The organism is Arthrobacter sp. C152, assembly GCF_054890965.1.
Genome location: NZ_JBTZSU010000033.1, coordinates 1 through 48,885, shown reverse-complemented (window position 1 = coordinate 48,885; position 48,885 = coordinate 1). Strand labels below are relative to the sequence as shown.

Genomic DNA, 48,885 nt, shown 5'->3' with positions numbered 1-48,885 from the left:
CGCCTTCGACGACGAAGCGGAAGGCGTTCTGGGAGTGCCGGTGCTCCGGGGCGGTCTCGCGGCCGCCCAGGTACTGGATCGCCGCCCACAGCGTGGGGGTGGCGTACGGGGTGCCGGCCAGGCCCGGGTTCGCCAAAGCGATGGCGCGGCGTTCCCCGCCGCGGCCCACAGGAACCAGGTCCCCGGCGCGGGCGGCCAGCGGGTACAGGTCCTCCCACCGCCACACATGCGGGACCGCCTTCGGGGAGGGGACCGTGGGCATCAGGTCCGCGATCTCCGTCCACAGCGGAATCAGGTTCTCTTTATCGAAATCCCGGTACAGCTGCTCCAGTTGGGCAGCCTCCTCCGGCGTGGGCTCGGGAACGTGGTGTTCCTGCGCCACGGATTCGTGCGTTTGGTTTTCAGCGCTGATCGACACTGGCCTTCTCCTTGCGTGCGGACTGACTGCGACGTGCTTTCGACACTAAGGAGTTTGGGGTGTGATCCCGAGCATATTCTGTAGAGCAGAAAAGCGGAGTTTATTCGGGGATGGGTGGTGCCTCGCGGTCCACCGGATTGGCGGCGATGTCCAGCTCGAGCTGCCGCCGGGTTTCCATCATGACGCCCACCAGCCCGGCGTCGAACAGCTTCCGGAACCTGGCCACCGGCGTGGCCACGCTCAAGGCGCCCACCACCATGCCCTTGCCGTTGTGCAGCGCCATCCCGAAGGCGCTGATGCCCTCTTCGGTTCCTTCGAAGTTGGCGGCGAAACCATTGGCGCGCACGGACTCCAGCTCGCGCAGGAACGCCGGGTACTCGGCGTCGGGAATGTAGTCGCCGGCCAGTTCCGCGTTGGGGCTGCGGAACAGCTGCTCCAGGACGGCAGGATCCAGTTCAGCGAGGATGGCTTTGCCGCCCGAGGCCCTGTGTGCGGGCAGCAGCGTCCCCTGGCGGTCGCCCACCCGCAGGATGTTGGTGCTCTCTACGGTGTCCAGGAACCGGACCTTGGTGCCTACCCGGATCATCAGGTTGACGGTCTCGTTGGTGCGGGCGCACAGCAGTTCCATATGCGGGCGGGCGATGTCCCGCAGCTGCCGGGTCCAGCTGAAGCCGGCCGGTCCAGCACCCATCGCCGGGCCGGGGACGTACCGGCGGGTTTCGTCCTGGACGGCGAACCCGCGGTACACCAGCATCGCCAGGAGCCGGTGCGCCGTGGAGGGGGCCACGCCGAGTTCCTTCGCCGCGTCCTTGAGCCGCAGGCTGCCGACGTCCCGGAGGAGCTGGAGCAGCTGCAGGGCGTTGTCCACCGCTTCAATGGAGTAGGTGGGCTTCCGCCGGGCCGGAAGATTCTGCATGACAGAATCTTATGGGCGCAGCGCGGGGGATGCCAGCACAGTTGGTGGCATGAATCACACAACATCCGCTGCAGCGCCGCAGCGCCCGGCCGCCCCTTCGCCGGGTGCCGGCCGTTCCGGGTTTCCCCGGCGTTCCGTGCTGGCCGTCCTGGTGTGCTGGCTCCTGGTCGTGTTCGACGGCTACGACCTGATTGTCTACGGCACCGTCCAGGGCCCGCTCATCAGCGACACCGGCTGGGGCCTGACCAAGGCCACGGCGGGAACCATCGGGTCGATGGCCTTCGTCGGCATGATGATCGGCGCGGTCTTCGCCGGCCGGATGTCCGACACCTGGGGCCGCCGCCGCACCATCATCGGTTGCGCCGTTGTCTTTTCCGTTTTCACCATCCTCTGCGCTTTCGCTCCCAACGCTCCGGTCTTCGGCGTGCTGAGGCTGCTGGCCGGCGTCGGCCTGGGCGGCCTGGTGCCCTCGGCCAACGCCCTGGTGGCCGAACTGGTCCCTGACAAGTGGCGGTCCACCATCGCCACGCTCATGATGTCCGGCGTTCCCATCGGCGGTTCCATCGCCGCGCTGGTGGGCATCCCGCTGATTCCGGCGTTCGGCTGGCCGGTGATGTTCCTTGTCGCCGTGCTGGCACTGGTGGTGGTGGTCCCGCTGGGCCTGCGCTACCTGCCGGAAACGCTGCCCTCCGAGGATGCCGGGGACTCCGTGCACTCCGGCAGTGCTGCCAAGGAACCCGTGGGGTTCAGGTCACTGCTGCGTGCCCCGTTCGTCGGTGTCAGCGTCCTGTTCGCCGTCGCCACCCTGGTAACCCTCTTCGCCTGGTACGGGCTGGGAACCTGGCTGCCCAACCTCATGCAGCTGGCCGGCTACAACCTGGGTTCGGCCCTCACCTTCGCCCTGGCCCTCAACCTCGGTGCCGTGGCCGGGTCGGTGCTCACCGCCTGGGCCGGCACCAGGTTCGGTCCCATCCCCACAGCCATCGCGGCAGCGGCCGTGGCCGCCGTCGGATTGCTGGTCCTGGTGACCGGGCCGCCCGTCGCCGTCGTCTACCTCATGCTGGTGCTCGCCGGCGTGGGAACACACGGCACCCAGTGCCTGATCATTGCCGCCGTGGCCAGCCACTACCCGGCACACCTTCGCGGCACCGCCCTGGGCTGGGCGCTGGGCGTGGGCCGGATCGGGGCGGTCGCCGCCCCGCAGGCCGGCGGGCTCCTGCTCGCCGCGGGCCTGGGCGTCAATTCGAACTTCCTGGCCTTCGCCGGAGCAGCGGCCGCGGCGGCCGTCCTGATCGCCGCCGTCGGCACCAAAATCAAGAAATCACCAGCAGTAGGAGTTTCCAATGTCTAACGTCAAAGAGTCCACCGATGTCCTCGTGGTGGGTGGCGGCATGGCCGGGCTCGCCGGGGCGCTGGCCCTGCGCGAAAACGGCGCGGACGTCACGCTCGTGGAGGTTGCACCGGCCTTCGGCGAAGTGGGAGCCGGCCTGCAGATGGCACCCAACGCCTCCCGGGTCCTCAAGCGCTGGGGCCTGCTGGAGAAGGCCCTGGAAATCGGCGTCCAGCCCAAGCACCTGGTGTTCCGCGACGCGGTCACCGGGGAGGAACTGACGCGGCAGACCCTGGGCGGCGAGTTCGAGGACCGCTACGGCGCCCCCTACGTGGTGATCCACCGCAGTGACCTGCACCGGATCCTGCTGGAGGCCTGCCAGGCGGCCGGCGTCACCTTGGTCAACGACGTCCTGGTGCAGAAGGTGGAAACCGGCGGCGACCGGGCACGGGCCTACAGCGCCAAGGGCGAGGTGTTCGAAGCCGACGCCATCCTGGCCGCGGACGGCCTGAAGTCCACCCTCCGCGGCACCGTTGCCAACGACGGTCCGGTCAACTCGGCGTACGTGGCCTACCGCGGCACCGTGCCGATCACCCCGGAAACCCCGGCCGCCGACCTGGAGGACGTCATTGTCTACCTCGGCCCCAACTGCCACCTGGTGCAGTACCCCCTGCGCAAGGGCGAGCTGCTGAACACGGTGGCGGTGTTCAAGTCCGCCTCCTTCGAGCGCGGCGAGGAGCAGTACGGCGGCGTGGACGAACTCCAGGCCGCCTACGCGGACTGCGTCCCGGCGGTGCAGGAAGCCCTGAAGAACCTGGCCACCGGCATCCGCTGGCCCATGTACGACCGCAACCCGATCGAGAACTGGGTGGCCGGCCGGATGGCCCTGATCGGCGACGCCGCGCACCCGATGCTGCAGTACCTGGCCCAGGGTGCGTGCCAGGCGCTGGAGGACGCCGCCGTGCTGCAGGACGCCACGCAGGGCCTGGTCTTCACCGATGAGGGCGTCAACCCCGGGGCCTGGGAAGCCGCGTTCAGCGAGTTCAACGGCGCCCGCGCCGCCCGGACCGCCCGCGTCCAGAGGACCGCCCGCGTCTGGGGCGAGTCCTGGCACGTGGACGGCGTAGCCCGCGTGCTGCGGAACATGCTCTTCAAGAGCCGCGGCGACAACAACTTCCAGTACAACGACTGGCTGTACGGCCGCAACGAGCCCGGCGTTCCCGCCGAGGTTCCGGCCGGAGCCAAGCTCGTGGAAGCCTAAGCACCGCTATCCAAGGCGGGCGTACGACGGCGGGTGGCTCCCGCCGTCGTACGCCCGCCTTTTTTCGGGCTGGGTGGGGGACGAGCCCCCATCCATTGCTACCCACCGGCACCCTAACCTCGCAAGCCCGGCAAGGGAACCCTGCGGTGTGGGCCCACGTAACTGCCGTTTTGGCGCTTCAAAACGGCAGTTATGGAGCAATCGATGAGGACCGGAGTGCCCTGCAGGTCCTAATCAGGCCGGCGCCGGGCCCGTGGACTCCCGGATGGTCAGATGGGTGGGCATGACGGCCAGCTGCCGGCTGGCGCTTCCGGAGAGCGGGTTGAGCTGTGCCAGGAGCATGGACACGGCTACCCTGCCGGCCTGCTCAATGGGGCTGGAGATGGTGGTCAGCGGCGGATTGCAGAAGTCGGCGCCGAAGATGTCGTCCGAGCCGATGATGCTGATGTCCTCGGGAACCCGGATGCCGCGGGCCTTGAACCGCTGGAGCATCCCGATGGCCAGCAGGTCGTTGAACACGATGCACGCCGTGGCGCCGGTCCGGACGGCGGCGTCCGCCGCCGCGGCGCCCGACGTCGTCTTCGGCGTATAGGGGCCGATCCGGTGCACCTCCATGCCGCGCTTGGATGCATCCTCCTCGAAGACCTTCCAGCGCATCTGGTTGGACCACGACGTGGGTGGCCCGGCGACATAGCAGACCTTGTGGTGCCCCAGCGAGGCCAGGTGCTCCAGGGCCTGGACGATGGCGGAGGGCGTATCGATCATCACTGTGGGGGCGCTGGTGGACGCGCGGTTGAACGTCACCAGGGGCTGGGACTGCGATACCTCCGCCAGCTGCGCGTCCGTCAGTCGTGAGGCGGCCAGGATGAAGCCGTCGGCGGACTTGCGCATCTTGTGCAGCGCGTCCAGTTCCATCTCACTGGACTCCTCGGTATCGACCAGGAGCTGGGTGACGCCCGCGGCCTTGAGCTGGTGCTGGGTGCCGCGGATGATGTCGAAGTAGAACGGATTGGTGATGTCGGGCACCAGTACGGCCACGGCATTGGTTCGCCCGGAACTCAATCCGCGGGCCTGGGAGCTGGGCACGTAGTTCAGTTGGGCCGCCGCCTCCTCGATCCGTGCCCTGGTGCGCGCGTTCACCCGGTCCGGCTTCGACAGGGCGCGCGAGACCGTCGACGTCGCCACCCCGGCCAGTTCCGCCACATCCCGGATGGTCGGCTGGCGCTCCTGCTGGGCGCTGCCGCCGGCCGCGCCCCCGGCGCGGGCCTTGGTGGTTGGGTCTGCCATGGCTGCGGGCCTTTCCTCGCGTGGCCGGATAAATCCCGGATCCAGGGTGCACTGCTGCACGGTCCCGGTTCCGGTGCATCCATCTGAGCACCAATGGCAACTTTTGGCAACCGCTTGCCACATGCTTGCCACCTTCCTAGACTGGCTTTCGAGTCGCCTGCAGTGATGTCCGCCACACGATGGATGTGGCCATGTGGGTGTCCTAGAGGAGAGAAACAATGAGGTTTAAATCGACTACTGGGCTTGCGGCGATTGTCACGGCTGCAGCGCTCGCCTTGACCGGTTGCGGATCGGGCTCCGGAAACAGCGGAGGCTCTACCGGCTCGGACGGCAAAGTGGACGGCACCGGCAAGACCCTCAACGTCCTGGTCGGCGTCCTGAGCCAGTACCCGGAACAGCAGAAGCAGTGGCAGAGCGACATTGCCGCCAAGTTCAAGGCCGAAACGGGCGCCGATGTGAAGTTCGAAACCTTCGCCTCCGCCAACGATGAACTCACCCGGATCCAGACCTCCGTGGTGTCCGGCCAGGGCCCGGACATCTACGGGCTCGGCACCACGTTCACCCCCACCGCGTATGCCACCAAGGCGTTCGTCACCCTCTCGGACGACGACTGGAAGAAGGTGGGCGGCAAGGACCGGTTCAACCAGGCAGCCCTGGGCATCTCTGGACCGGACAAGGACCACCAGGCGGGCATCCCCTTCGTCAGCCGTCCCTTCGTGATGGCCTATAACAAGGACCTGCTCGCCGCCGCCGGCATCGACAAGCCCGCCACCAGCTGGGACGAACTGGCAGCCCAGGCCAAGAAGCTGACCAGCGGTGACACCTACGGCATCGCCACCGGCTACAAGGACAACTACGACCCCTGGAAGTTCATCTGGGCCATGTCCGTCCAGGCTGGCAACCCGCTGGTTGACGGCAACAAGCTGAAGATGGATGACCCCACCGTCAAGAAGGCCTACGAGACCTACTTCGGCTGGCTGACCAACGACAAAGTTGTTGACCCCGCATCTGTTGGCTGGAGCAACAGCAACGCCGTGGCCGCCTTCGCCAGCGGCAAGGCCGGTTACCTGATGATGACCACTTCCAGCTCCATCCCCACGCTGGACAAGTCGGCAGTCGCCGGCAAGTACGAATACACCCTGATGCCCACGATCGCCCCGGGCGAAACCCAGTCCAAGTCCGACACTGACGCAGCCAGCATCCTTTCCGGCGACAACCTGGTGGTGGCTGACTACTCCAAGCAGAAGGACCTCGCCTTCGCCTACATCAAGCTGATCACCTCCAAGGAAGAGCAGCTGAACTACCAGAAGACCTTCGGTGACCTGCCCGCCAACGCCGAAGCCCTTGCCAGCCTCACCGACGCCAAGCTCAAGCCGCTGGCTGATGCGGCCGCCAAGTCCAAGGCCACGCCGTTCACCGGGGCCTGGGGCGACATCCAGCTCGGACTCCTCAACGTCACCGTCCAGTCCGTTCCGGACCTGGCCGCCGGCAAGGTGGACGAATCCGCACTCGAATCAAGGATCAAGGACGCCCAGAACAAGGGCCAGGCTTCCCTGGACCGGGCCTCCAAAGGATAAGTTCTGATGTCAACCGACGCCTCACATGAAGTCCGGCCTGCGGTGGATACCGCCGCAGGCCGGGTGCCCCGGAAAACCGACGACGCCGGGCAGCAGCCCGGAAACAACGGCGGCCTCCGCCGCAAGGGCCTGAGCGAACGCAACCGCCCGCTCTGGATGCTCATCCCCGGCGGGGTCCTGATGATTATCATCATCGTGGTCCCGCTCCTGCTGGGCATCTACATGTCAGTCCTCAACCTGGACCAGTACACGCTCCGCAAATGGATCAGTGCACCACTCATCGGGGTGGAGAACTTCGTTGAAGCGGTCACCGATTCCCCGCTGCTGCACGCCGTCTGGCTGAGCGTCAGCTACTCGCTGCTGGCCATGGTGGTCACGCTGCCGCTGGGCATCGCAGCCGCGGTGGCAACGCAGAACGCGTTCAAGGGCCGGGCAGTGATCCGCTCGATCTTCCTGATCCCGTATGTCCTGCCCTCCTTCGTGGTGGCAACGGTCTGGCGGACCATGCTCCAGCCCGGCGGCATCGTCGATGAAGCCCTGGGCACGGTCGGGATCCACGTGGGGCTGTGGCTCAACGGGCCGCAGACCTTCTGGACGCTGGTCCTGGTCCAGATCTGGGCCTCCTGGCCGTTCATCTACCTGCTGGCGCTGTCCGGCCTGCAGTCCGTGGACCACGAGGTGCACGAAGCATCGGCACTCGACGGCGCACTGTGGTGGAACAAGCTCCGGTACGTGGTCTTCCCCTACCTGAAGGGTCCGCTGTCGCTCGCCTTCCTGATCGGCATGCTGCACCACATCAACAACTTCACCCTCCCGTTCGTGCTGTTCGGCGTCCCGGCCCCGGCCGACGTCGAAGTCCTGCCCATCCTGACCTACGTGACCAGCTTCCAGAGCTTCCGCTTCGGGCTGAGCGCGGCGATGGCCTTCATCTCCCTGGTGCTCATCGCCATCCCGCTGTTCGTCTACCTCCGCGCCGTGAAGCTTGACGACGCCGAAACACCAGGAGCCAAGAAATGAGCACCACCACAGCCGTCCGGCGCGGTGCGGCCACCACGGAGATTCCGCGCCCGGGCTCACACCGCCAGCACGAGGTGCTCCGGCTCCTTCCGACCCCCCTGCTGGTCTTCATCCTGGTGTTCCTGGGCGTCCTGGTCCTCACTCCCGTGCTGTACATCTTCCTGGCCTCGGTGAACTCGGACATCGGTGTGGCCAACGGCGAGTTCTGGCCGTCCTCGGTCACGTTCGAGAACTACTCGAAGATCTGGACCAGCGTGGGCCTGGCCACCGGCCTGACCAACAGCGTCCTGGTGGCCGGCGCAACAGCCGTGGTTTCCGCGGCGCTGTCCGTGTCCACCGCATTCGTCCTGGTCCGCTACAGCTTCCGGGGAAGGCTGACCATCCTGCGCGGCCTCCTGGCACTGCAGTCCGTTCCCGGAACCCTGATGGTGCTGCCGGTGTTCGTCCTGTTCTCCTCGGCCGCAACGTACCTGGGCATCCAGGTCATCGGAACCCAGTGGGGCCTGTTCGTGACCTACCTGACCTTCGCGATGCCGTTCTCCACCTGGGTGATGGTCACCTACCTGCGCGGACTTCCCAAGGAACTGGAAGAGGCGGCAAGGATCGACGGCGCATCCAACCTCGGAGTGCTCTTCCGCATCATCCTGCCGCTGAGCTGGCCCGGCATCGTTGTCTCCGGCATCTTCGCGTTCCTGCTCGGCTGGAACGACGTGCTGTTCGCCTCGGTGATGACGCGCCCCGAAAGCCAGACCGCCGCCGTCGCACTCCAAATCTTCGGTGCCTCCCAGGAAGGCGGCGCCATTCCCTACTACGGCCAGATGATGGCGGCGGCGCTGGTGTGCGCCGCGCCGGTGGTCATTCTCTACCTGATTTTCCAGCGTTACCTAGTAGGCGGGCTGACCGCCGGAGGAGTTAAATAACCATGGTTTCGACCACCCAGGTCACCTGGCAGCTGTCAGGCTTCGGCGACGAGATCGACGACGACCCCGCAGTCCAGATCGCCGTGCTGCAGGCCCTTGGCGCCAACCACATCGAAGTCCGCAGCGCGTGGGGGACCAACATCGTGGACCTCAGCGACGAACAGCTCCAGGCCCTCGCCGCCCTGCTCGCAGAGAAGGAAATGAAGGTCTCGGCCATCGCGTCGCCCATCGGAAAGGTGGACGTCAGCCTCCCGGTGGAGCATGAGGTGGAGCGCCTGCGCCGTGCGGTCAACGCCGCCAAGGTCCTGGACGCCCGGTACATCCGCATCTTCTCCTTCTACTACGGCGAATCGGTGCCGGTGGAGAGCATCCGCGATGCAGTCATCGAGCGCATGCGGGCCATGGCCGACGTTGCCGAGGAAGCCGGCGTGATCCTGCTGCACGAGAACGAAAAGGACATCTTCGGCGACACCCCGGACCGCGTCCTCGACATCATCGAGACCGTCAACTCGCCGGCCCTCAAGGTCGCCTGGGATGCCGCCAACTTCGTCCAGGTGGGAGTAAAGCCGTTCGACGAGGGCTACGCCAAGCTCCGGCCGCACCTGGAATACCTCCAGGTCAAGGACGCGCTCTTCTCCAACGGCCACGTAACCCCAGCCGGTGAAGGCGACGGGGACGTCCTCAAGACCGTGGAGGCCCTCAAAGCCGACGGCTACGAGGGATTCGCTTCCCTGGAGCCGCACCTGGCCGGCGCCCACGGCCTGGGCGGGTTCTCCGGCCCCACCGCGTTCGGCATCGCGGCACGCGCCTTCGCAAAAGTCACCGCAGAAGCAGGAGTCCAGACCGCATGAGCACCCTGAACGTCGCCATCACCGGATGCGGGACCATCGGCCGCACCCACGCCGTTGCCCTCCGTGAATTCCCCGAGGTCCGCATCGTTGCCCTCATCGACGCCATCCCGGCGGCTGCCGAGGCGCTCGCCGACTTCATCGAACAGCACGGCGGTCCACGGCCTGCGCTGTACACTACCCAGGCGGAAGCGTTCGCGGCCGAGGACATCCACCTCGTGGCCCTCGCCACCCCCAGCGGCCTCCACATCCAGCAGAGCCTGGAGGTGCTCGCGGCCGGGAAGCACGTGGTGATCGAAAAGCCCCTCGACGTGGACCTCAGCCGGGCCCAGGAAATCGAGGCCGCCGCCAAGGAGGCCGCCGGCAAGGGCATCGTCGCCTCGGTCATCAGCCAGCACCGGTTCGACCAGTCCAGCGTCGCCGTCTCGAAGGCGATCGCCGCCGGCCGCTTCGGCAAGCTGACGTCGGCCATCGCCTCCGTGGCCTGGTGGCGCAGCCAGGGGTACTACGACTCCGGCGACTGGCGCGGCACCTGGGCCATGGACGGCGGCGGCTCGCTGATGAACCAGGGCGTCCACACCGTGGACCTCCTCCTGTGGTTCATGGGCCGCCCGGTGGAGATCTTCGCGCACACCGCACGGCTCGCGCACGAACGCATCGAGGTGGAGGACACGGCGGTAGCCACCGTCACCTTCGAGAACGGCGGCCTGGCAGTCCTGCACGCCACCACCGCCGCGTACCCGGGCCTGACCGTCCGCGTCCAGCTGATGGGCTCCGAAGGTTCGGCAGTGGTGGACAACGACCGCCTGCAGTACTTCCACAGCAGCGATGCCGGCGGCGAGTCCGCGGACATGGGCCTGCAGGGCGGCGGCAACCAGGCGGACGGGGAACTGGCGAAGTACCCGGAGGAGGACTACAAGGCGGCGGATCCCACCGTCTACCCTGCCGGCCACGTCCGGCAGTACCGGGACATCCTGGCCGCCGTTGCCGGGGGAACACAGCCCGGCGTCACGGTCAGCGACGCCGTCAACGCCCTCGCCGCGGTGCGTTCCGTCTACGTCTCGGCCACCCTGGGCCAGCCCGTCCTCTTCGAGGACGTCCTCGCCGGCAAGTACAACGATCTCGAAGTCCGCACCGGCAGCACACCGGCAGAAAGCGCCTGAATCGATGAAGTTCTCAGTATTCACAGCATCAACCCCCGAATGGACCCCCGAAGAGGCAGTGCAGCAGCTCGCCGCGCAGGGCTGGGACGGCGTCGAATGGCGCATCACCGACCAGGTCGACGCGCCGCAGCCGGGCTTCTGGGCCGGCAACAAGGCCACGGTTCCGCTCACCGGCATGGAAGGGCACCTGGACCGGATCGCCGCCATTACCCGTGAAGCCGGACTGGAGTTCTCCGGGGTGGGCGGGTACGCGCGGTGCGACAACCACGCGGACGTGGACCGGATGCTTGCCGCGACCGCCAAACTTGGAGCCGGCCAGGTGCGGGTGACCACGCCTCCGCTGGGAACCGCTGCATGGGGCAACGAACCGGCCAGCGGCACGCCCTACCCGGAGCTCTTCGACGCCGCCCGCCGGGACTTCGAGTGGATCGCCGACCGGGCCGCCCACCATGGCGTGAAGGCGCTCGTGGAACTGCACCACCGCACCATCACCGCGTCGGCATCCTCCGCGCGCCGCCTCCTCGAGGGGCTGGATCCCCGGCACGTGGGAGTCATCCACGACCTCGGCAACCTGCTGATCGAAGGCCAGGAGGACTACCTTCCCGCGTTCGAACTCCTGGGCGACTACCTGGCCCACGTGCACGTCAAGAACGCGGTCTGGGTCAACAGTGGCGAATCCGACGAATCCGGCGCAGCCATCTACCGGAACGAATGGGCGCCGCTGCGCTCGGGCCAGGGAAGCGTGCTGGAGTACTTCAGGGCGCTCGCCGCGTTCGGCTACGACGGTTGGGTGACCGTGGAGGACTTCTCCACCGAGCTCCCGCTGGCGGACCGGACGGCTGACAACCTGGACTACCTCCGATCCACGGCGGCCCTGGCAGGGCTCTCCGTCCCGGCCGGGAGGCGTTGAACCATGGGACAGCCGATAGCGGACCACCCGGACCGGCTCCTTCCGGCCGATCCCGGGGTCCGCGGGATAGCCCGTTCGCTGTTTTCCCGGGTGGAGGGGCTGCCCATTATCTCTCCGCACGGGCACGTTGACGCCGCGGTCATCGAGCAGAACACTCCCTTTCCCGACCCGGCAGCACTGCTGGTCACACCCGACCATTACGTCACCCGGCTGATCCACGCGGGCGGGGTGCCCATGGACCAGCTGGGCCTGGGCAGCGAGCCCGCCGATTCACGGCAGGTGTGGCACCGTTTCTGCGAGGCGTGGCCGCACTTCGAGGGAACCGCGTCCGGGTACTGGATCCGGCAGGAGTTCGCGCACGTCTTCGGCCTTGCGGAGGAGCCGTCCGCGGACAATGCGGACCGGCTCTACGATGCGCTGCAGGCCAAACTGTCGGAGCCGGGGTTCCGGCCGCGGGAGCTGTTCAAGGAGTTCAACATCGAGGTGCTGGCCACCACCGATGACCCGCTGGACTCACTGGACAGCCATGCCGCGCTCCAGGCGGACCCGTCCTTTCCCGGCAGGGTGCTGCCCACCTTCCGGCCGGACCAGTACCTGAACATGGCACATCCGGCCTGGCAGGACAACGTGGAGCGCCTGATCGGCGCGGCCGGGGACGGCGCCTCAGGCTACGCGGGCTACATCCGTGCGCTGGAGGCGCGCCGGCGGCATTTCGTGGACCGCGGCGCGGTCTCGGCTGACCACGGCGTCTTCACCCCGGCCACGCTGAAGCTGGACGACGGCGAGGCGGAGCGGCTTTTTGAGCGTGGCAGGACGGGCCAGGCGACTGCTGCGGACCGGGACGCCTTCGAGGCGCACATGATCTACCAGATGGCCCGGATGTCGGTGGAGGACGGGTTGGTCATGACCATCCACCCGGGCTCGTTCCGCAACCACCACGCGCCCACCTTCGAGGCCTTCGGCGCAGACACCGGCCACGACATTCCGGTGGCGGTCAACTACACCGAGGCCGTCCGCCCGCTGCTGCAGGACTTCGGCACGGCCAAGGACTTCCACCTGGTCCTGTTCACCCTCGATGAGACGGTGTTCTCCCGGGAGCTGGCGCCGCTGGCCGGCTTCTACCCGTCCGTCTACCTCGGCGCCCCGTGGTGGTTCCTCGACGCACCGGACGCCATGCTGCGCTTCCGTTCGGCGGTCACGGAGACGGCAGGATTCTCCCGGTCCTCCGGCTTCATCGACGACACCCGGGCGTTCTGCTCCATCCCGGCCCGGCATGACACGTCCCGCCGGATTGAGGCTTCGTTCCTGGCGCGGCTGGTGGCGGAGCACCGGATCACGGAGGAGCGGGCGCACGAACTGATCGTGGACATCGTGGACGCGTCCCCGCGGCGAGTGTTCAAGCTGTGAATGACATCCCCGGGCTGGACCGGAAACTGAAGCCGCTGCCGAAGCCGCCGGTGCGGATCGTGCACCTTGGCCTGGGCGCGTTCCACCGCTCCCACCAGGCCTGGTACACCCAGCATGCCGGTGACGCGGCGGAGTGGGGGATCGCGGCGTTCACCGGCCGCCGCCCGGATGCCGCGGAGGCGCTGTCCGCCCAGGATTGCCTTTACACGCTGGTGGAGCGATCGGCGGACGGAGACGGCTTTGAAGTCATCGGCAGCATCGTCGAGGCGGTGGACGGCGCCGATACCGACCGGCTGTGCGGGCTGGTGGCTGCCAAGGACACCGCGATCGTTACGCTGACCATCACCGAGGCAGCCTACGGGCTGGCGGCGGATGGAACGTTCGACGCCGACGCGCCGGTTGTGGCGGATGACCTCCGTGCGCTGTCGGCAGCGGCGTCCGGGGGAGCGGGCACGCCCGCAACCCCGCTCGGCCGCCTGGTGCTGGCCCTCGCCCGGCGGCGCGACAGCGGCGCGGGACCGATCGCCGTCGTCAGCTGCGACAACCTCTCGGCCAACGGCGAGGTGGCGCGCCGCGCCGTGCTGGGCCTGGCATCCGCCTGGGGTGCGGACCTGGCGGAGTGGATCGGGGCGAACGTCAGCTTCGTCAGCACCTCGGTGGACCGGATCACGCCGCGGACCACGGACGCGGACATCGCCGAAGTCGCCGACCAATGCGGCTACCGTGACAGTTCTCCGGTGGTGGCCGAACCGTTCCGGAACTGGGTGCTCAGCGGTGGTTTCCCCGCCGGAAGGCCTCGCTGGGAAGATGCGGGCGCCGTCGTCGTGGACGATATTGAACCCTATGAGAACCGCAAGCTGTGGCTCCTGAACGGTGCCCACTCCATGCTGGCGTATGCGGGGCAGCTCCGCGGCCATGCCACGGTGGCCGACGCCCTGGCGGACCCGGCCTGCCGGAAGGCCGTGGAGGATTTCTGGGACGAGGCAGCCCGGCACCTGCCCGGTGAGGAACTGGACGTTCCGGCGTACCGGCAGGCGCTGCTTGAACGCTTCGGCAACGCCCGGATCGCCCATCGGCTGGCCCAGATCGCGGCGGATGCCACCACCAAGCTGCGGATGCGCGCGGTACCGGCATTGACCGCGGAACGGGCGGCCGGGCGCAGCGGTGCCGGCAGCGCGCTGATGATCGCCGCCTGGATCGACTATGCCGGCGCCACCGGCGACTTCCAGGACCCGCTCGCCACCTCGATCCGCGACGCGAATACGCTGGAGGGCAAGGACAGGGTGGAAGCCCTGCTCCGGCTGGTCAGCGCCGGCCTCGCCGATGACCCGGACATTGTTGCCCTGGTCCACGGGCTCCGTGGCTCGTTCGCAGCCAAAACCGCCGCCCCCGCACCTCTTTAGTCCCCGTTTTTACGTCCGGAAGGAACAGTTTCTCCCATGAAAATCATTGCCGCCGATGTGTTTGTGACCAGCCCGTCGCGGAACTTCGTCACGCTGCGGATCACCACCGAGGACGGTGTGACGGGTATCGGTGACGCCACCCTGAACGGCCGCGAGCTCGCCGTCGCCGCGTACCTGAAGGAGCACGTTGCGCAGCTGCTGATCGGCAAGGACCCGCACCGGATCGAGGACACCTGGCAGTTCCTGTACCGGTCCGCGTACTGGCGGCGTGGGCCCGTGACCATGGCGGCGATCGCCGCGGTGGACATGGCGTTGTGGGACATCAAGGGCAAGCTCGCCGGGATGCCGGTGTACCAGCTCCTCGGCGGCGCGTCACGGAACGGGCTGCGGGCGTACGGTCACGCTTCGGGCGCGGACATCCCGTCGCTGTTCGATTCGGTGCGCGAGCACCTGGAGCTCGGGTACAAGTCGATCCGGATCCAGACCGCCGTGCCCGGCATCAAGGCCGTCTACGGTGTGGCCGCGCAGGCGCAGGCGTCGGGGGAGCGGTACGACTACGAGCCCGCCGGACGCGGCGCGTTCCCGGTGGAGGAGGACTGGGACACCCGCGCGTACCTGCGGCACCTGCCCACCGTGTTCGAGGCGGTGCGGAACGAGTTCGGCCCGGAGATCCCGCTGTTGCACGATGGGCACCACCGGATGACCCCGATCCAGGCGGCGAAGCTGGGCAAGGCGCTGGAGCCGTATGACCTGTTCTGGCTGGAGGACTGCACCCCGGCCGAGAACCAGGAGGGCCTGCGCCTGGTCCGGCAGCACACCACCACGCCGCTGGCCATCGGTGAAATCTTCAACACCGTGTACGACTACCAGACCCTGATCAAGGAGCAGCTGATCGACTACGTCCGGGCCGCCTCCACCCATTTCGGTGGCATCAGCCCATTGAAGAAGGTCATGGACTTCGCCGCGCAGTACCAGATCAAGTCCGGGTTCCACGGCCCCACCGACATCTCCCCGGTCGGGTTCGCCGCGCAGCTGCACGTGGGCTTGGCGATCCACAACTACGGCATCCAGGAATACATGCAGCACTCCGACAAGACCAACGAGGTCTTCGAGCAGTCCATGACGTTCGTGGACGGCTACCTGCATCCGGGCAACAACCCGGGCCTCGGCGTCGACTTCAACGAAGAAGCTGCGGCGGCCTTCCCGTACCAGCAGGCGTACCTGCCCTACAACCGCCTGGTCGACGGTACCGTCCACGATTGGTAAGGCACGCGCAATGACCAAGCACCGCATCATCGTCATGGGGGTCTCCGGCTGCGGCAAGACCACCATCGGCGACCTCGTAGCCCGCGATCTCGGGGTCCCGTTCCTCGACGGCGACGCGCTCCACCCTGTGGAGAACGTCGCCAAAATGGCCGCCGGCACACCGCTGACGGACGAGGACCGCTGGCCCTGGCTCGCCGCCGTCGGCCGCGAACTGGCTGCCGCCGGGGACGGCGGACTGGTGCTTGCCTGCTCCGCGCTCAAGCGAAGCTACCGCGACGCCATCCGGGAGCAGGCGCCGGACACCATCTTCCTGCACCTCAACGGCAGCAAAGAGGTCCTGAAGGCACGCACCGAAGGCCGGACAGGGCACTTCATGCCGCCGGCGCTGCTGGACTCCCAGCTCGCCACGCTGGAACCGCTGCAGGAGGACGAGCGCGGGGTGGTGGTGGACATCGCCGCGCCCGTCGCCGACGTCGTGGCCGGGGCACTCAAGGGGATCGCCGCCGTCGTACATCCCGGCCCGGGCGTGTCCGTGCAAGGTGCCCGGCGCACCAGTGGGCGGCAGTTCGACGTCGACCTTGCCGCCGCTCCGTTCAACCTCGACGCCGGGGCGGTCGCCTGGGTGGAGGGCACGATTGGTGCCATGACGCTCGAGGAAAAGATCGGGCAGCTGTTCATCAACCACAACAACGACTACTCCCCGGAGTACCTCGACGGCGTGCTGGAGAACTTCCACGTGGGCGGCATGCGGTACCGTCCCGGGCCCTCGGCTGCGGTCCAGGAGCACATCCGGTATGCGCAGTCGAGGTCCCGGATTCCGCTGCTGATCGCTTCCAACCCGGAGATGGGCGGCGCCGGAAGCTGCGACGACGGCACGTTCGTGTGCACGCACCTGCAGTCGGGTTCGCACCCGGACAAGGGCATCGCGCGGCAGATGGGACGGGTGGCAGGCGTGGAGACGGCGGCGCTGGGCTGCAACTGGGCCTTTGCGCCGATCGTGGACATCCACTACAACTGGCGGAATACGGTCATTTCCACCCGGTCCTTCGGCAATACGCCGGAGGTGGTGGTGGAGCGTGCGAAGGAGTATTTCGACGGGATCAGCGAGTCTCCCACCGCCTGCGCCATCAAGCACTTCCCGGGCGACGGCGTCGACGAGCGCGACCAGCACGTGGTGACGTCCTACAACATGTTCTCCTATGACGAGTGGGACCGGACGTACGGGCACGTGTACCGGGAGATGATCGCGCACGGCGTGCAGTCCATCATGGTGGGACACATCGGTGCGCCCGAAGTATCCCGGCATTTCCGGCCGGGCATGTCCGACGCGGAGATTCTGCCGGCCACCCTGTCCCCGGAACTGCTGCAGGACCTGCTTCGCGGTGAACTCGGATTCAACGGGCTGGTGCTGACGGATGCGTCGCAGATGGTGGGCCTGACGCAGGCGTTGAAGCGCAGGGACCTGGTTCCCGCCACCATCGCGGCCGGCTGCGACATGTTCCTGTTCTTCCGCAACCCCGCCGAGGACTTTCAGTACATGCTGGACGGCTACAAGTCCGGCATCATCACCGAGCAGCGGCTCCATGACGCGCTGCGGCGGATCCTTGGGCTGAAGGCCTCGCTGGGGCTGCACCTGAAGCCCCTGGACGAACTCGTGCCGCCCGCCGGCGCGCTTGCCGTCATCGGGTCTGCGGAGCACCGCGCCGTTGCTGCTGAGATCGCGGACAAGACAGTGACGCTGGTCAAGGACACCGCCGGGAACCTGCCGATCACCCCGGAAACCCACCCGCGGGTGCGGCTGTACGGGATCTCCGGCGGTGCCGACTTCACCCGGGCCGACCCCCTGGCGTACCTGGACGTGGTGAAGGAGGAACTGGAGGCTGCCGGGTTCGAGGTGCACCTGTTCCGCACGGCGGAGCAGCGCGAGGCGGCGGGGGAGGCAGGCATGAACTTCATGAGGGTCCTGGCAGAGGAAGCCACCGGTGACTACGCGGAGAAGTACGATGCCGCATTTGTGTTTGCCAATGTCAAAGGCTTCGCGCAGGAGGCGGCCATCCGGATCAAGTGGTCCTCGCCAATGGCCGCGGAGATCCCGTGGTACGCCACCGAGGTGCCCACGGTGTTCGTGTCCCTGAACCAGCCGAACCACCTGATCGACGTGCCGATGATCAGGACAGCGGTCCACGCCCATGCCGGAACGCGGGAGGCCATCAGGGCTGCCGTGGAGAAGATCCAGGGCAAATCCGAATTCCAGGGGACGTTCAACGAGAACGTGTTCTGCGGGTCTTTCGACACGCGTCTTTAGGGGTGTTTACGGCAGGAGGCGCCACCGCAACAGCGGCGGCGCCTCCTGTGTGCTTCCGGCGTTACTAGGCGTCTTCACGCTCCGGGTTCTCCAGCCGGAAGAAGTTGGACTGGTTCCCGTCGGTCCGCTGTTCCTGATAGATGAAGTTGAGGCGGCGGTCGTCGAAGGTCTTGAACCATTCCTCCCAGCTGACTTCGCGCAGGTTGGCGTCCTTGTCGCGGAAATCGATGCGCAGGACGCCCAGATGGTCGCCGTGTTCGGTGCCGTCCACCGTGGCCGGGACGCCGCCGCGTTCTTCGGCCCACTGCCGGATCACTTCGTGGTGCGTGGTTGCCAGGCTGCGGCCTTCGCGCTCCGGTTCCTCCTCCGTGGAGGTGATTTCCTGGGAGTACTTCAACGACTTTGACGATTCATCCCCGTAGCGGACCTTGCCGCCGTCGGGGCCGGCGCCCAAGTCTTCCGGGTCCTTCGCGTCAGGGCGGGTACTTTGGTTCCGGCTGCCGTCGTGGCCCTCCTGCCGGGCCGCGGCCACCTCCTTCACCAATTCTTCCTTGCGCATGCCAGAGGCGCCGGAGATGTGCTCGTCCTGGGCTTCCTGGCGGAGCGCGTCCACTATCATTTTGCGCAGTTCGGTTTCACTGACGTCGGGGGTGTTCGGCGTCTGGTTGCCTGGCTTGTCACTCATCGCAATTCCTCCCGTTCCAGAACAGCAAATAGTAAGGTTACTTACTTTCTAGCCGGTGAGGAATGCGGCGTCAAGCACCCCCTCCGCGGCTCCTATGCGTGGGGCGCAGCAAAATTACGACGGCGGCCAGCACCCAGAATGCCGCGCCCCAGGCCAGGGGCGGGGCTAGGGTGGCAATCCCGGCTCCGTTGCCGGACCCTGCCATGAAGGAGTTGATTCACGCCCCGCCCGAGAGGGGCGCGTGCATCAGCAGCCTCCTAGTCTCAAAGTTGCACGACTCCTCGCCTGATCCTGTGCATCACAAACAACTCGGTACCGCCGGAGGGGCGGCGGCAGCTTCATCTCCGCGAATCGCTGCACGATCGGCGACGCCTCGCGGTCCAGCCTGATGATGATGGAACTGCTGGTGAGGCAACTCGATCAAGTTGCTGTTTCGCCCGTGCCTCGGGAGAAGCGGCCGAACCGGTGCAGGTACAGATACATCGCGAGGAAAGTAATGATTCCCAGCAGCGGACCAGCCCGGCTGGTGGACGGCGTGCCGCGGATGTTGTTGTTATTCATCAGCATCCTCGGTTGAAGCCGACGACGGATCCTGCAACGGCCAAGGCCGCCGAGCGGAAGATAACCACTGTCGGTAAGCTCAACCGAAGCTTCGAGAACATCTGTTGGCGTGGAAGCGGCCAAGAACTATCACTGAAGCTTGCTTCGAAGCGGGCGTCAGGCGGAAGAAGCCAGCAAACAATCATGTCGAAAGTGGGGCCGCCCGGATAGCTGTTGGCGGGCCGGGGCCTGTCCGCAGTGGGGTTCTGGCACGAGTTACGACGTTTTCTACGTGGTGGGCGCAGTCGGGTATCAGCTTCAGCAGTGACCCGTGGAGTTACGCTGGTGGATGAAGCAACAGCGGACTCTCTGCCAATGCCACGGCCGGAACCTGGGAGACGGCCTGCTGGACCCCCGGACCTTGCTGCGGCAGATGGGGGTTGCTTCGCTTAACGATGCTGCGTTACCGCTGGACCTTTCCAAGCAAAGACGAAGGCTCTGGTTCCCTTAGTTCTAAGGGATCAGAGCCTTCCTCGTCAGCGGTGACGGTGGGATTTGAACCCACGTTGGCTGTTACACCAAACAACATTTCGAGTGTTGCACCTTCGGCCGCTCGGACACGTCACCAACCTCAATAGGGTACCGGAGCAAGGCCTGCATCCCCAAAACGAGGCCAGCCCAGGCACTTTTTTCGAGGGGTTCTGCAGGGATTGCCCTTACATGCCGGCTCAGGGTGGCTGCGACCGGAGGCAAGGTCAAAATGTCGGACCCCCGTTGGATGATGTTCGTATGGGAATTAGCGGCGGTTCGGTGAGCGGTTCAGGGGCGGGGATGGAGGGTGTTCGTGCCTCTGTTGCTGCCCTTGATGCGCTGTTCCTGGAGGAGGCTGCGCTTGTTTCCGCTGATGGTTCTGCCGCTGGTGCTTCTGGTCACGGTGCTGGGGTGGATGTGTTGCAGCGGCAGTACGAGATCCGGCTGGAACGGCTGGAGCTGCGGTCCCGCCTGGAAGCCCAGCTCAAGGCCGGGCAGGCGCAGGACGCGGCCGAGTGCATCCGCATCCAGCAGGCCATGACCCCGCCGGACGCCTCTGTGCCGGAACGCACCTACACCGAAATGTCCGCGGTGGAGGAGATCGCGGGGGTCCTGACCATGACCTCCGCGGCTGCGGGGGCGTTCGTGCACCAGGCGCAGCAGGTCTGTTCGCTGCCGCCGGTCATGGACGCTTTGGCTGCCGGGGCGGTGTCGTGGCAACACGCAAAGGTCATCGTCGATGAAACCGAGGGCCTGAGCCCTGCCGGTGCTGCGTCCCTGGTGGCGCACTTCTTCGACCCCGGCGCCCCGAACCCTGCCCGCGGCGCCGCCCCCGGCGCCCTCGTCCCGTCCCGGTTCAGGGCCAAGGCCCGTACCTGGCGCGAACGCCACCACCCCGAATCCATCGAAGAACGCCACGCCAAGGGTGCTGCCGACCGGCGGATGGAATACCGGCCCGACCGGGACGGCATGGCCTGGATCTCACTCCATGTCCCTTGCGATACCGCCTCCGCGATCTGGAACCGCACCACCGCCATCGCCCGCGGCCTCCAAGGCCCCGACGAACCACGCACCATCACCCAACTCCGCCCCGACATCGCCGCCAGCCTGCTCCTCGGCGCCGGAACCACCGGCTCCGGCGATGGCAACTCCGACGGCACCGGCTCCGGGGATGGCAGTTCCCCGCAACCAGGAACCACGGCCCTCGGCCAGGTCCCCGGCCCGAGGGCTGACGTGCTGGTGATGGTTCCGGTTTTCTCCGCCCTCGGCGTCACCGACGAACCCGCGATTCTCGATGGCTACGGCCCGATCCCGGCCTCCATGGCCCGCAAACTCCTCGCCGACGGGGCCCGTTCGTTCTACCGGGTCCTCGTCGACCCGGCGGACGGGGCGCCGCTGGAGATCGGGCGGAAGAGCTACCGGCTGCCGGAGGCCATCAAACGCTGGATCAGGATGCGGGACGCCAAATGCACCTTCCCCGGCTGCAACAACCTCACCGCCGATAACGACACAGACCACCTTCAAGCCTGGCAACACGACGGCACCACCGGCGTTTCCAACCTGGGACAGCTCTGCCCCAAACATCACCGGCTCAAACACAACACCGGCTGGACACCCACCCCGGCTTCGAAGGATCAGCCACCGGGCTGGACCTCACCCACCGGCCGCCACTACCCAGCCGAACAACACGACCCCGAACCAACCCACTGGCCTTACTGGCCGATGTTCGCCGCCAGCCCGGGTGAAGATGCCAGCCCCGGGGGCGTCCCGAAGTGGGAACCGGACGACGACACACTCATCGACCCCGGCGACCTGTCGCCGGACGACCCCCTCTGGGCAGAATTCTTCACAAAGCCATTTGCGTTGTTGACGTGTTAGTTCTGCCGTGATCCGCGCAGGTCTGTCATGTCTCCACCGTGAGCAGCCCACGAAACCCGACACCCGCCGTCGGACTTTCCCGTTGCCGGGGCATCCGGCTAGATTCGTCAGCAAGATGACGAATCCACAGACTCCGATCCACGCAACCGCATACTGGACCACCGCCAAGGAGCACGGCGAGCTCCGATCCGAGGAAGTGCCCGCCCCCGGACCCGGCGAAGCCCTGGTCCGCGCCCTGTACTCCGGCATCAGCAAGGGCACCGAGATGGTGGTCCACGCCGGCTCGGTCCCGCCCCGGGTCGCAGAACAAATGCGCGCGCCGCACCAGGAAGGGCAGTTCCCCGGGCCCGTGAAGTTCGGGTACCTGTCGGTGGGTGTCGTGGAGGAAGGCCCCGACGACTGGAAGGGGCAGCGCGTCTTTTGCCTGAACCCGCACCAGGACCGCTACGTGGTTCCCGTGGACTCCCTGACCAGGATCCCCGATGACGTCCCCTCGCGCCGCGCCGTGCTGACTGGCACGGTCGAGACAGCGGTTAACGCGCTCTGGGAGGCCGGGCCGCGCCTGGGGGACCGGATCGCCGTCGTCGGTGCCGGACTGGTGGGCGGCATGGTGGCCACGCTGCTGCGCACCTTCCCGCTGGAGCGCCTCCAGCTGGTGGACCTCGACCCCGGACGCAGGCAGTTGGCGGACGCCCTGGGCGTTGACTTCGCCCTGCCGGCAGACGCCCTTTCCGACTGTGACATTGTGTTCCACTGCTCAGCGTCGCAGGAGGGCCTGGAACGCAGCCTCCAGCTCGTGGGTGACGAAGGCGACGTCATCGAGATGTCCTGGTACGCCAACCGCGAAGTCACCGTACCGCTGGGCGAGGACTTCCATGCAAGGCGCCTGTCCATCAGGGCCAGCCAGGTGGGCAAGGTGGCGCGCGCCCGCCGGCATCGCCGGACCAACGCCGACCGTCTGGAACTCGCCGTCTCGCTGCTCAAGGATCCCGTCTTCGACGTGTTCCTGACCGGTTCATCGGCGTTCCAGGACCTGCCGGACGTGGTGCAAAACCTTGCCCACGGCACGCTGGAAGCCCTGTGCCACGTCATCGACTACTCCGCAGCCAGCGACCCAAGCAGCCCCACCGGCAACGATCCCACTTCCGAGCACCCGAGGTAAATGACATGTTCAGCCTGACCGTCCGCCGCCACTTCATGATCGCCCACAGCCTTCCGCGTGAGGCGTTCGGCCCCGCCCAGGCCCTGCATGGGGCGACGTTCGTGGCCGAGGTAGCCTTCCGCCGTCGCGCGCTGAACCAGGATGCGATCGTCCTGGACATCGGGGCCGCGGGAACGATGATCGAGGAAGTCCTCGCCGGCCTGAACTACCGCAACCTGGACGAACATCCCGACTTTGCCGGCAGGCTCACCACCACGGAGGCCCTCGCCGAATACATCGCCCAGGCCGTGTCCGCCAGGATCAGGGACACCGACGACGGCCGCGAGCTTGAGGGCATCGACGTCACCCTCCGTGAAAATCCGGACGCCTGGGCCAGCTATTCCCTGGATCTCTCCGCCTGACCATGCGCCCCATCCGGCTGCTGGTCCCCGGCAATATCCAGCACAGCTCCGGCGGCAACGTCTACAACGCCCGGCTCGTTGCTGGCCTCAAGGCGCTAGGGGAGGACGTGGAGGTCGTCGCGGTCGAGGGTAGCTGGCCCGTTCCCAATGCCAGGGAACGACGCCGGCTGGGCGGGCTGCTCGGGGCTTGGGAACCGGAGGCGGGTCCCGGGCCTGCGGTGGTCATCGTGGACGGGCTGGTCGCCGTGGGCGCCCCGGACGAACTGGAGCTTGCGGCCAAGGCCGGGCGGGAAACATGGGTCCTGGAGCATATGCCCCTGCCGGAAACTTCGGAGCCTGCCGCCCTGGAGGGCGAGGGCCGCGCCCTGAAGGCAGCGACGGGCGTCATCTGCACCAGCACCTGGGCGTCGGACAAGCTGCGGGGCCGGGGGATCACGGGCAGCGGCGTTGCCCTTCCCGGTGTTAATCCCGCGCCGGAAGCGTCCGGGTCCAAACCGCCGCACTTCGCCGTCGTGGCCGCCCTGCTCCCTAACAAGGACCAGTTGCTGGTGGTGGACGCCCTCGCAGGACTCCGGGACCACGACTGGACGGCCGCGCTGGTGGGCTCGGACCAGGCGGACCCCGGCTACGCCGACCAGGTCAGGACCGCAATCCGGTCGCACGGGCTGCAGGGAAGGGTCCAGCTGACCGGCGAGCGGACCGGTGACGCACTGGAAGCGGAATGGGAAAGGACCAACCTGAGCCTGCTGGTGTCCCGGAACGAGGCCTTCGGGATGGCGGTCACCGAATCCCTGGCCCACGGCATCCCCGTCGTGGTGCGCGAAAGCACGGGCGCAGTGGAAGCCCTCAGCCTGTCCGCGCTGGCCCAGGCCGGCGGCGGCCCCCGGCTTCCCGGGGTAGCGCTGCCGATTCCGGAAGAGGGACGGGAGAACCCGGGCCCGCTCGCCGGGCTGCTGCGGCGGTGGCTGGAAGATGCGGAAACACGGAGCAGTTGGCGGGACGCGGCCCTGGCCGCGCGGACGACGTTGCCCGACTGGAGCAGGACGGCCCGGACTGTCCTGGACCTGCTGGCGGGACCGGCAGGGCGGGGCTAGAGCCGGGCCCGGCTACAGCCCGGCCCGGTGCGCGGCGAAGAACTCCCGCAGCAGTACGGCGCATTCTTCTTCGCGGACTCCGGGGTAGACCTCCACCCAATGGTTGAGGCGCCGCTCCCGCAGGATGTCGAATACCGAGCCGGCCGCGCCCGCCTTCTCGTCCCACGCCCCGAAGACCACCCGGGGTATGCGGGCCAGCACAATCGCTCCGGCGCACATGGCGCAGGGCTCCAGAGTGACAACCAGGGTGCAGTCGGACAGCCGCCAGCCGTCGCCGCTGCCGCCGCCGGCCTTTGCCCGTTCCCGCAGCCGTTCCGCGGCCTCCCTGATCGCCACCACCTCGGCGTGCGCCGTGGGGTCCCCCAACTCCTCCCGCTGGTTGCGTCCGGAACCCAGCACGTCGCCGTCGGGCCCTATCACCACGGCACCGATGGGCACATCCTCCGTGCTCAGGGCGCGGCGGGCTTCCGCCAGGGCGAGGCCCATCCAGGCGTCGTGTTTCTTTTCGGGCAACGGCATGGCTCAATGATAGTTTCGGGGTTACTCAGGTTACTTACCGACGCCGGGAGGCAGCATGGACACTCTGCGCGACCGTTTGAGTACATGGTTCAAGCCGTACGCGGCGCTGACCCTCACCATCCTGGTGGGCGGGGTGATCATCGTGTCCCTGGCATTGCTCGGCTCAGAGGTCTATGACGACGTGGTGGACTCTGCCGGGCTGGCCAACCTGGACAAGCCCGCGCTGGCCTTTGCGGAGACGCTGAGGAATCCCGGCCTTAACGCGGCGGTGACCGGCTTCACGAATATCGGCGGCGGCATCGGCATGCCCATCCTTGCCAGCATCCTCACCGCATGGCTGACGTTCCTCAGCCGCAACTGGCGTCCCCTGGTCCTGGTGGGCGGAGCGGCCGCAGCCTCCATCACGGCCACCACACTCGGGAAGAAGCTCGTGGGCCGCACCCGCCCGGACCATGCGGATGCCGTGCCGCCATTCGAGGATTCACCGTCATTCCCCAGTGGCCACACCCTGAACACCACCGTGGTCATCAGCCTGATCGTCTACCTCATCTGCCTGCAGTTCAACGTGATGTGGACCCGCGTCACGGCGATCACTGCCGGCACCCTCTTCATCATCGCCATGGGCCTGAGCAGGGTCTTCCTGGGCCACCACTGGCTGACGGACGTCATGGCCGGCTGGATCCTGGGACTGGCCTGGGTGTCCATTGTCATCCTGGCACACCGGCTCTTCCACCTGGTCCGGCGGCGGGAGCACGCGGGTGCCGCACCGTCGTTCGACCGTCCCGTGGTCCGCGACGTCGTCGCCCAGGAGCTGCACGACGGCGGTCCGTCCGGCCCGGGGAAGGGTTCTGGCGGGTGATAGTTTTGGGGGATGCGCACTCTCGTTGTTGACCACCCGCTGGTTGCCCACAAGCTCACCGTCCTGCGGGACAAGAACACCCCGTCCCCGGTCTTCCGCCAGTTGACGGAAGAGCTGGTCACCCTGCTGGCCTATGAGGCCACCCGCGAGGTCCGCACCGAGCCCGTCACCATCCAGACGCCCGTCAGCACCACCGTCGGCACGGCCTTCACCAAGCCCACGCCCCTGGTGGTCCCCATCCTGCGTGCCGGCCTGGGCATGCTCGAGGGCATGACCAAACTGGTTCCCACCGCCGAGGTGGGCTTCCTGGGCATGGCCCGGGACGAGGAAACGCTGGACATCATCACCTACGCGGAGCGGCTTCCCGAGGACCTGACCGGCCGCCAGGTCTTCGTCCTGGACCCGATGCTTGCCACCGGCGGCACCCTCCGCGAGGCCATCAAGTTCCTGTTCAAGCGCGGCGCCTCCGACGTCACCTGCATCTGCCTGCTCGCCGCACCCGAAGGCCTGGCCAGGCTGGAGGAGGAGCTGTCCGGGGCCAACGTGCACATTGTCCTGGCGTCCATCGATGAGAAGCTCAACGACAAGTCGTACATCGTTCCCGGCCTCGGCGACGCCGGCGACCGCCTTTACGGCATCGCCGGGTAACCCCCTTTCCCAAACCGGGCCACGCCGCTAGCCTGTGCGGATGGACTGGAAACTCGAACTCGTCTTTGTCCCCGTGTCCGACGTGGACCGCGCCAAGGATTTCTACGTCAACAAAGTGGGTTTCAACCCGGATTTTGACGAGCGGCCCTCCGACGCCATCCGCTTCGTCCAGCTGACGCCCCGCGGCTCCGCCTGTTCAATCTGCATCGGCGAGGGGCTGTCCGACGCGCCGCCCGGAACCGGATCCAACCTGCAGCTGGTGGTGGACGACATCCATGCGGCGCACGAGTTCCTGAAGAACAACGGGGTGGAGGTCAGCGACATCGACGTCCAGCCCTGGGGCCACTTCGTGTACTTCGCCGATCCGGACGGCAACAAGTGGGCCGTGCAGTACATCCCCTACCGGAACGCCGGGCAGGCTGGTTAGGACTTAAACCGCGGCAGCCCGCACCTTGGGGTGCGGGCTGCTGATGGTGCGGGCGTGGTGCCGGCCTCCTAGTACCAGTTGTGGGCCAGGTGGAAGTTCAGGGCGCCGCAGGGGGACTGGTAGCTCTTCTTGATGTAGTCCAGGCCCCAGTTGATCTGGGTGCGGTAATTGGTGAGGTAGTCCGCTCCAAAGCTTGCCATTTTTTCGGCCGGCAGCGACTGCACGATGCCGTAGGCCCCGCTGCTGGCGTTGGTGGCCGTGGTGGTCCAGTCCGATTCCTTGGTCCACAGGGTCTTCAGGCACTGCATCTGGTCGGCGCTCCAGCCGAAGGAGGCCAGCTGGCTGTCGGCGTAGGCCTGGGCGCCTGCAGGATCGTTGACCGCGACGGCGGGAGCCGGCTCGGGTGCGGGGGCCGGAGCGGGTGCAGCCTGGGCTGGGGGAGTGGACGGGGCAGGGGCCGGTTCGGCCGCCTGGGGTGCCACGTTGATCGGCGCCGGGCTGGGTGTCGCGGCAGGGTTGGAACGGATTTCGCTTTTCTCGATGCTCAGTTGGGCGTCGGAAGCTGCTGTGGAAGAGTGGGACCCGGTGGCCGAGACCGGGGCCATGCTGTTGGTGGCCTGGCCTGCGGCGCCAACGCCGACCAGCACGGCACAGGATGCCGCGAGGATGGCGGCCCGCCGGCCGAGGGTGCTCTTTTTGGCCGCCTGGGGTTTGGCCCGGTGTTTTGCCTTGGACTGCAGGCAGGGTTCTGCCGTGTTTTTGGACATGGTTGATCGCCTCTCACACCTGCGGAGTTAGCTGTCGGGTTCGGATGAGGGCATCCGGCAGCACGGAATGATCACGTGCTGCTTAACCCCAAGGGCAGTCATTGCCCGGGACGGTGGGTCCCCCGCCTCTGCCGTTGCTCAAGCGGAATCCGGGAAGCGGCAGAGCTTGGCGTCAACCCGGGATTGCGGTCCGAACGCGGGCCGCACCTAATCGACGGTACAGGAATCGCCCGCTTAAGTCACATTTAGGTAACGGAAGTCACGACGGCGTGCGCGTCGCCTTGTGCGTTCAGCCGCAGCCGCCCCCAATTTTGGCGGCTGCGGCCGAGTGCGTCTTCCCCCTTCGTTATCCAGCCAGGACGTACACCGTGGCGCCGCCGATTGCCTGCGGGGTGAAGTTCGCTGCCACCCATTGGGCGATCTGCTCGGGAGCGGCGGATCCGCTGGTGGAGCGCATGGCGCCGCCGGCGACGAAGTAGTGGATCTTTCCTTCCGCGGCGAGTTGCTGGAACTGCGCCAGGGTCGGCGAGGGGTCCGTGCCGTTGAAGCCGCCCACGGCCATGACCGGCAGCCCAGTTGCCAGTTGGTAGCCTGCCGCGTTGTTGGATCCGATCACGGCGGCCGCCCAGGTGTAGCGGGACGCGCCGTCCTTGAGCGCGGCCACCAGTTCGGACGACGGCGTGGGGGCGCCGAGGAGGCCGCCCATGCCGCTTCCCGGCCGGCCACCCGCCAATCCGGTTCCGCCAGAAGGTGCCGCTCCCGGGCCCGGGCTACGGGCGCCGGCGCCTTGTCCCGTCCTGCCGGCACCGAAGCCCGACGCCGGCCCGGCACTGACGATGGCTCCGCTGTGTGCCGTCGCCGCGGTGGTGAGGGAGTACGCCAGGGGGCCGGCGAGTGACGCTGCTATGGCGAGCGCCGCCGTCGTCCGCTGGATTGAACGCATGCGCAGGAACCTGGCCAGCCCTGTGCCCGCCGCCGCTGCCAGGCCGCCGGCCAGCACAAGCCAGCGCAGCCACGGCCCGTACGCGGAGGTGGTCCCGAGCAGGTAGAAGCCCATCAAGGCCGCCGCCGCCACTGCCGCCGCGAGCAGCGCCCCGGCCGCGGCCTGCTGCCTGTGCTGCCACAGCAGAACGCCGCCCAGGCCCGCCAGCGCAGCGATCCCCGGAGCCAGCGCCACGGCATAGTAGGGGTGGATGATCCCGGCCATGAAGCTGAAGACCAGTCCGGTGACCAGCACCCAGGAGCCCCAGATCAGCACGGAGGCGCGAACCCCGTCGTTCCGGGGCGCGCGGCGGCCTACCCAAAGCAGGCCCGCGGCAAGGATCAGGGCGGACGGCAGGAGCCAGGCCACCTGGCCGCCGAAATCGCTGTTGAACATCCGGAACAGGCCTGGCACGCCCCATCCGTTGCCGCCGCCGACGCTGCCCGTCTCCTCGCCGGTGAGCCGTCCCAGCCCGTTGTAGCCGAGCGTGAGTTCCAGGATGGAGTTGTCCTGGGAACCGCCAATGTAGGGCCGCATACCCGCAGGGGTCAGCTCCACCGCGGCAAGCCACCAGCCGGCGGAGAGGAGCATCGCCAGTCCGGCGGCAGCCAGCCGGGCCAGCCGCCGGCGGATCCTGCCCGGCCCCGCAACTGCATACGCCACGGCGAATCCGGGGACCACCAGCAGCACCTGCAGCTGCTTTGTCAGGAACCCGAACCCCAGGAGGACCCCGGCGAGCAGCAGCCACCGCAGCCCGTCCTGCTGGATGGCCCGCAGCGTGGCGTATCCGGCAGCGGTCATCAGCAGTACCAGCAGGGCATCCGGGTTGTTGAACCGGAACATCAGCGTAGCCACCGGGGTAAGGGCAAGGACCGCCGCGGCCAGCAGCCCTGCCCGGTGCGCCAGCCGGTCATCACCGGTGGCCGGCGCCGCGGCCCGCCGCACCGCCAGGTACAGCAGCCACGCAGTGCCCACGCCCATCAAGGCCTCGGGCACCAGGATGCTCCACGGGCTCAGGCCGAAGACGCGCACGGACAGGCCCATGATCCACAGGGACGCCGGCGGCTTGTCCACCGTGATCGAATTGGCGGCATCGGAGGAACCGAAGAACCAGGCCGTCCAGTCCTGCGAGCCCGCCTGGGCCGCTGCCGAGTAGAAAGCGTTGGCCCAGCCGGATGCGCCCAGGTTCCACAGGTACAGCAACGCCGTGGCCACCAGCAGGACGGCCAGCTCCAGTCGGGCGCGGCGGGAGGCCGGTGCTCGGAAGGTGCCGCCGGCCGCGCCAGGTGCCTGCACGCCGGGGAAGTCTACGCCGGGGGAATTTACCCGGGGGGACCGCGCCGGTGCCGTCCGGGTGTAGTGGCTGCTGGCCATGGCGTCCTACTTGGTCAGCGTGTAGACGGTGGCGTTGCCTACCGTCTGCGCCTGGAAGGTGGCCTGGACCCACGCCGCGACCTCCGAGTTGCCGCCGCGGCCGCCCATGCCGCCGCCCATCCCGCCGGCGCCGCCTTCGATGAAGTAACTGATCTCGCCCCTGGACACCATGTCCTGGAACTGGGCGAGCGTGGGGTAGGGGTCCCCGCCGTTCCAGCCGCCCAGGGCAATCACGCTGGTGTTGGACGCCAGTTCAAGGCTTGCCGCCTGCGACGCGCCGGAGACGATCGCGGACCACTTCGTGGTGGTGCCGGACAGCAGTGCGGTCAGCGCGGCGTCCGCCGTTCCTTCGCCGGGTCCGCCGGGACCGCCCGAACCGTTCCCCTGGGCGCCGGGCACACCGGCGTCGAGCCCCGGGCCAAAGGCGCCAGGATCCGCGGTGCCTGCCTCTGTGCCTGCGTCGATGCCTGCGTCGCGTGCCGGCCGGTCCGCGGCGCCGAATCCTGCCCGGTCGCCGATGCCGCCCCGCGCCGGGGCCGCGGAGCCGGCAGGGCCCGACGTCGGGATGGAACCGGAGTGCGCCGTGGCGGCAGTTGCCAGCGTCCAGGCAGCCGTACCCAGGCCCCCGGCCAGCAGCGACACCGCGACGACGGCGGCAGCCCCTGCGCGGCGGAACCGGCCGGCTGTGCCCACGGCCGTTCCCGTACCTGTTCCGATGCCGTCGACGCGGAGCAGGATCGCACCCGCAGCCAGCACCCCGAGGACGATGACGGTGGTGCCCAGCCATGGAAGCCACGACGGGTCCCGGCCCAGCAGCACCGCCGACCAAGCAGCGGTGGCGGCCACGACGATGGCCAGCACGATCCGGGCCGGCCAGGACGCGCGGCCGCGCCACAGTTCAACGGCGCCGATGCCCACCAGGGCCGCGATCGCCGGGGCGAGCGCCACGGAGTAGTAGGGATGGACGATGCCGCTCATGAAGCTGAAGACGCCGGCCGTGACCAGGAGCCAGCCGCCCCACAGGATCAGGGATGCCCGGCCCAGGGACGTGCGGACTTCCCGGCGGGTGAACCACAGCCCTGCCGCCAGCAGGATCAGCGCGGCAGGCAGCAGCCAGGACACCTCCCCGCCGAAGCTGGTTCCGAACATCCGCAGGAGGCCGGCGGCCCCGCCGAAGCCTGCGTTGCCGCCACCGAAGCCACCTCCTGCGCCTCCCGGGGCGCCCGCACCTCCGCCGCCGGGCATGCCTTCGCCGGACCCCGTGATGCGGGCCAGGCCGTTGTAGCCAAACGTGAGTTCCAGGAAGCTGTTGGTGGTGGACCCGGCCATGTAGGGCCGCGCCGAGGCCGGCGTCAGCTGGAACAGCGCCACATAGCTGCCGGCCACCACAACGATTCCGCCGAGGGCGCCCAGCAGGTGCACCAGCCGGCGCCACAGCGTGGTGGGAGCCGCCCAAAGGTAGGCGAGCCCCAGTGCCGGAACAACCAGGAAGCCCTGCAGCATCTTGGTCAGGAATGCCAGGCCGATCACTGCACCGGCTGCGACCAGCCACTTCCAGCCCGCCCGCTCAATGGCCCGGGTGGTGAAGTATGCCGCGAGCACCAGGCACAGAGTGAGCAGGGCATCCGGGTTGTTGAACTTGAACATCAGCGCCGCCACGGGCGTCAGCGCCAGCGCGCCACCGGCCAGCAGGCCTGCCGCCGGTCCCGAAACCTTCTTGACGGCCAGGTAGAGGAAGCCGACGGCGGCAACGCCCATGAGTGCCTCCGGAACCAGCATGCTCAGCGAAGAGAAGCCGAAGATGCGGCCGGACAGGGCCGGGATCCACAGCGCCGCGGGCGGCTTGTCCACGGTGATCGCGTTGCCGGCGTCGAGCGAGCCGAAGAGGAACGCGGTCCAGTCCTTCGTGCCCGCCTGGATGGCAGCGGCGTAGAAGGAGTTGCCGTAGCCGGTGGCCGCGAGGTTCCAGAGGTACAGAACCGTTGTGGCCAGCAGCAGGCCTGCTGCGGAGGGGCGCACCCAGCGGGGCTGGTTGCCGAACGCGTAGCGGGTCCAGGGGGCCGTCCGCTGCCGGGCCGCGGGGGCGGCGCCGGACGTCGAAGGCTCGGCGGTGGCGGTTGCACTGCCACCTGCCGGGGTCATGGTCGAGGTCATGATGCTGCCGTTTCTGTTGAAGTGATGGCGTCTGCGGAGGTCTTGCGGCTGTTCGTTTCCCGGAACACCCACAGCCGGAACAGCAGGAACCGGATTGCGGTGGCAGCGAGGTTCGCCGCCACGACGGTGAGCACTTCCGCCCACCGGTCCGGCGTCGTCGTACTGTGCACCACGGCAAGGGCCCCGGAGGTAAGCAGGAGGCCGATGCCGAACACGATCAGCCCTTCGGCATGGTGGCGCAGGGGATTGCCGCCCTGGATGCCGAACGTGAAGCGCCGGTTGGCGCCGGTGTTGGCCACGGCCGTGGTGACCAGTGCCAGGAAGTTGGCAAGCTGCGGATCCATGAAACCGCGGCAGAACACGAAGATGAGCAGGTAGGCCAGGGTTGAGGCGGCGCCGATGGCCGCGAACCGGACCAGCTGGCCGAACAGACTGCTGCCGGGCGTCTGCTCCCCGGCCCGCGACGACGCGGAAAGCGGGCCGCGTTCCAGCGCTGCCCGCAGTTCCGGCACCGGGATGCGCCCGTAAACCAGGTCCCGTGTCAGCCGGGCCATGCCGCGGACATCGGCAAGGGCCGTGCGCACCACGTCCACGCTGGAATCGGGATCGTCGATCCAGTCCACGGGTACTTCGTGGACCCGCAGGCCGCAGCGTTCGGCAAGGACCAGGAGTTCGGTGTCAAAGAACCACGACTTGTCCACGGTATATGGCAGGATCCGCTGGGCGACGTCCGCCCGGATGGCCTTGAAGCCGCACTGGGCATCGCTGAACCTGGCGCCCATGAAGGAGTGCAGCATCAGGTTGTAGCCCCGCGAGATGAATTCCCGCCGGGGTCCGCGGACAACGCGGGAGTTCCGGGTCAGCCGGGTGCCGATGGCAAGGTCCGAGTGCCCCGAAATCAGGGGCGCCAGCAAGGGGGCCAGAGCGGCGAGATCCGTAGAGAGGTCAACGTCCATGTAGGCCAGCACGGGCGACGGCGACGCCAGCCATACCTTGCGCAGGGCGTTGCCGCGGCCTTTCTCCTCAAGGTGGACCACGGAGACCTCGGGAAATTCGCGGGCAAGCCGTTCGGCAATCTTCAAGGTGCCGTCGGTGCTGGCATTGTCCGCCACGGTGATCCGGAAGCTGTGCGGAAAGGAATCGTGCAAATGCCCGTGGAGCCTGCGTAGGCATTCCTCAAGGTCGCGTTCCTCGTTGTAGACGGGGATCGTGACGTCAAGGACGGGGACGGTAGTGCGGGTGTCCACGGGGGAGCGCCGCACGGCGTGCCCCGGGGAAGGAAGGCCCAGCGGCACCACCGCGGCGTCCTGCAGGGTTCCTGAGGTGGAGTCGGTGAGCGTCATGCATCAAGAGTGGCGCCGGTGGATTTGAGGGCTTTAGGCACAACCTGTGACATGCCTGTGTAACTTGTGCTGCCCGGAAATAGCCCGGGGGCGCTGGGCAGGGGTGCGGCAAGGCACCCGGATGGTTGCGCCGGATCAGGAAACTGCCATGCTCCCGGGAAGATGCACGGCGAACTCGGTCCTGCCCGGCCGCGAAACCAGTTCCACGGTGCCCCCGTGCGCCCTGACGATCGACTCCACGATGGAAAGCCCCAGCCCGGAGGAGCCCTCTCCGGATGGGCCGTCCGCGCCTGAACGGGCGGCATCGGCCCGGGTGAAGCGCGAGAAGATCCTGCCCTGGAACTCGGCGGGGATACCCGGCCCGTCGTCGGTTACGGTGACCACCACGCTCCCGTCGGCCGAGCGCATGACGCCGGTGGTGACCGTGGTACCGGCCGGCGTGTGTTTGCGCGCGTTGGAGAGCAGGTTGGCCAGCACCTGGTGGAGCTGGGTGGCGTCCCCGCGGACGGTGATGGGTTCGTCCGGCAGCCGGAGCTGCCAGGCGTGGTCCGGGGCCATGACTTTTTCGTCGCTGACCGTTTCGATGACCAGCTGGGTCAGGTCCACATCGGTGGTTTCGGGAGCCTTGCCCTCGTCCAGCCGGGCCAGCAGCAGCAGGTCCTCCACCAGGGCGGTCATCCGCTCGGACTGGCTTTGCACCCGGCCCAGCGACTTCCGGCCGTCCTCGGTGAGGGTCTCGGTCATGCGCATCAGCTCCGTGTAGCCGCGGATCGCGGTCAGGGGCGTCCGCAGCTCATGGGAGGCGTCGGCCACGAACTGGCGCACCTTCATCTCGCTGCGCTGCCGCGCCTCCAGGGCGTTGGAGACGTTGTCCAGCATCAGGTTCAGGGCATGGCCAACGCTGCCCACCTCGGTTCCGGGATGCGCGGCGGCGGGGGGGACACGCACGGCCAGCGCCACCTCGCCCGCGTCAAGCGGCAGCTTCGAGACCTTGGTGGCGACGTCGGACAGCTCCTCCAGCGGCCGCATGGTCCGGCGGATAAGCGCCGTTCCCGCCAGGCCGATCAGGGCCAGGCCGACGAGGGACACCAGCACCATGGTCAGGACGAGGGATGCCTCCGTGCTTTGCTTTGTTGCCAGCGGCAAGCCCGCGATGACGACGTCGCCGTACGGCGTTTCGGTGGCCAGCACCCGGTAATCCCCGTTGGAGAGGGACCGGTTCACCGGCTCGCCGTTGTGCGGGAGGGCCTCAAGAATGCTGACATCCCGTGAGGTGAGGGCGGTGCGGGTGGCGTCGGACGACAGGAAGCCGGCGGCGCTGCTGATGTGCCCTCCCACGACCCGCGCGTTGAGCGTACCGACGCTCTGTCCCCGCGCGTCCAGCGGGTCAGGGCGTCCGGAGGGATTGCCCTCGGGCGGGCGGCCGCGGGAGGCCTGCGTCAGTTGCCCATCAAGCTGGTTGGTGAGGACCACGTCCATGGTGGCGTAGCTGACCACCCCGATGGCACTGGAGATTGCCACCAGCAGCGCCATGGAGAGCAGGATGAGGCGGGTGCGCAGATGCCAGGTGGAAGGATTGAACCAGGACCGGCCCGTGGGCCGGGGAACACCGGAAAGCGATGACATAAGTTTTGCCCGGTCAGTCGGCGGGCTTGATGACGTAGCCTGCCCCGCGCACGGTGTGGATCATCGGCGGGTGGTTGGCGTCGATCTTTTTGCGGAGGTAGGAGATGTAGAGTTCCACGATGTTGGCCTGGCCGCCGAAGTCGTAGTCCCACACGTGGTCCAGGATCTGCGCCTTGCTGACCACGCGCTTGGGGTTTTCCATGAGGTAGCGCAGGAGCTCGAACTGCGTTGCCGTCAGCTGGATGTCCGCTCCGGCGCGTGTGACCTCGCGGGTGTCCACGTTCAGGATCAGGTCGCCCACCACCAGCTCGGCGGTGTCCATGGCAGCGACGCCGGACCGCTGGACCAGGCGGTGCAGGCGCAGCAGGACTTCCTCCATGCTGAACGGCTTGGTGACGTAGTCGTCCCCGCCGGCGGCCAGGCCCACGATGCGGTCCTGGACGTCGTCCTTGGCGGTGAGGAAGAGCGCCGGCACCTCCGGCGCGAAGGCGCGGATCCTGCCCAGCAGTTCCACGCCGTCGAAACCCGGGAGCATGACATCCAGCACCAGGACGTCCGGGTGGAAATCCTTGGCAAGCTTCACCGCGGTGGGCCCGTCCGCGGCGACGGCAACGGACCACCCCGCCATGCGCAGGCCCATGCTCATGAGTTCGGAAAGACTCGGCTCGTCGTCCACCACCAGGGCGCGGATCGGGGAACCGTCGGGGTGGGTGAGCTGGGGAAGGTTGTTGGTCATGGAGTGCGGGGATGCCATGGGACAACTCTCCGTTCTGTCGGTTTGCCGATGCTTTGCGGTTCCTGTGTTCCTGCTGTGAGCCCAAGCCTAGCCACCTGGCAGCTGCCACGGGGCGAAGCCGGACACCCGTTTGCCGCCTGGAACCGAGATCACAGCCAGGCTTGGCCTGGCACACAGCGCCTGCACAGCAACGCGCAAGACCCTGTTGGAACTACAGCAGTTTCGACTTCTTGGGAGAGAACAATGGACCAGCAGCAGGGACAGCCCTCGCCGGTGTGGGGCGGCGGGCAGGATGGCGGCGGCATCCAGGGTGCAGAAGGACGGCAACCCCGGCACCCGGGTGCCCCCGGACAGGACGCACCCTCCAGTGGATGGGGTACGACGGCGGGCCAGCACCAGGTGCCCGGCAGCGGCACTGGATGGGGCGCACCGCAGCCGTATCCGTCCAACGCGTCCTCCGCGGGACGGCCAACCAAGTGGACAGGCAGGAAAGGGCTGCTTGTCGGCGGGGTCGCAGTGGTGGTGGCTGCGGCCGCGGGGGCCGGCGCCTACGCGGCCGGAAACAACGGTGCAGGTGCGGCCACGGGCAACGCCCAGGGTACTGGGGTCCCCGGCCAGGCCGGTGCCGGGGGACAAAACGGCATGGCCGGTCCGGGCGGCACCAGCGGCATGAATGGCGGCATGGACGGCATGGACGGCGGGGGCATGGCCGGGGGTCCCGGCGGGCTGGGGATGGGAATGGGTGGGCTGAATGCTGCCATCCACTCCGAATACGTGGTGGTCCAGGACTCCGGCTACGTCACCATGGCCGGGCAGGTGGGCACCGTCGCCAGCGTCTCCGCGGACTCACTGACGGTGGAGAGCGAGGACGGCTTTACCCGCACGTACGCCGTCGGCTCAGGTGTGCAGGTTTCCGAAGGCATGCGCCAGCGCGGGGGCGGGACGGCGGGCAGCACCCTCAGCCTTTCCAACGTGGCGGCCGGGGCGACGGTCAGGGTCACGGCCCTCAAAGAAGGGGATACGTACACCGCACAGTCCATTCAGCTGTCCGCCACAGGAACGGCCTCGTCCGGGACCACCACCAACTAACCTCACGAACCACGCCCGGGCCGGCATGTATCCCGCCGGCGTCGCACGCCGCCAGGCGTACAGGACGCCGGCGGCGGTGCCGTCGTAACCCCTTATAGCGGGTTATGGAGGGCAAAATTCCGCTCCGGAGGCTGGATGCCGACTGGACAAGCTCCCGCGGCGGGACGCGATTCTATGTCAAGCGCGTGAAATTTGCGCCGATTCGCCCAAGCGCGCATCCCTCGAACAAAATTCTGCAGAATCCCTCTTTTGGGGCATCCCTCCGGATAACGAACGTTATTCTTTGTCCCTGACAGAATCGTGATCTGCAACACAATTTCCGGATTCGTCTCACGATGCGGACGATTTGGTCCATTGTTACTTGCAAGTTGCCATTGTTACGCTGCACACTTCCAATGTGAACAAGAACTCAACAGCACCTGCAGCCGCAGAATATTGGCCCAGCACATCCGCTGCTGCCGACATGCGCTGTTGTCGAATGCACGCCTGACCTTCCCACCCCTCGAAGTTCTTAGGCATTCGCCCACCCAGCCCAGCGTCGGGCGCCCCTCCCCGCTCCGCGTGACGGGGATGACAGCATTCGAGCCGCGAGACGGCCATTCACATTGAGGTAAGCATTCCATGTCAGTAGCATCCGGATACGTCCACATCTCTGTCCGTAACGCCGCCAAGGCAGGCCAGCCTTCCGGCCTGCGTCCCGGCTTCGGGCCGCGCCCGTCCCTGGCCCCCTCAACCCCGGGAAGCAGCTTCCCCGCCCCGGGCTACGCTCCGCAGGGCTACAACCCCAACTCCTACGGCCAGCTCCGCGCCGTCCAGCCGGCCGAGTCCGCTCCCATCACTGCCCCTACCCCCGTCGTGGCAGGTTCAAACCCGGTGCGTCCGGTCGCCAATGACAACGTGGCCCGCGGGTTCGTCCTCTACATGGGAATCGACGAGGAGACTGCCGCCGCCGCAGGTACCTCCATCGCCAAGCTCGCCCAGGAAATCCGCGCCTACGCCCAGTCGCTCGTATCCGGTGCCGAGAGCTACGCCGCAGTCGCGGTAGCCCCGGCCGGCACGCCCGGTTCCGCGCTCGACGTCGTCCGTTCCACCTTCGGTGACCCGACGGTCAACTCCCGCCAGCGAGCCGAAGCCCCGCGCGCCGCCCAGCCGCAGGAACCGCGCCCGTCCGGCGTCCTGATCGACCTGGCCCGCCGCGAAGTCCACCTGGACGGCGAATCCCTTAACCTGACCTTCAAGGAGTTCGAACTCCTGAACTACCTTGTCGAAAACGGCACCCGCACCGTGGGCCGCGACGAACTGCTCGAGGGGCTGTGGCGCAACGCCGAGGAAGTGCCCAACGAGCGCACCATCGACGTCCACATCCGCCGCCTCCGCTCCAAGCTGGGCCGCCTCGCCAACACCGTCCGCACGGTCCGCGGCCAGGGCTACCGGTTCTACGAGCACCCCGAGGTCATCGTCTGGGCCGCTCCGGAGTACTCGATCTAGGTCTAACCTCCGCCTTATAGGCGGCACGATCCCTCTGCGCCTGCGCTCGTTCCTCACGCAACAACGGCGCTTTCGGGATGTGCCGCCTTTTGGCGTCCGTGTGCCATTCCAAGTACTGTGCCTCCGCGGCTGCAGGAGCCGGTTGATGCCACCCTGGGCCGCATCCGCTGGCGCTAGGCTGTAGCCATGAGTGAGCACCACCTCCGACGCCTTGTGATCATGCGCCACGCCAAGGCTGACTGGCCCGGCGGGGTGGCCGACCATGAGCGGCCGCTGGAGGAACGCGGCCACCGGGAAGCGCCGCTGGCCGGCCGGTGGCTGCTCAAGCACAACATCGTCCCGGACTTCATCCTGTGCTCCAGCGCCCTGCGCACCCGCCAGACCTGCACCTGGGTCTGTTCAGAACTGGGGGACAAAGCGCCGACGCCCAAACTCGAGGACGGCCTGTACGCGGCCTCCGCCCTGCGGATGCTCACCGTCGTCAACCACGTGCCGGAGACGGTCACCACGCTGATGCTAATCGCGCACCTGCCCGGCGTGCAGGACCTCGCCATGCACCTGGCCTCACGCGACTCCGACCATGACGCCTACATGGACGCCGCCACCAGGTTCCCCACCAACGCGCTCACGGTCCTGGAAACCGAGAAGCCGTGGGCCGAACTGGACGGGCAGGACGCCAGGATCACCAGGTTCAAGGTTCCCCGGGCGCACTGAGGGCAATCTCGCGCAGGAGTGCCGCCACGTGCCTGATGGTCGGGCTGGCCGTCATGGTCCTGCGATGGACAAGCCCTACCTGCCGGGCCTGGACCGGGTTGACCACCGGCACCGCCACTACGTCTCCGGGGAGCGGCGGCCTGCCCAGCCGGGGGACGAGCGCAACCGCCACGCCCTGCTCCACCAACGCGATATGCGTCGCGAAGTCGGGGTCATACACCTTGATATGTGGCACCCGCCCCACGTGGGCGAAAATCCGGAGGAGGGCCTCGTTGCAGATCGCTCCGTCCGGCGTGCTGATCCAGCGTTCATCGACCAGCTGAGCGGGTTCCACTGCAGGGCGCTGTGCCAGGGCATGGGTGCGGTGGACCAGGACGTCCGCCACATCCTCGCACAGCCATTCCAGCGTCAAGTGCTCCGGGATGACCAGTGGCACGGAGTTCCAGTTGTGCACCAGTCCCAGCTCGGCGTCCCCATTGGCAACCCGTGCCACGGCTTCACGTGGATCCTCCGCCACCACCGAAACATCCACGGCTGATCCGGAGTCCCCAAGCCGCGCCAGAAGCGGGCCCACCAGGCCCCGGCAGGCAGTCGAGAATGACACCAGGCGCAGGCTGCCGCTGGGCGCCGCCGGGTCCAGCAGCAGCGTGGACTCCAGCTCCTCCAGCTCGGCAAGGATCCGCCGGCCATAGGCTGACAAGGCCAGTCCGCGTTCCGTCAGTAGAACCCCGCGGCCCCGGCGTTCCAGCACCGCGAAGCCCGCTTCCTTCTCCAGTTTCTTCACCTGCTGTGAAACGGCGGAGGGGCTGAAGCCCATGGCGCCCGCGGCGGCGATGACGCTGCCGTGCTGTTCGATGGCTGTGAGTGCACGCAGGGACCCGATGTCGATCATGAAGCAAACGTACATGGTTCATCGTCTAAATGCGCGCTGGTGCTTCATTCTGCATGATGCAAGAGTGGGAAACGTGAACCTGCGTGAGTCCTTCCTTGCCGTACTCGTGGCCCTGCTGTGGGGGCTGAATTTCGTTGCCATCGATATCGGGCTTCACGCGGGCGGCCAGGATTTTCCGCCGCTGCTGTTTGTTGCCCTGCGGTTCGTCCTGGTGGTCGTTCCCTGGATCTTTTTCGTCAGGAAGCCGGATGTCAGGTGGAAGGCCATCGTCGGCGTTGGGCTCTTCATGAGCGCCGGGCAGTTTGGCCTTTTGTACCTGGCAATGGCGCTCGGCATGCCGGCAGGCCTGGCGTCGCTGGTGCTGCAGGCACAGGTGCTGCTGACTGTGCTGCTTGCCGCCGGATTCCTGGGGGAGCGGCCCAGCAGGCGGCAGCTGGCCGGCGTGGTGCTGGGCGTAGCAGGCCTCGCCCTCGTGGCCTTGGGCCGCAGCGCCGTGGCCCCGCTGCTCCCCCTGGTCATTGTCCTGGCCGCGGCGCTGTCGTGGGCCGTCGGCAATGTCATCGCCCGCAAGGCCAGGGCAGCGTCGGGCCTGGGGATGGTGGTTTGGTCAGGCGCCGTGGTGCCGCTTCCGCTGGGAGCGCTGTCGGTGCTGGTGGATGGCCCCGGCACCGTATGGCAGGCGCTGTCCACCCTTCAGGCACCGACCATCCTCAGCGCACTGTATACCGCTGTCTTCGCCTCACTCGTGGGCTACGGGATCTGGAACCGGCTCCTTGCCAGCCACCCGTCGTCGGCCGTTGTCCCTTTCACGTTGCTGGTTCCTGTGGTGGGAATGAGCGCTGCCTGGCTGGTTCTCGCGGAGGTGCCATCGCCGACGGAGCTGGCCGGCGGGGCGCTCCTCCTGGGCGGCGTCGCGACGGCGGTGCTCACGGGAGCAGGTGCCCTGCGTCAGCGGCGGGGATTGGAGCCGCTGCCGGACCTGGGCGCCGGTTTGGCCGGCGGCAACCCGGACGACGACGGGCGCTTGGCTGCGGCGGACGTCCCCCGGGCCGGGGCACGGGAAGCTGACGTGCGCTGAGCGGCAGGCGCCTGGGCAGCGGTGGACTGGTTACCTGCCCGTGGTGCGGCGGTGCGCGGGCTGCGCGCCGGCGCCGGGACGGTCCTTGATGCCGCGGCGCGTTGTGTTGGAGAGCGTTGTGTTGAAGAGCGCTGTGTTGAAGAACGCTGTGCGGATGAGCGCTGTGGCGGGACGCGCTTTGCCGCGGGCCGTGGCGCGGTCCTTCCGCCCGCCGTCGGCTGCCTCATGCCCGGCCACGCGGCACCGAGGAAAAGAACCCCGAGGGTGGCCGCGGCGGCGCAGGCGGCGCCGAGGAAGTAGTTGTCCGGATCGTGGGTGGGCAGAGGCGTGCCCAGGAAGGACGACTGGCCGTCGAAGGCCAGCTCCCAGGTGCTCAGGAACGCCAGGGAAAAGCCCAGGGTGAGGGCGGTGCCGGCGCCGGTGGCCAGCAGGGCAAGGCGGCGGCGCCGGTTCAGTACCTCGGCAATTGCGGCCAGGTAGGCCAGGGCCAGGACGCCCAGGAACGCCAGGAACACCGGCTCCGCGAGCGTCATCCCGGTCAGCACCAGCAGCCCGGCCGCGACGACGCCGCAGATGACCGCGAACTTTCCGCTCTTCCCCATGTGGCGCATAGGGTCCATCATCCCTGAGGAGCCGGGCCCTTCAGGACGTAGCCGCGCATGATCGCCATGATTGCTGCAACACTTTGGTCACGGGTCCGCTCGGGGTTGTACGTCTGCCGGTCCAGGCCCACTACGAAGCAGGCGCCGAAGATGGCGGTCTCCAGGCTGCCGCGGGACACGGATTCATCGACCGGATAGGTGCTCGCCACGTTGTCCACCGCCCGGCCAATGACCTCAAGAAGCTCTGCCCGCAGCACGGCGAAGGTGCCCTGCCATTCACTGGGAATCCGCCAGTTCTCGCTGACCCACAGGCGCGCGAACGACGGATACTCGGCCATGAAATCCATGGCCTGGCCGATCATCGCTTCCATGGCCGCCAGGGGATCCCGGGCGGCTCCGGCGCCGGTTTCCGGGCCCGTGGGCCCGTCGGCGGCCGCGAGGAGCCGGGCCTTGAGGATGTCCACACCATGGCGCAGGAGCTGCGCGATCAGCTCCGACTTGCTGCCGAAGTTGTAGTAGACCGTTCCCTTGGAAACCCCGGCAGCGGCGGCGATCTCGTCCACGGTGACGCTGGCGGCACCGCGCTCGCCGATCAGCTCCATGGAGGCATCGAAAAGCTTCTGCCGGGTCGCGGTGGTCCTTGCCGGACGGAGCCCCTTCGCGGCCTCCGGTCCTTCCGCGGTCATACGGCGATCTCCGGTTTGAGGGTCTTGAGGGTCCAGTACTTGTTCTTGCGGGCGGCGAGCGTTGACATCGCCGCCCCCAGCGCCGTGTAGCCGAGCAGGCCGGCCAGTGTGGGGACGATCATGGACAGGTCGGCACCGTAGATCAGGTGCCGCATGCCGGTCACCACGTAGCCCATGGGAAGGACCTGGTGCACCACGTGCAGCGGTTCCGGGGTGGTCTGCCACGGGAATGTCCCGCCGGACGAAACCAGCTGGAGGACCAGGAGGATCAGCACCACCAGCTTTCCGGGGGAGCCGAGCAGCGCCACGATGCCCTGGATGAGGGCGCTGAAGGCCATGGCCGCGGCGAGCATCAGCAGCCACATCAGGACGGGGTGCGCTGGGTCCAGCCCCAGCCCCATATCCACCACCAGGGTCAGGAGCGAGGCCTGGACCATGGAGACCAGCAGGAACGGAAGCCAGCCGCCCAGGGCGATCTTCCACGAGGGAGCGTTGGAGGCAAGCGCCCGCTGCGTGATGGGCCGCATCGCCTGGACCAGCATGAAGATCCCGATCCACAGCGCGAGCGTCAGGAAGAACGGTGCCAGCCCGGCCCCGTAGGAGTCTGCCTTGGCCTGGGAGAGGTTGCTGACGGCCACGGGATCGGCCATCACCTGCGACAGGTTGTTCTTCTGGGCGTCGTCCGGGTTGGGGACCTGGCCGGCGCCCTTCCCGATCTCGTCGGCAAGCGTGCGGGATCCGGTGGCGGCCTGGTTCGCGCCGTCCGCTACCTGTGCGGCCCCGGCGTCGACCTTCCGTGCCCCGTCCGCGAGCCCTGCTGCGCCGTCGACGGCGGCCTGCTCACCCGTGGCCAGCGTGGCCGCCCCGGTGTGCAGCTGGTCGGAGCCCGCCGATGCCTGGGCGATGCCTTCCTTCAGCGCAGGCATCCCGGCGGCCAGCTGCGAGGCGCCGACGCTGACGGCTTCGGAGCCGTTGGCCAGCTGCTGCACTTGTGCCGCATCCGTTTGGATCCGGCTCTTTGCCGCGGCAAGGGGACTGGCCGCTGCGGTGGCGTCGTAATCGGCGAGGATCCTGTCTGCCTGCTCCTGGGTCAGCACGCCGGAGGCGACCAGCCTGGCGTTCGAGTCCACCAGGCGCGTCCTCATGCCCTGGTCGGCTGCCTCCAGCTGCGCCGCCACGTCCTGCACCTTGGTGTTGAGCTGGGCGTTGCCCGCAGCCACCTGCGCGGCGCCCGTGGCGAGCGTCTGGGTATCGGTGGGCAGGGTTGCCGTCTTGTCCTTGAGGACGGACAGGCCGCTGCTCAGCTGCCCGGCGCCGTCGGTCAGCTGGTTCGCGCCGTCGCGCAGCTTGAGCTGGCCGGCGTACAGCTGGTCGGCCCCGCTGCTCAGCGCCGACGTTCCCTCGTGGAGGGTGACGGTTCCATCCCGCAGGGTGGCGACGCCGTCGGCCAGCCGGGACGCACCGTCCGCGGCCTGGACCATCCGGTTATGGATGGTGCCGAATCCGGTGAGCAGCTGGTTGGCGGTTTCCTCGCCGACCTCCTTGGCCACGGTGGTGTGCACGGCGGTGGTCAGCTTGTCCACGATGGTGCTGAGGAGGTAGTTGTTGGCGTCGTTCGTGGTGACGTTCAGCATGGCCTGGCTGGCGGAATCGAAGCTGCCCGGGGAGACCAGGTTGGCAGAGAAGTCCTCCGGGATCTTCAGCGCGAAGGCGTACTGCCCGCTGCTGACTCCCGCGTCCGCTTCCGATGAGCTGGCTACGGGAACCCAGTGGAAGACGTTGCCTTCCTCCAGGCTGTCGGCCACCTTCTTCCCGGCTTCCAGCCGGGTGCCATCGGCAGTGGTTGCGCCGGAATCCTCCACCACCAGGGCGGCGTCCAGGTTGTTCAGGTGCCCGTACGGGTCCCAGTTCGCGTAAAGATAGACGGCTCCGTAGAGCAGGGGCACCATGGTCAGCGCGAGAATCGTCAGCTTGGGCAGCAGCCCGCCGGTCATGCGCTTGAGTTCGGAGCGGGCCAGCCGCAGGACAGTCACTTGGCAACCTCGGTTTCGAGTTCGGGTTCCTGGTCTTTGGGGGGCCGCGCGGCCTCCGCGGGTTCGGCTTCGGCCGGCAGGGCTTCCGGTCCAGCGTTGCCGATCAGTGCCAACGGCCCGTCCCACGGCGCGGGGACGGCACTGACTGCCGCAACGACGGCAAGTGGCCGCCCGGCGTCGGACGCCAGCTGCTGCAGCCTGGGCAGCCACGTCAGGTGGTCCGCGCTGTGCCGGTCCGGGGAATCCACCACCAGCAGGTCCGTGCGCGGGTTGGCCAGGGCCAGGGCGGTCAAAAGTTCGAGCCGGCGCCCCGGTTCCAGCTGCTCCGTCCACAGGCCGGCAATGTCCTCAAAGCGGTTGACCTTCATCCACGGGCCGCTGAGCAACGCTCCCCGGTAGCGGCGCGGAACCAGGGCGAGGTCCTCGGTCACCAGGTCTCGGACGCTCAGGTGCTCTTCGGGTTCGTTGACGCCGGGGGAGTCCACCAATGCCGCTGCCAGGCGGAGCTGCCGGGTCCGGCGGCTGTTGTCCCAGCCCAGCTCTCCGCCGGTGGGTTTCATCCGGCCGCTGAGAAGCAGGGACAGGGCGGTGCGCTGGTCCCGGCGGTCGCCGGCGACGAGCAGCAGTTCGCCGCGGGCAACGGTGAGGCTGGTGGGCGGAAGCAGCGGGTCCCGGCGTCCTTTGGCATGGAGCTGGTGGGCTGAAAGCAAGGAGGGCCTTTCGCAGGAGGGGCTGCATTAAGGCTAACCGAACTGACTGGTCAGTTCAAATAGACTACAGCCCGTATTTCTCCAGCAGCCGCAGCCACACCTCGCTGATCGTCGGATAGGAAGGCACCGCATGCCACAGCCGGTCCATCGGCACTTCGCCCACCACGGCAACCGTGGCCGCATGCAGCAGCTCGGACACGTCCGGGCCGGCAAACGTCGCCCCCAAAAGGACTTTGCGGTCCTCGTCCACTACCAGCTGGGCCCATCCTTCGTAGTTCTCGGAGTGGAGGGAAGACCCGGCCACCTGGATGGGCAGCTCCACGGAGGAGGCGTTGTAGCCGTCCTTCCGCGCGGCCTGAAGGGTGCGGCCGACGCTTGCCAGTTCGGGGTCGGTGAAGACGACACCGGGCACGGCATGCTGGTTGGCCGTCTGGGCGTACCGGGTCCAGTCCGCCGGGCTGCCCGTGAGTTCTCCCTTGGCGCGCGCCGCGATAGCGTCTCCGGTGGCGCGGGCCTCGTATTTGCCCTGGTGTGTATACAGGTTCTTTCCGGCCGCGTCTCCGACGGCGTACAGCCAGGGTTCGTCGCCGGGCGTTCCCTGCACCAGCCCGGTGGAGTCGGTCGTGATGGCCAGGTGCCCCGATCCGCCGGGGGTGAAGCCGACGCTCTCCAGGCCGAGGCCCTCGAGGGCCGGGTGGCGGCCGGTCGATACCAGCACCTTCTCCGCGGTGACGGAGCTGCCGTCCCCGAGTGCCAGGGTGATGGTTCCATCGCTGTCCCTGCTGATGCGCTCCGTGGCCGTGTGGAGCCGCAGCTCAACGCCGTCGGCCCGCAGGCCCGCGGCGACCAGCGCGGCAGCCTCCACCGGGAAGTTGCCCAGCAGGCCGCTGCGCGCAACCAGGGTGACGGCGGACCCGAGCCGCGCGAAGGCCTGGGCCAGCTCGGTGCCGGCCACGCCGCCGCCCAGCACCGCGAGCCGTTCAGGAACCTCGCCGGCGGAGGTCGCCTCGCGCGTGCCCCACACCTCAACGTCCTGTATCCCGTCGATGGGAGGCGTAGTGGGGGCGGAGCCAGTGGCAAGCACCACCGCATGCCGTGCCCGCAGCCGGTGTTGCGTGCCGTCCGTGCCGGCCACCTCCACCGCCTTCGCGCCTGTAAGCCAGCCGTGGCCGCGGACCAGTTCGATGCCGGTGTCCCGGACCCAGTCCACCTGGCCGTCATCCTGCCAGTTGGCGGTGAAGTAGTTCCGGCGCTGCAGGACCGCCGCCGCGTCCAGGGTGCGGGTGACGGCTTCCTTGGCCCCGGGTGACGTCTGCGCGCCGTGCAGTGCGGTCCCGGGCCTCAAGAGCGCCTTGGACGGCATGCAGGCCCAGTAGGAACATTCCCCGCCCACCAGTTCCGCCTCCACGAGGACGGCGGAAAGGCCGCCCTGGACCACCCGGTCCGCCACATTTTCGCCTGCGGCGCCTGCGCCGATAACAACCACATCAAATTCGCGCTCCACGGCATCGGGCATCATGGGGACAGCCTAGCCGGGGACGGCGGCTACCGGGGCGGCACAAAAAAGGTCCGCACCGGCGAACCGGTACGGACCTTGTTGGTGCGCCCAAAGGGATTCGAACCCCTGACCTTCTGTTCCGTAGACAGACGCTCTATCCAGCTGAGCTATGGGCGCATCTTGTGTTCCTTGGGAGAAGAACCGCTCTCCCCGAACCTCGAATTACTTTACGCGAGTCGGGCCCGAGTGCCAAATCGAGAGCGGTGTAATTTGCGCAACTATACCGGTATAGGTGACCTTCGTCACTTAATCGACCATTTTGAGGCGACAAATCCTTGATTTTCCGCGGAATTCAGTTTCGGTGGCCGGATTTGTCAGTCAAGCTCCCCAAAAAGTCCAGTGGTCCGGACCATAGCATTTAGGACACACCGATCAACCCCGAGGAAGGGAACAGCAATGGGCGATCTGGCGCAGAAGCCGCTGCTTGAGAAAGCACCCACCACACATGCCGGCCTGCTGGCATGGGTCGAAGAGGTTGCCGAGCTTACGCAGCCGGACCGCATCTACTGGGTTGACGGGTCCGAAGAGGAAAACACCCGCCTGACCGACGAGCTCGTCGCTGCCGGAACCCTGACCCGGCTGAACCAGGACCTGTTCCCGAATTCCTTCGCCGCGTTCTCCGATCCCGCCGACGTGGCCCGCGTCGAAGAGCAGACGTTCATTTGCTCCGAGAACAAGCGCGATGCCGGCTTCACCAACAACTGGATGGCCCCGGCGGAAATGAAGGAGAAGCTGCGCGGGCTGTTCGCCGGCTCCATGCGCGGCCGCACCATGTACGTCATCCCGTTCGTCATGGGCCACCTCGACGCCGAGGACCCCAAGTTCGGCGTGGAGATCACCGACAGCGCCTACGTCGTCGCCTCCATGCGGATCATGGCCAACATCGGCACGGCCGTCCTGGACAAGATCACCCGCACCAATGCCTTCTTCGTGCCGGCCCTGCACTCCCTGGGTGCTCCGCTGGAACCGGGCCAGGACGACGTCTCCTGGCCGTGCAACCCGGATAAGTGGATTGTCCACTTCCCCGAAGAGCGCTCCATCTGGTCCTTCGGCTCCGGCTACGGCGGCAACGCGCTGCTCGGGAAGAAGTGCTACGCCCTGCGCATCGCCTCCGTGATGGCGCGGGATGAGGGCTGGCTGGCCGAGCACATGCTCATCCTCAAGCTGACTTCCCCGGAGAAGAAGAACTACTATGTCTCGGCGGCCTTCCCGTCTGCGTGTGGCAAGACCAATCTCGCGCTGCTGGATCCCACCATCGAGGGCTGGGAAGTTGAGACCCTGGGTGACGACATCACCTGGATGCGGATCGGCAAGGAAGGCGAACTCCGCGCCACCAACCCGGAAGCCGGCCTCTTCGGCGTAGCCCCCGGCACGGGCTGGGGCACCAACCCCAACGCCATGCGCGCCATCGCCAAGGGACACAGCATCTTCACCAACGTGGCCCTCACCGACGACGGCGGCGTGTGGTGGGAAGGCATGACGGACGAGGTTCCGGCGCACCTGACCGACTGGCAGGGCAACTCCTGGACTCCCGACTCCGACAAGCCTGCCGCGCACCCGAACTCCCGTTTCTGCACGCCGATTGCCCAGATCGACATGCTGGCAGACGAGTACTACAGCCCCGAGGGCGTGGAACTCTCCGCCATCCTCTTCGGCGGACGCCGCAAGACCACCGTTCCCCTGGTAACCCAGGCCCGCAGCTGGACCAATGGCATCTTCATGGGATCCACGCTGTCCTCGGAGACCACGGCCGCAGCTGCCGGCCAGGTCGGCGTGCTCCGCCGCGACCCCATGGCCATGCTCCCGTTCATCGGCTACGACGCCGGCGACTACCTGAAGCACTGGATCAGCGTCTCGGGCAAGGCAAACCCGGAACGGCTGCCGCACATTTTCCTGGTCAACTGGTTCCGACGCACCGCCGACGGCGGCTTTGCATGGCCCGGATTCGGCGACAACGCCCGCGTCCTCAAATGGGCCATCGAGCGCATCGAGGGCAAGGCCGACGCCGTTGAAACCCCCATCGGATACGTTCCTGCCGGCCACTCCCTGGACCTCACCGGCCTGGACATGACCCACGCCCACGTTGAGGACGCCGTCCGCGTCGACCGCGGGGAGTGGGACGCCGAGCTCGCCTCCATCGAGGAGTGGTACGCGAAGTTCGGCGACTCGCTGCCGGACGCCCTGCGCGCCGAACTGGACTCCCTGAAGGAACGGATGTCCGCGCACTAGGGCGTGTCTCCTAAAGCTGTCAGCCAGATGCTGATTGCTCGGAGGACTGCTC

At 67.7% G+C, this 48,885-nt stretch carries 40 protein-coding genes, 2 tRNA genes, 1 pseudogene and 1 riboswitch; of the genes and pseudogenes, 24 read left to right on the top strand and 19 right to left on the bottom strand.

From position 1 onward, the window contains the following. Together ACYSM9_RS17845 and ACYSM9_RS17840 are read right to left on the bottom strand one after the other, a co-directional pair. Positions 1–418: pseudogene (locus ACYSM9_RS17845) on the bottom strand (cupin domain-containing protein); the annotation flags it as partial. A gap of 100 nt (positions 419–518) precedes the next feature. Continuing rightward, positions 519–1,334 (bottom strand): IclR family transcriptional regulator, encoded by an 816-nt coding sequence (locus tag ACYSM9_RS17840; RefSeq protein ID WP_461858292.1) that lies wholly within the window; start codon positions 1,332–1,334, stop codon positions 519–521. A 49-nt stretch (positions 1,335–1,383) separates the two neighbouring features. Between ACYSM9_RS17840 and ACYSM9_RS17835 the strand changes: the two genes are divergently transcribed. Both ACYSM9_RS17835 and ACYSM9_RS17830 read left to right on the top strand, forming a co-directional pair. Further along, entirely contained in the window at positions 1,384–2,685 is a 1,302-nt protein-coding gene (locus ACYSM9_RS17835) for an MFS transporter (protein ID WP_461858291.1), read from the top strand. Beyond that, on the top strand, positions 2,678–3,925 hold the full coding sequence (locus tag ACYSM9_RS17830; RefSeq protein ID WP_461858290.1) for an FAD-dependent oxidoreductase: 1,248 nt from the start codon (positions 2,678–2,680) through the stop codon (positions 3,923–3,925). The genes ACYSM9_RS17835 and ACYSM9_RS17830 overlap by 8 nt, the downstream gene beginning before the upstream one ends. Positions 3,926–4,159: 234 nt before the next feature. On the opposite strand, the gene ACYSM9_RS17825 is transcribed toward ACYSM9_RS17830, so the two are convergent. Further along, positions 4,160–5,212, bottom strand: a complete 1,053-nt coding sequence (locus ACYSM9_RS17825; protein ID WP_461858289.1) for a LacI family DNA-binding transcriptional regulator — start codon at positions 5,210–5,212, stop codon at positions 4,160–4,162. A gap of 218 nt (positions 5,213–5,430) precedes the next feature. On the opposite strand from ACYSM9_RS17825, the gene ACYSM9_RS17820 reads away from it, so the two are divergent. From ACYSM9_RS17820 to ACYSM9_RS17775, 10 genes are read left to right on the top strand one after another with little or no spacing between them, the layout of a single operon-like run. Beyond that, positions 5,431–6,789 (top strand): ABC transporter substrate-binding protein, encoded by a 1,359-nt coding sequence (locus tag ACYSM9_RS17820; protein WP_461858288.1) that lies wholly within the window; start codon positions 5,431–5,433, stop codon positions 6,787–6,789. 6 nt (positions 6,790–6,795) lie between these two features. Beyond that, on the top strand, positions 6,796–7,806 hold the full coding sequence (locus tag ACYSM9_RS17815; protein ID WP_461858287.1) for a carbohydrate ABC transporter permease: 1,011 nt from the start codon (positions 6,796–6,798) through the stop codon (positions 7,804–7,806). After that, complete coding sequence (locus ACYSM9_RS17810) at positions 7,803–8,726, top strand: carbohydrate ABC transporter permease (RefSeq protein WP_461858286.1); 924 nt, start codon at positions 7,803–7,805, stop codon at positions 8,724–8,726. Before ACYSM9_RS17815 ends, ACYSM9_RS17810 begins: the two co-directional genes overlap by 4 nt. 2 nt (positions 8,727–8,728) lie before the next feature. Beyond that, the gene (locus ACYSM9_RS17805; RefSeq protein ID WP_461858285.1) at positions 8,729–9,577 is read left to right on the top strand and encodes a sugar phosphate isomerase/epimerase family protein; all 849 of its coding nucleotides are present in this window, start codon (positions 8,729–8,731) and stop codon (positions 9,575–9,577) included. Continuing rightward, on the top strand, positions 9,574–10,737 hold the full coding sequence (locus ACYSM9_RS17800) for a Gfo/Idh/MocA family protein (protein WP_461858284.1): 1,164 nt from the start codon (positions 9,574–9,576) through the stop codon (positions 10,735–10,737). Before ACYSM9_RS17805 ends, ACYSM9_RS17800 begins: the two co-directional genes overlap by 4 nt. A gap of 4 nt (positions 10,738–10,741) precedes the next feature. Beyond that, entirely contained in the window at positions 10,742–11,647 is a 906-nt protein-coding gene (locus ACYSM9_RS17795) for a sugar phosphate isomerase/epimerase family protein (protein WP_461858283.1), read from the top strand. Between the two features lie 3 nt (positions 11,648–11,650). Then, on the top strand, positions 11,651–13,054 hold the full coding sequence (gene uxaC / locus ACYSM9_RS17790; protein WP_461858282.1) for a glucuronate isomerase: 1,404 nt from the start codon (positions 11,651–11,653) through the stop codon (positions 13,052–13,054). Beyond that, positions 13,051–14,457: a mannitol dehydrogenase family protein gene (locus ACYSM9_RS17785; protein ID WP_461858281.1), complete on the top strand. Its 1,407-nt coding sequence runs from the start codon at positions 13,051–13,053 to the stop codon at positions 14,455–14,457. The genes uxaC and ACYSM9_RS17785 overlap by 4 nt, the downstream gene beginning before the upstream one ends. 36 nt (positions 14,458–14,493) lie before the next feature. After that, positions 14,494–15,723: a D-mannonate dehydratase ManD gene (gene manD, locus ACYSM9_RS17780; protein WP_461858280.1), complete on the top strand. Its 1,230-nt coding sequence runs from the start codon at positions 14,494–14,496 to the stop codon at positions 15,721–15,723. A gap of 10 nt (positions 15,724–15,733) precedes the next feature. Then, positions 15,734–18,028 (top strand): gluconokinase, GntK/IdnK-type, encoded by a 2,295-nt coding sequence (locus ACYSM9_RS17775; protein ID WP_461858279.1) that lies wholly within the window; start codon positions 15,734–15,736, stop codon positions 18,026–18,028. A 64-nt stretch (positions 18,029–18,092) separates the two neighbouring features. Here ACYSM9_RS17775 and ACYSM9_RS17770 read toward each other — a convergent pair whose 3' ends face one another. From ACYSM9_RS17770 to ACYSM9_RS17760, 3 genes are all read right to left on the bottom strand, one after another. Beyond that, positions 18,093–18,713 (bottom strand): Rho termination factor N-terminal domain-containing protein, encoded by a 621-nt coding sequence (locus tag ACYSM9_RS17770; protein ID WP_461858278.1) that lies wholly within the window; start codon positions 18,711–18,713, stop codon positions 18,093–18,095. A 420-nt stretch (positions 18,714–19,133) separates the two neighbouring features. Continuing rightward, the gene (locus ACYSM9_RS17765) at positions 19,134–19,274 is read right to left on the bottom strand and encodes a hypothetical protein (protein ID WP_461858277.1); all 141 of its coding nucleotides are present in this window, start codon (positions 19,272–19,274) and stop codon (positions 19,134–19,136) included. Positions 19,275–19,793: 519 nt separating this feature from the next. Further along, positions 19,794–19,880 (bottom strand) — tRNA-Ser (locus ACYSM9_RS17760). Positions 19,881–20,042: 162 nt separating this feature from the next. Between ACYSM9_RS17760 and ACYSM9_RS17755 the strand changes: the two genes are divergently transcribed. The 4 genes from ACYSM9_RS17755 to ACYSM9_RS17740 all read left to right on the top strand — a co-directional run bounded on the left by ACYSM9_RS17755 (position 20,043) and on the right by ACYSM9_RS17740 (position 24,319). Beyond that, complete coding sequence (locus tag ACYSM9_RS17755) at positions 20,043–21,662, top strand: HNH endonuclease signature motif containing protein (protein ID WP_461858276.1); 1,620 nt, start codon at positions 20,043–20,045, stop codon at positions 21,660–21,662. 115 nt (positions 21,663–21,777) lie between these two features. After that, entirely contained in the window at positions 21,778–22,824 is a 1,047-nt protein-coding gene (locus ACYSM9_RS17750; protein WP_461858275.1) for a zinc-dependent alcohol dehydrogenase, read from the top strand. Between the two features lie 5 nt (positions 22,825–22,829). Beyond that, positions 22,830–23,225 (top strand): 6-pyruvoyl trahydropterin synthase family protein, encoded by a 396-nt coding sequence (locus ACYSM9_RS17745; RefSeq protein WP_461858274.1) that lies wholly within the window; start codon positions 22,830–22,832, stop codon positions 23,223–23,225. Positions 23,226–23,227: 2 nt separating this feature from the next. Next, the gene (locus ACYSM9_RS17740; protein ID WP_461858273.1) at positions 23,228–24,319 is read left to right on the top strand and encodes a glycosyltransferase family 4 protein; all 1,092 of its coding nucleotides are present in this window, start codon (positions 23,228–23,230) and stop codon (positions 24,317–24,319) included. A gap of 12 nt (positions 24,320–24,331) precedes the next feature. Here ACYSM9_RS17740 and ACYSM9_RS17735 read toward each other — a convergent pair whose 3' ends face one another. Continuing rightward, complete coding sequence (locus tag ACYSM9_RS17735) at positions 24,332–24,838, bottom strand: nucleoside deaminase (RefSeq protein ID WP_461858272.1); 507 nt, start codon at positions 24,836–24,838, stop codon at positions 24,332–24,334. 55 nt (positions 24,839–24,893) lie between these two features. On the opposite strand from ACYSM9_RS17735, the gene ACYSM9_RS17730 reads away from it, so the two are divergent. Genes ACYSM9_RS17730 through ACYSM9_RS17720 form a run of 3 tightly spaced genes read left to right on the top strand, consistent with a single transcriptional unit; the run spans position 24,894 to position 26,772 of the window. Next, positions 24,894–25,697, top strand: coding sequence for a phosphatase PAP2 family protein (locus ACYSM9_RS17730; RefSeq protein WP_461858271.1), 804 nt, complete (start codon positions 24,894–24,896; stop codon positions 25,695–25,697). 12 nt (positions 25,698–25,709) lie between these two features. Next, a complete protein-coding gene (gene upp, locus ACYSM9_RS17725) occupies positions 25,710–26,345 on the top strand; it encodes a uracil phosphoribosyltransferase (RefSeq protein ID WP_221385530.1) in 636 nt (211 codons plus the stop codon). Positions 26,346–26,385: 40 nt separating this feature from the next. Then, positions 26,386–26,772 carry a glyoxalase superfamily protein gene (locus ACYSM9_RS17720; protein ID WP_461858270.1) on the top strand — a complete coding sequence of 129 codons (387 nt, stop codon included), beginning with the start codon at positions 26,386–26,388 and terminating at the stop codon, positions 26,770–26,772. 68 nt (positions 26,773–26,840) lie between these two features. On the opposite strand, the gene ACYSM9_RS17715 is transcribed toward ACYSM9_RS17720, so the two are convergent. From ACYSM9_RS17715 to ACYSM9_RS17690, 6 genes are all read right to left on the bottom strand, one after another. Further along, complete coding sequence (locus tag ACYSM9_RS17715) at positions 26,841–27,539, bottom strand: aggregation-promoting factor C-terminal-like domain-containing protein (protein WP_461858269.1); 699 nt, start codon at positions 27,537–27,539, stop codon at positions 26,841–26,843. A gap of 5 nt (positions 27,540–27,544) precedes the next feature. After that, a riboswitch (cyclic di-AMP (ydaO/yuaA leader) is annotated at positions 27,545–27,704 on the bottom strand. A 181-nt stretch (positions 27,705–27,885) separates the two neighbouring features. Next, positions 27,886–29,895, bottom strand: coding sequence for an ArnT family glycosyltransferase (locus ACYSM9_RS17710; protein WP_461858268.1), 2,010 nt, complete (start codon positions 29,893–29,895; stop codon positions 27,886–27,888). Positions 29,896–29,901: 6 nt separating this feature from the next. Then, on the bottom strand, positions 29,902–32,049 hold the full coding sequence (locus ACYSM9_RS17705) for an ArnT family glycosyltransferase (RefSeq protein ID WP_461858267.1): 2,148 nt from the start codon (positions 32,047–32,049) through the stop codon (positions 29,902–29,904). Further along, a complete protein-coding gene (locus ACYSM9_RS17700) occupies positions 32,046–33,392 on the bottom strand; it encodes a bifunctional glycosyltransferase family 2/GtrA family protein (RefSeq protein ID WP_461858266.1) in 1,347 nt (448 codons plus the stop codon). Before ACYSM9_RS17700 ends, ACYSM9_RS17705 begins: the two co-directional genes overlap by 4 nt. 135 nt (positions 33,393–33,527) lie before the next feature. Beyond that, entirely contained in the window at positions 33,528–35,018 is a 1,491-nt protein-coding gene (locus ACYSM9_RS17695) for a sensor histidine kinase (RefSeq protein WP_461858265.1), read from the bottom strand. Positions 35,019–35,031: 13 nt separating this feature from the next. Then, positions 35,032–35,772 carry a response regulator transcription factor gene (locus ACYSM9_RS17690; RefSeq protein ID WP_461858264.1) on the bottom strand — a complete coding sequence of 247 codons (741 nt, stop codon included), beginning with the start codon at positions 35,770–35,772 and terminating at the stop codon, positions 35,032–35,034. Between the two features lie 225 nt (positions 35,773–35,997). Between ACYSM9_RS17690 and ACYSM9_RS17685 the strand changes: the two genes are divergently transcribed. The 3 genes from ACYSM9_RS17685 (at position 35,998) to ACYSM9_RS17675 (ending at position 39,045) form a co-directional block, all read left to right on the top strand. After that, positions 35,998–36,843: a hypothetical protein gene (locus ACYSM9_RS17685; RefSeq protein ID WP_461858263.1), complete on the top strand. Its 846-nt coding sequence runs from the start codon at positions 35,998–36,000 to the stop codon at positions 36,841–36,843. Positions 36,844–37,464: 621 nt separating this feature from the next. After that, positions 37,465–38,331: a winged helix-turn-helix domain-containing protein gene (locus ACYSM9_RS17680; RefSeq protein ID WP_461858262.1), complete on the top strand. Its 867-nt coding sequence runs from the start codon at positions 37,465–37,467 to the stop codon at positions 38,329–38,331. A 186-nt stretch (positions 38,332–38,517) separates the two neighbouring features. Then, positions 38,518–39,045: a SixA phosphatase family protein gene (locus ACYSM9_RS17675; protein ID WP_461858261.1), complete on the top strand. Its 528-nt coding sequence runs from the start codon at positions 38,518–38,520 to the stop codon at positions 39,043–39,045. Here ACYSM9_RS17675 and ACYSM9_RS17670 read toward each other — a convergent pair. After that, positions 39,023–39,937, bottom strand: a complete 915-nt coding sequence (locus tag ACYSM9_RS17670) for a LysR family transcriptional regulator (protein WP_461858294.1) — start codon at positions 39,935–39,937, stop codon at positions 39,023–39,025. The two genes, ACYSM9_RS17675 and ACYSM9_RS17670, sit on opposite strands and share 23 nt — an antisense overlap. A 73-nt stretch (positions 39,938–40,010) precedes the next feature. On the opposite strand from ACYSM9_RS17670, the gene ACYSM9_RS17665 reads away from it, so the two are divergent. Next, positions 40,011–41,015, top strand: coding sequence for an EamA family transporter (locus ACYSM9_RS17665; RefSeq protein WP_461858293.1), 1,005 nt, complete (start codon positions 40,011–40,013; stop codon positions 41,013–41,015). A gap of 619 nt (positions 41,016–41,634) precedes the next feature. Here the strand turns inward: ACYSM9_RS17665 and ACYSM9_RS17660 are convergent. From ACYSM9_RS17660 to ACYSM9_RS17640, 5 genes are all read right to left on the bottom strand, one after another. Further along, on the bottom strand, positions 41,635–42,303 hold the full coding sequence (locus ACYSM9_RS17660) for a TetR/AcrR family transcriptional regulator (RefSeq protein ID WP_461858260.1): 669 nt from the start codon (positions 42,301–42,303) through the stop codon (positions 41,635–41,637). Further along, a complete protein-coding gene (locus ACYSM9_RS17655) occupies positions 42,300–44,336 on the bottom strand; it encodes a YhgE/Pip family protein (protein WP_461858259.1) in 2,037 nt (678 codons plus the stop codon). The genes ACYSM9_RS17660 and ACYSM9_RS17655 overlap by 4 nt, the downstream gene beginning before the upstream one ends. After that, positions 44,333–45,046 carry an ABC transporter ATP-binding protein gene (locus ACYSM9_RS17650; protein ID WP_461858258.1) on the bottom strand — a complete coding sequence of 238 codons (714 nt, stop codon included), beginning with the start codon at positions 45,044–45,046 and terminating at the stop codon, positions 44,333–44,335. Before ACYSM9_RS17650 ends, ACYSM9_RS17655 begins: the two co-directional genes overlap by 4 nt. Before the next feature lie 64 nt (positions 45,047–45,110). Continuing rightward, positions 45,111–46,565 carry a dihydrolipoyl dehydrogenase family protein gene (locus tag ACYSM9_RS17645; protein ID WP_461858257.1) on the bottom strand — a complete coding sequence of 485 codons (1,455 nt, stop codon included), beginning with the start codon at positions 46,563–46,565 and terminating at the stop codon, positions 45,111–45,113. A 79-nt stretch (positions 46,566–46,644) separates the two neighbouring features. Next, positions 46,645–46,721: transfer RNA gene (locus ACYSM9_RS17640), tRNA-Arg, on the bottom strand. Between the two features lie 279 nt (positions 46,722–47,000). On the opposite strand from ACYSM9_RS17640, the gene ACYSM9_RS17635 reads away from it, so the two are divergent. Beyond that, positions 47,001–48,833 (top strand): phosphoenolpyruvate carboxykinase (GTP), encoded by a 1,833-nt coding sequence (locus ACYSM9_RS17635; protein WP_461858256.1) that lies wholly within the window; start codon positions 47,001–47,003, stop codon positions 48,831–48,833. Positions 48,834–48,885 lie beyond the last annotated feature (52 nt).

What these genes read in the sequence shown, in the direction of transcription:
- ACYSM9_RS17840 (WP_461858292.1), bottom strand. Translation starts at nt 1,334, where the DNA reads ATGCAGAATCTTCCGGCCCGGCGGAAGCCCACCTACTCCATTGAAGCG.
- ACYSM9_RS17835 (WP_461858291.1), top strand. Translation starts at nt 1,384, where the DNA reads ATGAATCACACAACATCCGCTGCAGCGCCGCAGCGCCCGGCCGCCCCT.
- ACYSM9_RS17830 (WP_461858290.1), top strand. Translation starts at nt 2,678, where the DNA reads ATGTCTAACGTCAAAGAGTCCACCGATGTCCTCGTGGTGGGTGGCGGC.
- ACYSM9_RS17825 (WP_461858289.1), bottom strand. Translation starts at nt 5,212, where the DNA reads ATGGCAGACCCAACCACCAAGGCCCGCGCCGGGGGCGCGGCCGGCGGC.
- ACYSM9_RS17820 (WP_461858288.1), top strand. Translation starts at nt 5,431, where the DNA reads ATGAGGTTTAAATCGACTACTGGGCTTGCGGCGATTGTCACGGCTGCA.
- ACYSM9_RS17815 (WP_461858287.1), top strand. Translation starts at nt 6,796, where the DNA reads ATGTCAACCGACGCCTCACATGAAGTCCGGCCTGCGGTGGATACCGCC.
- ACYSM9_RS17810 (WP_461858286.1), top strand. Translation starts at nt 7,803, where the DNA reads ATGAGCACCACCACAGCCGTCCGGCGCGGTGCGGCCACCACGGAGATT.
- ACYSM9_RS17805 (WP_461858285.1), top strand. Translation starts at nt 8,729, where the DNA reads ATGGTTTCGACCACCCAGGTCACCTGGCAGCTGTCAGGCTTCGGCGAC.
- ACYSM9_RS17800 (WP_461858284.1), top strand. Translation starts at nt 9,574, where the DNA reads ATGAGCACCCTGAACGTCGCCATCACCGGATGCGGGACCATCGGCCGC.
- ACYSM9_RS17795 (WP_461858283.1), top strand. Translation starts at nt 10,742, where the DNA reads ATGAAGTTCTCAGTATTCACAGCATCAACCCCCGAATGGACCCCCGAA.
- uxaC (WP_461858282.1), top strand. Translation starts at nt 11,651, where the DNA reads ATGGGACAGCCGATAGCGGACCACCCGGACCGGCTCCTTCCGGCCGAT.
- manD (WP_461858280.1), top strand. Translation starts at nt 14,494, where the DNA reads ATGAAAATCATTGCCGCCGATGTGTTTGTGACCAGCCCGTCGCGGAAC.
- ACYSM9_RS17775 (WP_461858279.1), top strand. Translation starts at nt 15,734, where the DNA reads ATGACCAAGCACCGCATCATCGTCATGGGGGTCTCCGGCTGCGGCAAG.
- ACYSM9_RS17770 (WP_461858278.1), bottom strand. Translation starts at nt 18,713, where the DNA reads ATGAGTGACAAGCCAGGCAACCAGACGCCGAACACCCCCGACGTCAGT.
- ACYSM9_RS17765 (WP_461858277.1), bottom strand. Translation starts at nt 19,274, where the DNA reads ATGAATAACAACAACATCCGCGGCACGCCGTCCACCAGCCGGGCTGGT.
- ACYSM9_RS17755 (WP_461858276.1), top strand. Translation starts at nt 20,043, where the DNA reads ATGGGAATTAGCGGCGGTTCGGTGAGCGGTTCAGGGGCGGGGATGGAG.
- ACYSM9_RS17750 (WP_461858275.1), top strand. Translation starts at nt 21,778, where the DNA reads ATGACGAATCCACAGACTCCGATCCACGCAACCGCATACTGGACCACC.
- ACYSM9_RS17745 (WP_461858274.1), top strand. Translation starts at nt 22,830, where the DNA reads ATGTTCAGCCTGACCGTCCGCCGCCACTTCATGATCGCCCACAGCCTT.
- ACYSM9_RS17740 (WP_461858273.1), top strand. Translation starts at nt 23,228, where the DNA reads ATGCGCCCCATCCGGCTGCTGGTCCCCGGCAATATCCAGCACAGCTCC.
- ACYSM9_RS17735 (WP_461858272.1), bottom strand. Translation starts at nt 24,838, where the DNA reads ATGCCGTTGCCCGAAAAGAAACACGACGCCTGGATGGGCCTCGCCCTG.
- ACYSM9_RS17730 (WP_461858271.1), top strand. Translation starts at nt 24,894, where the DNA reads ATGGACACTCTGCGCGACCGTTTGAGTACATGGTTCAAGCCGTACGCG.
- upp (WP_221385530.1), top strand. Translation starts at nt 25,710, where the DNA reads ATGCGCACTCTCGTTGTTGACCACCCGCTGGTTGCCCACAAGCTCACC.
- ACYSM9_RS17720 (WP_461858270.1), top strand. Translation starts at nt 26,386, where the DNA reads ATGGACTGGAAACTCGAACTCGTCTTTGTCCCCGTGTCCGACGTGGAC.
- ACYSM9_RS17715 (WP_461858269.1), bottom strand. Translation starts at nt 27,539, where the DNA reads ATGTCCAAAAACACGGCAGAACCCTGCCTGCAGTCCAAGGCAAAACAC.
- ACYSM9_RS17710 (WP_461858268.1), bottom strand. Translation starts at nt 29,895, where the DNA reads ATGGCCAGCAGCCACTACACCCGGACGGCACCGGCGCGGTCCCCCCGG.
- ACYSM9_RS17705 (WP_461858267.1), bottom strand. Translation starts at nt 32,049, where the DNA reads ATGACCTCGACCATGACCCCGGCAGGTGGCAGTGCAACCGCCACCGCC.
- ACYSM9_RS17700 (WP_461858266.1), bottom strand. Translation starts at nt 33,392, where the DNA reads ATGACGCTCACCGACTCCACCTCAGGAACCCTGCAGGACGCCGCGGTG.
- ACYSM9_RS17695 (WP_461858265.1), bottom strand. Translation starts at nt 35,018, where the DNA reads ATGTCATCGCTTTCCGGTGTTCCCCGGCCCACGGGCCGGTCCTGGTTC.
- ACYSM9_RS17690 (WP_461858264.1), bottom strand. Translation starts at nt 35,772, where the DNA reads ATGGCATCCCCGCACTCCATGACCAACAACCTTCCCCAGCTCACCCAC.
- ACYSM9_RS17685 (WP_461858263.1), top strand. Translation starts at nt 35,998, where the DNA reads ATGGACCAGCAGCAGGGACAGCCCTCGCCGGTGTGGGGCGGCGGGCAG.
- ACYSM9_RS17680 (WP_461858262.1), top strand. Translation starts at nt 37,465, where the DNA reads ATGTCAGTAGCATCCGGATACGTCCACATCTCTGTCCGTAACGCCGCC.
- ACYSM9_RS17675 (WP_461858261.1), top strand. Translation starts at nt 38,518, where the DNA reads ATGAGTGAGCACCACCTCCGACGCCTTGTGATCATGCGCCACGCCAAG.
- ACYSM9_RS17670 (WP_461858294.1), bottom strand. Translation starts at nt 39,937, where the DNA reads ATGATCGACATCGGGTCCCTGCGTGCACTCACAGCCATCGAACAGCAC.
- ACYSM9_RS17660 (WP_461858260.1), bottom strand. Translation starts at nt 42,303, where the DNA reads ATGACCGCGGAAGGACCGGAGGCCGCGAAGGGGCTCCGTCCGGCAAGG.
- ACYSM9_RS17645 (WP_461858257.1), bottom strand. Translation starts at nt 46,565, where the DNA reads ATGATGCCCGATGCCGTGGAGCGCGAATTTGATGTGGTTGTTATCGGC.
- ACYSM9_RS17635 (WP_461858256.1), top strand. Translation starts at nt 47,001, where the DNA reads ATGGGCGATCTGGCGCAGAAGCCGCTGCTTGAGAAAGCACCCACCACA.